At 71.2% G+C, this 56,029-nt stretch carries 56 protein-coding genes and 1 pseudogene (2 of these 57 only partly in view); 35 read left to right on the plus strand and 22 right to left on the minus strand.

What is annotated here, in order from left to right; translation table 11 throughout:
• Positions 1-106: the 5' end (the start) of an arginine--tRNA ligase gene (argS, locus tag G9272_RS25840; protein ID WP_171398763.1), read on the minus strand. It extends 1,664 nt beyond the left edge of the window; only the first 106 of its 1,770 coding nucleotides appear in the window; the start codon lies at positions 104-106; the stop codon falls past the left edge of the window.
• Positions 107-246: 140 nt separating this feature from the next.
• Between argS and lysS the strand changes: the two genes are divergently transcribed.
• On the plus strand, positions 247-1,989 hold the full coding sequence (lysS, locus tag G9272_RS25845; RefSeq protein WP_171398764.1) for a lysine--tRNA ligase: 1,743 nt from the start codon (positions 247-249) through the stop codon (positions 1,987-1,989).
• A 70-nt stretch (positions 1,990-2,059) separates the two neighbouring features.
• Here lysS and G9272_RS25850 read toward each other — a convergent pair whose 3' ends face one another.
• The 3 genes from G9272_RS25850 to G9272_RS25860 form a co-directional block, all read right to left on the minus strand.
• A complete protein-coding gene (locus G9272_RS25850) occupies positions 2,060-3,376 on the minus strand; it encodes a DUF2637 domain-containing protein (protein ID WP_171398765.1) in 1,317 nt (438 codons plus the stop codon).
• Positions 3,377-3,452: 76 nt separating this feature from the next.
• Positions 3,453-4,424, minus strand: coding sequence for a DUF3558 domain-containing protein (locus G9272_RS25855; protein ID WP_171398766.1), 972 nt, complete (start codon positions 4,422-4,424; stop codon positions 3,453-3,455).
• 118 nt (positions 4,425-4,542) lie between these two features.
• A complete protein-coding gene (locus tag G9272_RS25860) occupies positions 4,543-5,373 on the minus strand; it encodes a DUF3558 domain-containing protein (protein ID WP_171398767.1) in 831 nt (276 codons plus the stop codon).
• 201 nt (positions 5,374-5,574) lie between these two features.
• On the opposite strand from G9272_RS25860, the gene G9272_RS25865 reads away from it, so the two are divergent.
• Positions 5,575-6,768 (plus strand): RtcB family protein, encoded by a 1,194-nt coding sequence (locus G9272_RS25865; protein WP_171398768.1) that lies wholly within the window; start codon positions 5,575-5,577, stop codon positions 6,766-6,768.
• A 77-nt stretch (positions 6,769-6,845) separates the two neighbouring features.
• On the opposite strand, the gene G9272_RS25870 is transcribed toward G9272_RS25865, so the two are convergent.
• The 4 genes from G9272_RS25870 to G9272_RS25885 all read right to left on the minus strand — a co-directional run bounded on the left by G9272_RS25870 (position 6,846) and on the right by G9272_RS25885 (position 9,505).
• Entirely contained in the window at positions 6,846-8,102 is a 1,257-nt protein-coding gene (locus tag G9272_RS25870) for a GNAT family N-acetyltransferase (protein WP_171398769.1), read from the minus strand.
• Positions 8,103-8,129: 27 nt separating this feature from the next.
• On the minus strand, positions 8,130-8,330 hold the full coding sequence (locus G9272_RS25875) for a hypothetical protein (protein WP_171398770.1): 201 nt from the start codon (positions 8,328-8,330) through the stop codon (positions 8,130-8,132).
• The gene (locus G9272_RS25880) at positions 8,327-9,103 is read right to left on the minus strand and encodes an SDR family NAD(P)-dependent oxidoreductase (protein ID WP_171398771.1); all 777 of its coding nucleotides are present in this window, start codon (positions 9,101-9,103) and stop codon (positions 8,327-8,329) included. The genes G9272_RS25875 and G9272_RS25880 overlap by 4 nt, the downstream gene beginning before the upstream one ends.
• A gap of 63 nt (positions 9,104-9,166) precedes the next feature.
• Complete coding sequence (locus tag G9272_RS25885; protein WP_171398772.1) at positions 9,167-9,505, minus strand: YnfA family protein; 339 nt, start codon at positions 9,503-9,505, stop codon at positions 9,167-9,169.
• Between the two features lie 136 nt (positions 9,506-9,641).
• Between G9272_RS25885 and G9272_RS25890 the strand changes: the two genes are divergently transcribed.
• From G9272_RS25890 to G9272_RS25905, 4 genes are all read left to right on the plus strand, one after another.
• Positions 9,642-10,124 (plus strand): hypothetical protein, encoded by a 483-nt coding sequence (locus G9272_RS25890; RefSeq protein WP_171398773.1) that lies wholly within the window; start codon positions 9,642-9,644, stop codon positions 10,122-10,124.
• A 68-nt stretch (positions 10,125-10,192) separates the two neighbouring features.
• Positions 10,193-10,666 carry a MarR family winged helix-turn-helix transcriptional regulator gene (locus tag G9272_RS25895; RefSeq protein ID WP_171398774.1) on the plus strand — a complete coding sequence of 158 codons (474 nt, stop codon included), beginning with the start codon at positions 10,193-10,195 and terminating at the stop codon, positions 10,664-10,666.
• Positions 10,667-10,672: 6 nt separating this feature from the next.
• Positions 10,673-11,707: a permease gene (locus tag G9272_RS25900; RefSeq protein WP_171398775.1), complete on the plus strand. Its 1,035-nt coding sequence runs from the start codon at positions 10,673-10,675 to the stop codon at positions 11,705-11,707.
• Positions 11,704-12,465: a TIGR03943 family putative permease subunit gene (locus G9272_RS25905; RefSeq protein WP_171398776.1), complete on the plus strand. Its 762-nt coding sequence runs from the start codon at positions 11,704-11,706 to the stop codon at positions 12,463-12,465. The genes G9272_RS25900 and G9272_RS25905 overlap by 4 nt, the downstream gene beginning before the upstream one ends.
• Before the next feature lie 30 nt (positions 12,466-12,495).
• Here the strand turns inward: G9272_RS25905 and G9272_RS25910 are convergent, their stop codons facing one another.
• Complete coding sequence (locus G9272_RS25910; protein ID WP_171398777.1) at positions 12,496-12,903, minus strand: winged helix-turn-helix transcriptional regulator; 408 nt, start codon at positions 12,901-12,903, stop codon at positions 12,496-12,498.
• 134 nt (positions 12,904-13,037) lie between these two features.
• Between G9272_RS25910 and G9272_RS25915 the strand changes: the two genes are divergently transcribed.
• Complete coding sequence (locus tag G9272_RS25915; RefSeq protein WP_171398778.1) at positions 13,038-13,919, plus strand: NADP-dependent oxidoreductase; 882 nt, start codon at positions 13,038-13,040, stop codon at positions 13,917-13,919.
• Between the two features lie 222 nt (positions 13,920-14,141).
• Here the strand turns inward: G9272_RS25915 and G9272_RS25920 are convergent, their stop codons facing one another.
• Positions 14,142-14,939 (minus strand): helix-turn-helix domain-containing protein, encoded by a 798-nt coding sequence (locus tag G9272_RS25920; RefSeq protein WP_171398779.1) that lies wholly within the window; start codon positions 14,937-14,939, stop codon positions 14,142-14,144.
• A 115-nt stretch (positions 14,940-15,054) separates the two neighbouring features.
• Here G9272_RS25920 and G9272_RS25925 point away from each other — a divergent pair, with 115 nt between their 5' ends.
• The 4 genes from G9272_RS25925 (at position 15,055) to G9272_RS25940 (ending at position 19,378) form a co-directional block, all read left to right on the plus strand.
• Positions 15,055-16,164 (plus strand): LLM class flavin-dependent oxidoreductase, encoded by a 1,110-nt coding sequence (locus G9272_RS25925; protein ID WP_171398780.1) that lies wholly within the window; start codon positions 15,055-15,057, stop codon positions 16,162-16,164.
• Complete coding sequence (locus tag G9272_RS25930) at positions 16,161-16,790, plus strand: FMN reductase (RefSeq protein WP_171398781.1); 630 nt, start codon at positions 16,161-16,163, stop codon at positions 16,788-16,790. Before G9272_RS25925 ends, G9272_RS25930 begins: the two co-directional genes overlap by 4 nt.
• Positions 16,791-17,189: 399 nt before the next feature.
• Positions 17,190-17,903, plus strand: a complete 714-nt coding sequence (locus G9272_RS25935) for a response regulator transcription factor (protein ID WP_301272174.1) — start codon at positions 17,190-17,192, stop codon at positions 17,901-17,903.
• Positions 17,904-17,935: 32 nt separating this feature from the next.
• On the plus strand, positions 17,936-19,378 hold the full coding sequence (locus tag G9272_RS25940) for a sensor histidine kinase (RefSeq protein WP_171398783.1): 1,443 nt from the start codon (positions 17,936-17,938) through the stop codon (positions 19,376-19,378).
• 118 nt (positions 19,379-19,496) lie between these two features.
• Here G9272_RS25940 and G9272_RS25945 read toward each other — a convergent pair whose 3' ends face one another.
• Together G9272_RS25945 and G9272_RS25950 are read right to left on the minus strand one after the other, a co-directional pair.
• Positions 19,497-19,880, minus strand: a complete 384-nt coding sequence (locus tag G9272_RS25945; protein WP_171398784.1) for a hypothetical protein — start codon at positions 19,878-19,880, stop codon at positions 19,497-19,499.
• Positions 19,881-20,075: 195 nt separating this feature from the next.
• Positions 20,076-20,666, minus strand: a complete 591-nt coding sequence (locus G9272_RS25950; protein WP_253267944.1) for a response regulator transcription factor — start codon at positions 20,664-20,666, stop codon at positions 20,076-20,078.
• Between the two features lie 298 nt (positions 20,667-20,964).
• On the opposite strand from G9272_RS25950, the gene G9272_RS25955 reads away from it, so the two are divergent.
• From G9272_RS25955 to G9272_RS25975, 5 genes are all read left to right on the plus strand, one after another.
• A complete protein-coding gene (locus tag G9272_RS25955; RefSeq protein WP_171398786.1) occupies positions 20,965-21,678 on the plus strand; it encodes a hypothetical protein in 714 nt (237 codons plus the stop codon).
• A gap of 128 nt (positions 21,679-21,806) precedes the next feature.
• Positions 21,807-22,445 (plus strand): sigma-70 family RNA polymerase sigma factor, encoded by a 639-nt coding sequence (locus tag G9272_RS25960; protein ID WP_253267945.1) that lies wholly within the window; start codon positions 21,807-21,809, stop codon positions 22,443-22,445.
• Between the two features lie 239 nt (positions 22,446-22,684).
• Complete coding sequence (locus G9272_RS25965; protein ID WP_171398787.1) at positions 22,685-24,064, plus strand: MFS transporter; 1,380 nt, start codon at positions 22,685-22,687, stop codon at positions 24,062-24,064.
• Complete coding sequence (locus tag G9272_RS25970; RefSeq protein ID WP_171398788.1) at positions 24,061-25,470, plus strand: alpha/beta hydrolase family protein; 1,410 nt, start codon at positions 24,061-24,063, stop codon at positions 25,468-25,470. Before G9272_RS25965 ends, G9272_RS25970 begins: the two co-directional genes overlap by 4 nt.
• Positions 25,471-25,522: 52 nt before the next feature.
• Entirely contained in the window at positions 25,523-26,395 is an 873-nt protein-coding gene (locus tag G9272_RS25975) for a PaaX family transcriptional regulator (RefSeq protein WP_437184306.1), read from the plus strand.
• A gap of 90 nt (positions 26,396-26,485) precedes the next feature.
• Here G9272_RS25975 and G9272_RS25980 read toward each other — a convergent pair whose 3' ends face one another.
• Both G9272_RS25980 and G9272_RS25985 read right to left on the minus strand, forming a co-directional pair.
• Entirely contained in the window at positions 26,486-27,349 is an 864-nt protein-coding gene (locus G9272_RS25980) for an SAM-dependent methyltransferase (RefSeq protein WP_171398789.1), read from the minus strand.
• Positions 27,350-27,554: 205 nt separating this feature from the next.
• Positions 27,555-27,743: pseudogene (locus tag G9272_RS25985) on the minus strand (helix-turn-helix domain-containing protein); the annotation flags it as partial.
• A 444-nt stretch (positions 27,744-28,187) separates the two neighbouring features.
• Between G9272_RS25985 and G9272_RS25990 the strand changes: the two are divergent.
• Positions 28,188-29,045 (plus strand): aldo/keto reductase, encoded by an 858-nt coding sequence (locus G9272_RS25990; RefSeq protein ID WP_171398790.1) that lies wholly within the window; start codon positions 28,188-28,190, stop codon positions 29,043-29,045.
• 74 nt (positions 29,046-29,119) lie between these two features.
• On the opposite strand, the gene G9272_RS25995 is transcribed toward G9272_RS25990, so the two are convergent.
• The gene (locus tag G9272_RS25995) at positions 29,120-29,557 is read right to left on the minus strand and encodes a hypothetical protein (RefSeq protein ID WP_020130078.1); all 438 of its coding nucleotides are present in this window, start codon (positions 29,555-29,557) and stop codon (positions 29,120-29,122) included.
• A 563-nt stretch (positions 29,558-30,120) separates the two neighbouring features.
• Between G9272_RS25995 and hemL the strand changes: the two genes are divergently transcribed.
• From hemL to ccsB, 7 genes are all read left to right on the plus strand, one after another.
• Entirely contained in the window at positions 30,121-31,440 is a 1,320-nt protein-coding gene (hemL, locus tag G9272_RS26000) for a glutamate-1-semialdehyde 2,1-aminomutase (RefSeq protein WP_171398791.1), read from the plus strand.
• 98 nt (positions 31,441-31,538) lie between these two features.
• Positions 31,539-32,186, plus strand: a complete 648-nt coding sequence (locus G9272_RS26005; RefSeq protein WP_171402174.1) for a histidine phosphatase family protein — start codon at positions 31,539-31,541, stop codon at positions 32,184-32,186.
• Positions 32,187-32,360: 174 nt separating this feature from the next.
• Complete coding sequence (locus tag G9272_RS26010; protein WP_171402175.1) at positions 32,361-33,662, plus strand: hypothetical protein; 1,302 nt, start codon at positions 32,361-32,363, stop codon at positions 33,660-33,662.
• A 66-nt stretch (positions 33,663-33,728) separates the two neighbouring features.
• Entirely contained in the window at positions 33,729-34,361 is a 633-nt protein-coding gene (locus tag G9272_RS26015) for a TlpA family protein disulfide reductase (protein WP_171398792.1), read from the plus strand.
• A gap of 1 nt (position 34,362) precedes the next feature.
• Positions 34,363-35,133 (plus strand): cytochrome c biogenesis CcdA family protein, encoded by a 771-nt coding sequence (locus tag G9272_RS26020; protein ID WP_020130083.1) that lies wholly within the window; start codon positions 34,363-34,365, stop codon positions 35,131-35,133.
• A 3-nt stretch (positions 35,134-35,136) separates the two neighbouring features.
• On the plus strand, positions 35,137-36,882 hold the full coding sequence (resB, locus tag G9272_RS26025) for a cytochrome c biogenesis protein ResB (protein WP_171398793.1): 1,746 nt from the start codon (positions 35,137-35,139) through the stop codon (positions 36,880-36,882).
• Positions 36,879-37,973: a c-type cytochrome biogenesis protein CcsB gene (ccsB, locus tag G9272_RS26030; RefSeq protein WP_171398794.1), complete on the plus strand. Its 1,095-nt coding sequence runs from the start codon at positions 36,879-36,881 to the stop codon at positions 37,971-37,973. The genes resB and ccsB overlap by 4 nt, the downstream gene beginning before the upstream one ends.
• Positions 37,974-37,988: 15 nt before the next feature.
• Here the strand turns inward: ccsB and G9272_RS26035 are convergent, their stop codons facing one another.
• The 4 genes from G9272_RS26035 to G9272_RS26050 form a co-directional block, all read right to left on the minus strand.
• On the minus strand, positions 37,989-39,545 hold the full coding sequence (locus G9272_RS26035) for a hypothetical protein (protein WP_171398795.1): 1,557 nt from the start codon (positions 39,543-39,545) through the stop codon (positions 37,989-37,991).
• Positions 39,545-41,725 (minus strand): hypothetical protein, encoded by a 2,181-nt coding sequence (locus tag G9272_RS26040; protein WP_171398796.1) that lies wholly within the window; start codon positions 41,723-41,725, stop codon positions 39,545-39,547. The genes G9272_RS26035 and G9272_RS26040 overlap by 1 nt, the downstream gene beginning before the upstream one ends.
• Positions 41,726-41,845: 120 nt before the next feature.
• Positions 41,846-42,856: an isopenicillin N synthase family dioxygenase gene (locus tag G9272_RS26045; RefSeq protein ID WP_171398797.1), complete on the minus strand. Its 1,011-nt coding sequence runs from the start codon at positions 42,854-42,856 to the stop codon at positions 41,846-41,848.
• Positions 42,849-43,334 (minus strand): nucleoside deaminase, encoded by a 486-nt coding sequence (locus tag G9272_RS26050; protein ID WP_171402176.1) that lies wholly within the window; start codon positions 43,332-43,334, stop codon positions 42,849-42,851. Before G9272_RS26050 ends, G9272_RS26045 begins: the two co-directional genes overlap by 8 nt.
• 259 nt (positions 43,335-43,593) lie before the next feature.
• On the opposite strand from G9272_RS26050, the gene G9272_RS26055 reads away from it, so the two are divergent.
• Both G9272_RS26055 and G9272_RS26060 read left to right on the plus strand, forming a co-directional pair.
• Positions 43,594-44,379: a CDP-alcohol phosphatidyltransferase family protein gene (locus G9272_RS26055; protein WP_171398798.1), complete on the plus strand. Its 786-nt coding sequence runs from the start codon at positions 43,594-43,596 to the stop codon at positions 44,377-44,379.
• A gap of 331 nt (positions 44,380-44,710) precedes the next feature.
• On the plus strand, positions 44,711-46,006 hold the full coding sequence (locus tag G9272_RS26060; protein WP_171398799.1) for a S8 family peptidase: 1,296 nt from the start codon (positions 44,711-44,713) through the stop codon (positions 46,004-46,006).
• Between the two features lie 100 nt (positions 46,007-46,106).
• Here the strand turns inward: G9272_RS26060 and G9272_RS26065 are convergent, their stop codons facing one another.
• On the minus strand, positions 46,107-46,523 hold the full coding sequence (locus tag G9272_RS26065) for a PLD nuclease N-terminal domain-containing protein (RefSeq protein WP_171398800.1): 417 nt from the start codon (positions 46,521-46,523) through the stop codon (positions 46,107-46,109).
• A gap of 189 nt (positions 46,524-46,712) precedes the next feature.
• Between G9272_RS26065 and G9272_RS26070 the strand changes: the two genes are divergently transcribed.
• From G9272_RS26070 to G9272_RS26105, 8 genes are all read left to right on the plus strand, one after another.
• Positions 46,713-48,170 carry a menaquinone biosynthesis decarboxylase gene (locus G9272_RS26070; protein WP_054238666.1) on the plus strand — a complete coding sequence of 486 codons (1,458 nt, stop codon included), beginning with the start codon at positions 46,713-46,715 and terminating at the stop codon, positions 48,168-48,170.
• Positions 48,167-49,069 (plus strand): menaquinone biosynthesis prenyltransferase MqnP, encoded by a 903-nt coding sequence (gene mqnP / locus G9272_RS26075; RefSeq protein WP_171398801.1) that lies wholly within the window; start codon positions 48,167-48,169, stop codon positions 49,067-49,069. The genes G9272_RS26070 and mqnP overlap by 4 nt, the downstream gene beginning before the upstream one ends.
• A gap of 146 nt (positions 49,070-49,215) precedes the next feature.
• Entirely contained in the window at positions 49,216-49,887 is a 672-nt protein-coding gene (locus G9272_RS26080) for a UbiX family flavin prenyltransferase (RefSeq protein ID WP_171402177.1), read from the plus strand.
• Positions 49,888-50,000: 113 nt separating this feature from the next.
• Positions 50,001-50,456 (plus strand): Lrp/AsnC family transcriptional regulator, encoded by a 456-nt coding sequence (locus tag G9272_RS26085; protein WP_054238669.1) that lies wholly within the window; start codon positions 50,001-50,003, stop codon positions 50,454-50,456.
• A gap of 74 nt (positions 50,457-50,530) precedes the next feature.
• Complete coding sequence (gene mqnE / locus G9272_RS26090; RefSeq protein ID WP_171398802.1) at positions 50,531-51,694, plus strand: aminofutalosine synthase MqnE; 1,164 nt, start codon at positions 50,531-50,533, stop codon at positions 51,692-51,694.
• A gap of 126 nt (positions 51,695-51,820) precedes the next feature.
• On the plus strand, positions 51,821-52,345 hold the full coding sequence (locus G9272_RS26095) for a GNAT family N-acetyltransferase (protein WP_171398803.1): 525 nt from the start codon (positions 51,821-51,823) through the stop codon (positions 52,343-52,345).
• Positions 52,346-52,441: 96 nt separating this feature from the next.
• Positions 52,442-52,750: a DUF4229 domain-containing protein gene (locus G9272_RS26100; RefSeq protein WP_171398804.1), complete on the plus strand. Its 309-nt coding sequence runs from the start codon at positions 52,442-52,444 to the stop codon at positions 52,748-52,750.
• A 61-nt stretch (positions 52,751-52,811) separates the two neighbouring features.
• On the plus strand, positions 52,812-53,456 hold the full coding sequence (locus tag G9272_RS26105; RefSeq protein WP_171398805.1) for a TetR/AcrR family transcriptional regulator: 645 nt from the start codon (positions 52,812-52,814) through the stop codon (positions 53,454-53,456).
• Between the two features lie 28 nt (positions 53,457-53,484).
• On the opposite strand, the gene G9272_RS26110 is transcribed toward G9272_RS26105, so the two are convergent.
• Together G9272_RS26110 and G9272_RS26115 are read right to left on the minus strand one after the other, a co-directional pair.
• Entirely contained in the window at positions 53,485-54,375 is an 891-nt protein-coding gene (locus G9272_RS26110; RefSeq protein WP_171398806.1) for a MaoC/PaaZ C-terminal domain-containing protein, read from the minus strand.
• Positions 54,375-55,718 (minus strand): 3-oxoacyl-ACP reductase, encoded by a 1,344-nt coding sequence (locus G9272_RS26115; protein ID WP_171398807.1) that lies wholly within the window; start codon positions 55,716-55,718, stop codon positions 54,375-54,377. The genes G9272_RS26110 and G9272_RS26115 overlap by 1 nt, the downstream gene beginning before the upstream one ends.
• A 101-nt stretch (positions 55,719-55,819) precedes the next feature.
• On the opposite strand from G9272_RS26115, the gene G9272_RS26120 reads away from it, so the two are divergent.
• Positions 55,820-56,029, plus strand: partial view of an acetyl-CoA C-acetyltransferase gene (locus G9272_RS26120; protein WP_367398558.1) — the 5' portion only. The gene runs 1,149 nt beyond the window's last position; 210 of the gene's 1,359 nt are visible here — the first part of the coding sequence; it begins with the start codon at positions 55,820-55,822; its stop codon lies beyond the right edge, outside the window.

Genomic DNA, 56,029 nt, shown 5'->3' on the forward strand with positions numbered 1-56,029 from the left:
TTCGTCGCAGCAGCGGGTCCGCGCCGGCGGCCTCCGGCAGGGTGGCCGAGAGAGCGGACGTGAGGTGCTGTTCGACGGAGTGGCTGAGGGACGTGACCGGGGCCATAGGAGTGGGTGCCGTTCTCCTCGTGGGGATGGATAGACGCAGTCAGTATCCCATGGGGGGTAAAGCCGTTTTCCCGGGCGCGGGGCCGTCTGGGACAATGGAACGCACTTCAAACCCGGAAGCCTTCAGAACAAGAGGACGTGCCGATCGTGGCTCTGAGCACCGAGACCACCGACTGGGTCTCCCGTTTCGCGGATGAGGTCATCGAGGAGTCGGAGCGTCGGGCCCCCGGGAAACCGGTCGTTGTCGCGTCCGGGCTCTCTCCCTCCGGACCCATCCACCTGGGCAACCTCCGCGAGGTCATGACCCCGCACCTGGTCGCCGACGAGCTCCGCCGCCGCGGACACCAGGTCCGCCACCTGATCTCCTGGGACGACTACGACCGCTACCGCAAGGTGCCGCAGGGCATCGCCGGGATCGACGACTCCTGGGCCGAGCACATCGGCAAGCCGCTGACCTCCGTCCCGGCGCCGCAGGGCTCGACACACCCGAACTGGGCCGAGCACTTCAAGGCCGCGATGGTCGAGTCGCTGGCCGAGCTCGGCGTGGAGTTCGACGGGATCAGCCAGACGGCGCAGTACACCTCCGGTGTCTATCGCGAGCAGATCCTGCACGCGATCAAGCACCGCGGTGACATCGACGCGATCCTCGACCAGTACCGCACCAAGAAGGCCCCCGCGAAGAAGCAGCAGCAGAAGCCGCTCGACGAGGCCGAGCTCGAGGCGGCGGAGGGGTCGGGCGCGGCGAACGAGGACGACGGCTCGTCCGGCTCGGCGGGCTACTTCCCGTACAAGCCGTACTGCGGCAACTGCGAGAAGGACCTCACCACGGTCACCTCGTACGTCGACGACACCACCGAGCTGTCCTACACCTGCACCGCCTGCGGATTCGCCGAGACCGTCCGGCTGAACGAGTTCAACCGCGGCAAGCTGGTCTGGAAGGTCGACTGGCCGATGCGCTGGGCGTACGAGGGCGTCGTGTTCGAGCCGAGCGGCGTCGACCACTCGTCCCCCGGGTCCAGCTTCCAGGTCGGCGGCCAGATCGTCGGCATCTTCGGCGGCAAGCAGCCCATCGGGCCCATGTACGCCTTCGTCGGCATCAGCGGCATGGCGAAGATGTCGTCCTCGAAGGGCGGTGTCCCCACCGCCGCCGACGCGCTGAAGATCATGGAGCCGCAGCTGCTGCGCTGGCTCTACGCCCGCCGCCGCCCCAACCAGTCCTTCAAGATCGCCTTCGACCAGGAGATCCAGCGGCTCTACGACGAGTGGGACAAGCTGGACGCCAAGGTGGCCGACGGCTCGGCGCTCCCGGCCGACATCGCCGCGCACGCCCGTGCGGTGGGCACGGCCGCCGGTGAGCTGCCGCGCACCGTCCGGCCGCTGCCGTACCGCACGCTGGCCTCGGTCGCCGACATCACCGCCGGACACCAGGACCAGGCTCTGCGGATCCTCTCCGACCTCGACCCGGAGAACCCGCTCGGCTCCCTCGACGAGGCGCGGCCCCGGTACGACAAGGCCGAGGCCTGGATCAACACCCATGTCCCCGCCGACCAGCGCACCATCGTCCGCGCCGAAGTCGACGCCGAGCTGCTGAAGTCCCTCGACGAGGCCTCCCGGCAGTCCCTGCGGCTTCTGCTCGACGGACTCGCTGACCACTGGTCGCTGGACGGGCTCACGCACCTCGTCTACGGCGTGCCCAAGGTCCAGGCCGGGTTCTCCGCCGACGCCACGCCCAAGGAACTCCCGCCGGAGATCAAGACCGCCCAGCGGACGTTCTTCGCCCTGCTCTACCACCTGCTGGTGGGGCGTGACACCGGGCCGCGGCTGCCCACGCTGCTGCTGGCCGTGGGCCAGGAGCGGGTGCGGGCCCTGCTCGGGGAGTAAGCGGCACTTCCACGACGGAGGGGGCGCCCGGTGTCAGCACCGGGCGCCCCCTCCGTCGTACACCTGCGCATCAGGCGATGTGGTCCTCCTCCAGTTCCGCCGCGTGGCGGTTCTGGAAGCGCATGACCATGCGCTTGGCCTCGGAGTCCGGGATGGGGGTGCCGTACGTCGCCTCCACGTCGTAGCTGAACTGGCTCGGCGTCGGGTAGCCGCTGCCGCTCATCGACGACTGCTTGAAGATCTGGTAGTACGACTCCTCGTCCGGCTCGGGGATCGGCGTACCGCCGCCCTCACCGAGCTCGCGGCTGCGGCCCGGCCCCACCGGGATGGGGAACGAACCGGTCTCCTCCGGAGAGGGCTCCTGCGCCGGAGGCTCCTCCTGGTACTGGTCCTGGTACTGCTCGGCCTGCTGCTGCTCCTCGTACCACTGGGCGTACTGCTCCGAGGGGTCGTACGTGGGGTCGTAGCCCCCCTGGTACGCGACCTCGTGCGGCGCCTGGAACCACGGGCTCTGCTCCTCCTCCGTGGGCGCGGGGGCGGGCGCATGGCCGACCTGCTGTGCCCACGGTGTCTGCTGGGCCTGCCGGGGCACGGGAGCCGCCTCGACGGCACGGACGCCCGCGTCGACCGGGGCGGCCGCCGTCAGCTCCTGCTGGGGCGCGGCCGCCGGTATCGGCGCCGGAGGGAGCACGGCCGGCTCTATGCCCGCCGCCGCCAGACCCGCCGGGGCGGTCTCCGCCAGCGGGACGCCGTAACGGGCCAGCCGCAGCGGCATCAGCGACTCCACCGGGGCCTTGCGGCGCCAGGCACGGCCGAAGCGGGAACGCAGCCTCGCCTGATAGACGAGACGTTCCTGCTCCAGCTTGATCACCTGTTCGTAGGAGCGCAGCTCCCACAGCTTCATACGGCGCCAGAGCAGGAAGGTGGGCAGCGGCGAGAGCAGCCAGCGCGTGAGGCGCACGCCCTCCATGTGCTTGTCCGCCGTGATGTCCGCGATCCGGCCGATCGCGTGCCGGGCCGCCTCGACGGAGACCACGAACAGGATCGGGATCACCGCGTGCATACCCGTGCCCAGCGGGTCCGGCCAGGCGGCCGCGCCGTTGAAGGCGATCGTCGCCGCCGTCAGCAGCCACGCCGTCTGCCGGAGCAGCGGGAAGGGGATGCGGATCCAGGTCAGCAGCAGATCCAGGGCCAGCAGGACGCAGATACCCGCGTCGATACCGATCGGGAACACATACGAGAAGTTGCCGAAGCCCTTCTCGAGGGCCAGTTCCCGGACGGCCGCGTACGAACCGGCGAAGCCGATTCCGGCGATGATCACGGCGCCGGTCACGACCACGCCGATGAGAACGCGGTGCGTCCGGGTCAGCTGTATTGGCGCGGACACCCGTACTCCCCTCCCCTTGCGTGTTCTTGCGCGCAACAGGGTGGCACATGTGTGCGGCGCACGTGTTGCCGGTCCGTCAGCTCTTCGCGGAAGCGGACGCCTTCGGGGCCGCCGCGGCCGCCTTGGACGCCGTCGCCTTCGGGGTCGCCGACGACGACTTGGAGGGCGTCGCCTTCGGGTCGGAGGAGGCCGACTCGGACGGGGACGGACTGGTGGCCGAGGTGTCCGAACCGCCGCTGCCGCCCTCGCCGTTGGCCGACTGCACCGCGGCCACCGTCTCCTTGGCCGCCTTCTCCGCCGACTTCGTCAGGGTCTCCGCGCTGGGCGCCTTGTCGCCCGCCAGACCGGCACCGTTGTAGTCGAGTGTGAGCACCACGTTCTCGACGCGGACCACGACCGTCTGCTGCTTGAAGGCGCCCTCCGACTTCTTCAGGTCGTAGCGCACCGACGTCGCCTCGTCACCCGTCGAAGCCACCGGCGCCGACTTGACGTTCTTCGCGCCCGACACCGCCTGGGCGTCCTTGACCTGCTTCGCGTAGTACGTCTTCGCCTGCGACTCGCCGTCACCGGTGGTCGCGTCCGACTCGAAGCGCAGCAGGGAAACGTTCAGCCAGCGGAACTGCGAGCCCTTCACACCGTTGTTGGCCAGGCTGGACCAGGAGCAACTGGCCCGGGCCGCGGTGTCGCTGGACGTCCCCTCCTTGCCCTTGGCCGCCCCCTTCGGCACCAGCTCCGTCAGCGTCTTCTTCGACACCACCGCGCACGCCTCGGGCAGCGTCTTGTACGCCGCCGCCTGCACGGTCGGCGCTGCGCTCGCCGCGGAGTCGGTGCCGGAACCGGCGCCGGTGGAGGCGCCGGTGTCCTTCGCGTCGTTGCCCGAGCCGGAGTCCGAGGAGCAGCCCGCGGCCAACAGCATCACCGGGACGGCGACCGCCGCGGCCAGGAGGCGGTTCAGCCCGCCGGCCCGGTTCACTCGCTCGGCACGCTGCTCGCGCTGGTCAAACTGGCCGTCTCGCTGGGCTCGTCGCTGCATGGTTCCTTCACTCATGACGCTCGTGGTTCCTGCGGTCGGATCGGGTCCGAGGGGCCACCGTAGTCGGTGAAGAAGCTGTGCGGTTCCGCTTCGAGGGCTTTGCGGGTGGGGCGCGAACCGGGCCGAAGTGCCCTCAGCCGGCCAGTGAGTCGGCGAGCTGCGCGGCCAGTTTCCGGGCCTTGTCCTGCATTTCCTCGCTGTCCGGCACCGTGCCGACGGTCGCCGGCTGCTCCTCGTACTGGATGGTCACCATGACGTTGGACGTGCGGAACGCCACAGTCACCGTGCGCTGCTTGGCCGTCGAACCGGAGCTGCTGAGCGCGTCGTCGATGAACGCCTCGTCGCCCAGGTCCTCCAGGAGGCGGGGCTGGAGGTCGGCGGGGGGAACGGTGGAGGAAGCCGAGGGCGAGGCCGACGCGGAGGCGCCGGCGGAGGGCGAGGTCGTCGTCGAGGGGGAGGCACTCGGGCTCGTGGAAGGGGAGCCGGTCGCGGCGCCGGTGGCGGAGACGGTGGGTGCCGGGAGGTCGGCCGCGGTCACCTTCTGCGCGAAGAGGGCCTCGGCCTGGTTGTCGTCGCTCACCGCGTTGTCGTACGAGACGACCCGCTCGAAGTCGACGAGGAGATGGTCGGTGGCGTCCGTCGACTCCACCTTCCAACGGCAGCCCACCTTGCGGTCCGTGTCGAACGTCTGGGTCGCCTCACCCGCGTAGGCCGTGTCGCGCTGCGCCTCGTCGGCGAGCTGCTTGATGCCGGGCAGGAGCGAGTCGAGGGTGGACCGGCTCACCACCCCGCAGGCCTCGGGGAGCGTGTCGTACTTGCCGGGCTGCGCGACGGCGCTGGCCGTCCCTGCCTCGCCCGGGTTGGAGTTGTCCGTCGAGCCGCCTTCGTCCGAACCGCCGGTGCAGCCGGCCAGCAGCGCCGCGAGGAGCGCGACGACGCCGGGTACGTATGCCTTCCGCTGCACGGTCGGCTCCTCTCGACAGGTGAGGTGATGTGGGTGGCCCGGTGTCCCCGCTGGTTAATCGCTTGCCGGACGGGGGCGGCCCCTGGAGACAATGTGTATCGCACGTGGAGCTGTGGATGCCGGTCCGCTGTCCTTTTCGTTGACCTTGGCACCAGTTTTGCGATCTAAGGCTTTTGTATTAATCCGGGGGAATGAGGACGAATGTCGTACGTGGAAATGCCGGGCGCGAAGGTACCCATCCGTATGTGGGCCGACCCGGCGTCGGTCGAGGAGGGTGCGCTCCAGCAGCTGCGGAACGTGGCGACCCTGCCGTGGATCAAGGGACTGGCGGTCATGCCGGACGTCCACTACGGCAAGGGCGCGACGGTCGGCTCGGTCATCGCGATGCAGGGCGCCGTCTGTCCCGCGGCGGTGGGGGTCGACATCGGGTGCGGGATGTCCGCGGTCCGGACCTCGCTCACGGCGAACGACCTCCCCGGCGATCTTTCCCGGCTCCGTTCGAAGATCGAGCAGGCGATCCCGGTGGGCCGGGGGATGCACGACACCGCGGTCGATCCGGAACAGTTCCACGGGCTGACCACCGGCGGGTGGGACGACTTCTGGACGCGGTTCGACGGGGTCGCGGAGGCGGTGAAGTTCCGTCAGGAGCGGGCCGTGAAGCAGATGGGCACCCTGGGGTCCGGAAACCACTTCTGTGAGGTTTGTGTAGATACGTCCGGTTCGGTGTGGCTGATGCTGCATTCCGGTTCCCGGAACATCGGCAAGGAACTCGCCGAGTTCCACATCGGGGTGGCGCAGAAGCTCCCGCACAACCAGGGCCTGGTCGACCGCGATCTCGCCGTCTTCGTCGCGGACACCCCGCAGATGGCGGCCTACCGCAACGACCTGTTCTGGGCCCAGGAGTACGCGAAGTACAACCGCACGCTCATGATGGCGCTCCTGAAGGACGTGATCCGCAAGGAGTTCAAGAAGGCGAAGCCGGCCTTCGAGCCCGAGATCTCCTGTCACCACAACTACGTGGCAGAGGAGCGGTACGAGGGCATGGACCTACTGGTCACCCGCAAGGGCGCGATCAGGGCCGGTTCCGGCGAGTACGGCATCATCCCGGGCTCGATGGGCACCGGTTCGTACATCGTGAAGGGCCTCGGCAACGAGAAGGCCTTCAACTCGGCCTCGCACGGCGCGGGCCGGCGGATGAGCCGCAACGCCGCCAAGCGCCGCTTCTCGACGCGCGACCTGGAGGAGCAGACGCAGGGCGTGGAGTGCCGTAAGGACTCCGGCGTCGTGGACGAGATCCCAGCCGCCTACAAGCCGATCGAGCAGGTCATCGATCAGCAGCGTGACCTGGTCGAGGTCGTGGCGAAGCTCAAGCAGGTCGTCTGCGTGAAGGGCTGACACCGCGGGTCCGCCGTTGACGCCCGCAGTGAGGGGCCCGAGCCGGTTTCGGCTCGGGCCCCTCACGCGTCTCTCCCTCAGCCGAGCCGCTTCTCCAGCAGGGTCACCGCGTACGGGCTGCCCGTTCCGCCCTCCTTGGCGCGCTGTTCGCCGACGACCGTGTAGCCCGCGGACTCGTAGTACGCGCGCAGGCGGGGGTTGGTGGAGAGGCAGTCGAGGCGGGCGTAGGGGCGGCCGGACGCGGTGATGCGGGACTCGGCCTGGGCGAGCATCCTGCGGCCCGTACCCGGTGGGGCGGTGTGCGGGGTCGTCATCAGGCGGTGGATGTAGCCGGCCTCGGGCGGGCGGGGGCCCCAGGCGGCCGGATCGTCCCACCAGAGCTCGAAGGCGCCCGCGACCGCGCCGTCCGCGTACGTCAGCCAGACCTCGCCCTCGCGCATGCGGTCGACGAAGTGGGCCTCGGTCTTCTCGCCGGGCTGCCACTGCTCGATGCCCCGGGCCAGTTGCCACAGGGCCGCCGTGTCGCGCAGACGGACCAGGAGAGGGGCGTCGAGCGGCTCCGCCCTGCGGTGGGTCAACTCCGGCCAGGTGGTGGGGGCCGGTTCCAGGAGGCGGGCGCGGAGGGTCGCCGACAAGGTCTCCGCGTCCATGCCGAGAGCCTCCGTCACATACGCCTCCACCGAGCCGTACCGGGCCCGCAGCGCCTCCAGGAACAGACGCATCACCGACTCGGGAGCCCGCCCGAAGGACGGCCACGCCGGGGAGCGGCCGTCGTTCCTCGCGCGCCAGTCGGCGAGCAGGGCCGGGGTCGCCAGTTCCGTCAGGGAGAAGTCCTCGATGATCACCTCGTCCGGGACGCCCAGCAGGCTCAGGACCAGGGCCGCCAGCTGCCCGGTGCGGTCCTTGCCCGAGGCACAGTGGAAGACCAGCCCCTCCTGCGCGTCGGCCACCAGCTCCAGGGCCGCCGCGATCTCCTTCGTGCCGTCCTCCGCCACCTCCATGAAGCGGGCGGAGAGGTACGGGCCCGGGTCCACGTCCGGGGTCAACGCGGCCTGGTCGTAGGGGCGGTGCTCGATGCTGAGGTTGCGGTAGGTGAAGGAGTCGTCCTCCGGGACCCGGCCCCTCGCGTCGATCTCCCAGGGGTGGCGCAGGTCGATCACCGTGCGGACGCCGAGGGCGAGGAAGCGGTCCCAGTCCGGGGTGTCCGGTCTCAGCTTGCCGAGCGAGTCCGCGCGGAACAGCCGGCCCGCGCGGACCCGATGGCCGCTACTGGTCGGGTATCCGCCCAGGTCACGGAAGTTGTGCAGCGTCTCGAACGGTATGTGTCTGTCCACGTGGAAGACCCTATGGCGCGGCGGCCGTCACTTCGCGTGGCGTACCGCGTAGATCATCACGAACGCCACGATGTGGATGCCGAAGAGGAAGTAGGCCAGGAAGACCCACATGTGGCGCTCGTTCTTCGTCTCCTGGGCCAGGCGGCGCTGCTCCAGTGAGTGCTGTTCCGGCGAGAGCTGTTCCCGTGCGTCCGGGTCCTGGCCCGCGGTCCCCTCCTCGGCCGTCACAGCTCCCGGTGGACCTTCGTGTTGGACGCCTGGGCGCGGGGGCGCAGGACGAGGAGGTCGACGTTGACGTGGCTGGGGCGGGTGACCGCCCAGGCGATCGTCTCGGCCACGTCGGAGGCGGTGAGGGGTTCGGCGACGCCCTCGTAGACCTTGGCGGCCTTGTCCGTGTCGCCGCCGAAGCGGGTGAGGGCGAACTCGTCGGTCCTGACCATGCCGGGGGCGATCTCGATGACGCGGACCGGCAGGCCGACGATCTCCAGGCGGAGGGTCTCGGCGAGGACGTGGGTGCCGTGCTTCGCGGCGACATAGCCGCCGCCGCCCTCGTACGTCCCGTGACCGGCGGTCGAGGACACCACCACGACCGTTCCGTCGCCGCTCGCCACCAGCTTGGGGAGCAGGGCCTGGGTGACGTTGAGGGTGCCGAGGACGTTCGTCTCGTACATCGTGCGCCAGTCGGCCGGGTCGCCGGTGGCGACGGGGTCGGCGCCGAGCGCGCCGCCCGCGTTGTTGACGAGGACGCCGATCGTCTTGAAGGCGCCGGCGAACTCGTCGACCGCGGCGCGGTCCGTGACGTCCAGCGGGTAGGCCGTCGCGGAGCCGCCCGACCGGGCGATCTCCTCGGCCAGCGCCTCGATGCGGTCCTTGCGGCGGGCGGTCAGGACGACCCGGTAGCCGGCCGCGGCGAGCTGCCGGGCGGTGGCGGCGCCGATTCCGCTGCTCGCACCGGTGACGACGGCGATGCGGGAGGCGGCGGACGGTGCGGCGGTGGCCATGGGCTGCTCCTCGTGCACGGGGGTGTTCGTTCATACGACCGGCTGCCGCCCAGGGTATCCGGGTCAGCCGCCGTTCCTGGGGGCCCACATGATCACGGCCATCCCGGCGAGACAGACCAGGGCGCCGGTCACGTCCCAGCGGTCGGGGCGGTAGCCGTCGGCGACCGCGCCCCAGAGCAGGGAGCCGGCCACGAAGATGCCGCCGTACGCGGCGAGGATGCGGCCGAAGTGGGCGTCGGGCTGGAAGGTGGCGACGAAGCCGTACGCGCCGAGCGCGAGGACACCGCCGGTCGCCCACAGCCAGCCCCGGTGCTCGCGTACGCCCTGCCAGACCAGCCACGCGCCGCCGATCTCGAAGAGCGCGGCGACGACGAACAGGGCGGCCGACCGGAGGACGAACATGTCGGCAGCTTGGCACGGCCGGGTGGTGTCACCTGTTGGAGGGCGCCTGCCGGGCGCCGGGCGTGGGATACATCCCCTTCGTACCCGGCCCTTCGTACCCGGGCGGTTTCCGATCGAGGAATCGAGGAGTGGTGGCATGCGCTGGATGCGAGGTCTCGCGGTGTGGGGTGCGGTACTGGCGGTGGGGGTGGGGGTCGCGCCCGCGCGGGCGGCCGGGACGGCGGGGGAGGCGACCGAGGCGGACCTGTCGTACCACGGCTCCGCCGTCATGCGCGGCGGCCGGGTCGACGTCGGGCTGACCCCGCGCAACCACGGTCCGGCGGACGTCTCCGACTCGACCGTACGGCTGCGCTGGTCGGTGCCGTTGGCGGCCGGGGCGCAGCGGCTGCCGGCCGGCTGCGCGCGGACGGGCCGCCAGGAGGTGGTGTGCCGGACGGGGGCGCTGGCCGCGGACGGGCTGGGGGAGCGGATCGAGTTGCGGGTGTGGCTGCGGGGGCGGCCGATCGAGGTGACGATGGCCGTCGACACCCTGTGGGGCGGCGGCGCGGTGGACCGCAACCGGTCCAACGACCGGCAGCAGGTGCTGGTCCTGGACACCGGGGACGCGTACTTCTTCTGACGTTCGAGGGAGCGGAGCGTCGTACGATCTGCGGACGGCGCTGACGGCGGTGCCGACGAAGGGGTGCGATGTCCGGGAACGTGCGCTCGCGGCTGCTGGACGAGCTGGGCGTCGTGTCGCGTCGGTACGCGGCCGCGTACGCCCTGTTCAACCAGGCTCTCGCCGACCGTCTCGGGCTGCATCCCACGGACCTTCAGTGTCTGAACCTGCTGATGCTGGAGCGGGAGCCGGTGACGACGGGCCGGGTTGCCGAGCTGACGGGGCTGACCACGGGCTCGGCGACGCGGCTGGTGGACCGGTTGGAGAAGGCGGGTTACGTCGTCCGGGAGCGGGACGCGGCCGACCGGCGACGGGTCCTCGTGGTGACGGTGCCGGAGCGGATCGCGGAGTTCACGCGGATGTGGGAGCGGCTGGGCGGCGACTGCATGCCGCTCTTCGAGGACCTGGCGGACAGCGAACTCGCGGTGATCGTGCGGCACATGCGGCGCACGGTGGAGTTCGGCGCTGAGCAGGTCGCACGATTGCGGGAAGGCCGGGTCTAGGGCGGGATGCAGGAGACCGACGTACGGCCGTCCGCGGAGGCGGCCGAGGGAGTGCGGGCGGCGGACGCCCGCCCGGCGGGTGCGCTGCCGCGGCACTGGCCGCTGTTGTTGCTGGGCGCGGCGGTGGTGCCGGGTGTGCTGCTGGTGCTCGTCGGGCGGTCGTTGGACGCGCCGGCGATGCAGGCGTGGCGGACGGTGTGTCTGGCCGTGACCGTGCAGGCGCTGCCGTTCCTGCTGCTGGGCACGGCTCTGTCGGGGGCGATCAACGCGTTCGTGCCGGCGCGGGTCTTCAGCCGGCTGCTGCCGAAGCGGGCCGCGCTGGCCGTGCCGGTCGCGGGGATGGCGGGTGTGGTGCTGCCGGGGTGCGAGTGCGCCTCGGTGCCGGTGGCGAACAGTCTGATCGGGCGGGGGGTCACACCGGCCGCCGCGTTCGCGTTCCTGCTGTCGGCGCCCGCCGTGAACCCGGTGGTGCTGACCGCCACGGCCGTCGCCTTCCCGGGCAGTCCGGAGATGGTGGTCGCCCGGCTGCTCGCCTCGCTGGTCACCGCCGCCGCGATGGGCTGGCTGTGGCTCTGGCTGGGGCGCGAGGAGTGGTTGAAGCCCACCGTCGTCCGGCACACCGGGCATGTTCCGGGGCGCAGCCGTTTCACCGAGTTCCGGCGTGGTTTCCAGCACGACTTCCTGCACGCGGGGGGTTTTCTGGTGGTGGGGGCGATGGCGGCGGCGACGTTCAACGTGGCGGTGCCGCGCACGCTGCTCGACACCTTCGCGGGTTCGCCGTGGCTGTCGGTGCTGTTCCTGGCGGCGCTGGCGATCGTGCTGGCGGTGTGCAGTGAGGCGGACGCGTTCGTGGCGGCCTCGCTGACCGGTTTCTCGCCGGTCGCGCGGCTGGCGTTCATGGTGGTGGGGCCGATGGTCGACCTGAAGTTGATCGCGCTTCAGGCGGGCACGTTCGGGCGGGCCTTCGCGTTGCGGTTCTCGGCGGCCACGGCGGTGGTGGCCGTGGTGTGCAGCGCGGTGATCGGAGGGGTGCTGCTGTGAGGCGGTTCGCGCAGGTGGGGCTGCTGGTGCTGGGTGGGCTGGGGTTGTTGCACACCTCGCTGTTCACGGACGAGTACCTGCGGTACGTCAAGGAGGGGATGCGGCCGCTGCTGGTCGCCTCCGGGGTGCTGCTGGTGGTGCTGGGCGTGGCGGAGGCGTGGGCCGCCCCGCCGAAGGAGGAGCCCGGCGAGCCGGGGCACGGTCACGAGGGGCATGGTCACGAGGGGCATGGTCACGACCACTCCGGTGTTCCGCGGGTCGCCTGGCTGCTGTTCCTGCCCGTGCTGAGCCTGCTCTTCTACGCTCCTCCCGCGCTCGGCTCCTACACGGCCTCGCGGGAACCGGCGAAGGCCGTCGCCGTGCAGGAGGACGCCTTCGATCCGCTGCCCGCGACCTCCCCGCTGCCGATCACACTCACCGACTTCACCCAGCGGGTGCAGCAGGACCGGTCGCGGGCCATCCGGGGCCGCGCGGTCGTGATGACCGGGTTCGTCACCCCGGCCCCGCGGAAGCGGGACGGCTGGTATCTGACCCGGATCATCGTCAGCTGCTGTGCGGCGGACGCGTCGTCCGTGAAGGTGCTGGTCCAGGGGATCGCGGCGCCGAAGGCCGACACCTGGGTGAACGTCACCGGGACCTGGCAGGGAAGCGGCACCCTGGGCACGGCGTCGGCGACGGTCGCGTTGGACGCGCGGGGCGTGCAGAAGGTGCGCAAGCCGTCGAACGCCTACATGGACGCGCTGCCGCTCACCTCCTGAACGGCACCGAGCGGCACCGAACGGCACCGCTCAGACGTCGGTGCTGTCTGTGTCGTAGCGTCGGCGGGCCGCATGGACCTCGTCGAAGTGGATCTCCGCCCAGTTCTTCACGGCCGTGAGCAGCAGCGCGAGGTTGCTGCCGAGGGGGGTCAGCTCGTAGTCGACGCGGACGGGGACGGACGGGGTGACCGTGCGGGTCAGGATGCCGTCGCGTTCCAGGGTGCGCAGGGTCTGGGTGAGCATTTTGGGGCTCACGCCGGCGATCCTGCGGGCCAGGTCGCTGTAGCGCTGGGGGCCGGGGGCGAGGGCCGAGACGACCAGGCTGACCCACTTGTCGCTGAGGCGGTCCAGCAGCTGGTTGGTCGGGCAGTCGCGGAGGAAGGCGTCGTACTCGGTGCGGGCCTGCTCGCGCCGCTGGGCGGCGGTCGTGGTGGCCATGGTGGCTCTCCTCCCGGTGACGTAGGCACCTTCAGGTAACTACTTCCCCCTGGATAGTAACTCTTCCTAGGGTTGTGACAGCAAGAGGGAAGCGGGGGACCCCCGCAAGTACCCGCCTATCCAGGGGAGTTGACATGCGTGCAGCAGTGGTGCGGACGTTCGGCGGGCCCGAGGCCGTCGAGATCGTGGACGCGGAGCTGCCGGAGCCGGCCGCCCGGCAGGTGCGGATCAAGGTGGCGGCGGCCGCGCTGAACCCGGTCGACGCCGGGGTGCGCTCCGGGGTCTTCGGCGGCGCCGGCAAGCAGGTCGGGCTCGGCTGGGACGTCGCCGGGACGGTGGACGCGGTGGGGGTGGCCTCCGCGTGGAATGTGGGGGAGGAGGTCGTGGCCCTCGACTACGGGATGGTCAAGCCGCTCGGTACGCATGCGGAGTACGTCGTCGTCGACGCGGACGCGGTGGCGCTCGCGCCTGCTTCCGTGGACGCGGTGCACGCGGCGACCCTGCCGCTGAACGCGCTGACCGCTGCGCAGGCGCTGGACCTGCTGGCCCTGTCGCCGGGGGATTCGTTGCTGGTCACGGGCGGTGCGGGGGCGGTCGGCGGGTATGCCGTCCAGCTGGCCGCGCGGCGCGGGGTGACGGTCGCCGCGCTGGCTCGGGCGCAGGACGAGGAGTTCGTCCGGTCGCTGGGGGCCACCCGTTTCCCGGGCGGCGAGGGGCGTTTCGACGCGGTGCTGGACGCGGCGGTGCTGGGCTCCGAGGCGTTGGCCCTGGTGCGGGACGGGGGCGCGTACGTAGGGGTGATCCCGCAGGCTCAGCCCGCGTCGGAGCGGGGGGTGCGGACCGAGGCTGTCGAGGTGAGCGCGGACGGGGCCCGGCTGGCGGAGCTGGTGCGCTCGGTGGATGCGGGCGAGCTGACCCTCCGGGTGGCCGAGACGTTCACGCTGGAGGACACCGCGAAGGCACACGCACGGCTGGCGGAGGGCGGGGTCAGGGGCCGACTGGTGCTGGTGCCTTAGCCAGGCGCCGGGGGCAGGGGGCCGCTGGACGGCGAGGGTCGGGCGCGCCCAGGCGGTCGGCGAAGCCGCGTGCCGCTCCCGGCCGCGGGACCGGGCAGAGTCGGGTGCGGCACGCGGGGGAGCCGTACCTGCGTCCGGGCGGCGGAGCTCAGCCCGCGCGCAGTGGCCTGGCTGCGTCCGCGTCCGTGCGGCGGAGCCGTGTGCGGCTCGGTTCGGGGCCGTTCATGAGCTGCGATGCCTTGCGTAGGTGGCAGGGGGGACGCCGACCGTCGTGGTGAAGTCGCGCACCAGGTGGGCCTGGTCCGCGTAGCCCAGGTCGGCGGCCAGGGCTGCCCAGTCCACCGTCTGCTCGGCCTCCGCCCGTTCCAGGGCCTCGTGGATGCGGTAGCGCAGGATCACCCATTTGGGGCCCACGCCGACGTACGCGGCGAACAGGCGCTGGATCAGGCGTACCGACAGCCCCTCGTCGCTCGCGAGGTCCGCCACCTTGCGGATCGCGCGGTCGGTGCGGATGCGGTCGACGAGGGTCATCGCGAGGTCGGCCTGGGGGTCCGGGCGGGGGATGCGGGCCGCCAGGAGATGCGCGTCGAGGGCCGCCACCCGGGCCTCCTCGCCGGCCGGATCGAGGACCGGGGCCGGGTCGGTGCCGGTGAGGTGGACCCGGCGGCCCGTCCAGTGGGAGACCGGGTGCTCGGGGGCGAAGGGGCGGAAGCCGCCCGGGCGGAACTTGACGCCGCACACCCGCCCCCGGCCCTCCAGTTTCTGGGTGAAGAGCCCCTGCTGGACGCCGGCGATCTCGACGAAGGGCTCCTGCCCCTCGAAACGCTGGAAGACGAGGTGGACCGCGGGGTGCGGGACCACGTGGGAGACGTACGGCTCGGTCAGGTCCCAGTCGATCAGCCAGTAGTGCTCGACGTAGGGGCGCAGGGGCGGGGCCGGTTCGGGACGGCGGAAGCGCACGCGTGCGAGGAAGTCCGCGGCGTCGACGATGCCTCGGGTGTCACGGCGTGGGGTGGCCATGTCCGGATCGTAGGACGGGCCACTGACAGTCGTGCCGGTCGGCGGAATACAGGGGGCCAGGGAGGTGTTCGGCAGGTATAGTTTAACGGTCAACAACTTTGGAGGTTGAGCGACCATGCAGTTCGGGATCTTCAGCGTCGGCGATGTCACGCCGGACCCCACCACGGGCCGTACGCCGACCGAGCGCGAGCGGATCAAGGCCATGGTCGCCATCGCGCAGAAGGCGGAGGAGGTCGGCCTCGACGTCTTCGCCACCGGTGAGCACCACAACCCGCCGTTCGTGCCCTCGTCCCCGACGACGATGCTCGGCTACATAGCCGCGCGGACGGAGAGGCTGGTCCTCTCCACCTCCACCACCCTCATCACCACCAACGACCCGGTGAAGATCGCCGAGGACTTCGCGATGCTCCAGCATCTGGCCGACGGGCGCGTCGACCTCATGATGGGACGCGGGAACACCGGCCCGGTCTACCCCTGGTTCGGCCAGGACATCCGGCAGGGCATCAACCTCGCCATCGAGAACTACGCCCTGCTGCGCCGGCTGTGGCGCGAGGACGTCGTCGACTGGGAGGGCAAGTTCCGCACTGCCCTCCAGGGCTTCACCTCCACGCCCCGCCCGCTGGACGACGTGCCGCCGTTCGTCTGGCACGGCTCCATCCGCTCGCCCGAGATCGCCGAGCAGGCCGCGTTCTACGGTGACGGCTTCTTCCACAACAACATCTTCTGGCCGGCCGACCACACCAAGCGGATGGTCGAGCTGTACCGCGCCCGGTACGCGCACTACGGGCACGGCACGCCCGAGCAGGCCATCGTGGGGCTCGGCGGGCAGGTCTTCATGCGGAAGAACTCGCAGGACGCGGTGCGCGAGTTCCGGCCGTACTTCGACAACGCGCCGGTCTACGGTCACGGGCCGTCCCTGGAGGACTTCACCGACCAGACCCCGCTGACCGTCGGCACGCCGGAGCAGGTCATCGAGAAGACGCTCAAGTTCCGCGAGTACGCCGGCGACTACCAGCGCCAGCTGTTCCTGCTGGACCACGCGGGGCTGCCGCTGAAGACCGTGCTCGAGCAGCTCGACCTGCTCGGCGAGGAGGTCGTGCCGGTGCTGCGCAAGGAGTTCGCCGTCGGCCGGCCGGCCGAGGTGCCGGACGCGCCGACCCACGAGTCGATGCTCAAGGCGGCCCAGGCCGGCAAGGCCACCCAGGAAGGGGTGAACGTCGCATGAGGCTCGTCGTCGTCTCGGCGGGGCTGAGCGTCCCGTCGTCGACCCGGCTGCTGGCCGACCGGCTGGCGGCCGCGACCGCCGGGCGGACCTCTGCGGGGGCGGACGTGGAGGTGGAGGTCGTGGAGCTGCGCGACCTCGCCGTCGAGATCGCCCACAACTTCACCAACGGCTTCCCCGGACGGAAGCTGGCGGCCGCGCTGGCGGCGGTGACGGCGGCGGACGGGCTGATCGTCGTCACCCCGGTGTTCTCCGCGTCCTACAGCGGTCTGTTCAAGTCGTTCTTCGACGTGATCGACCCGGACGCGCTGGCGGGCAAGCCGGTGCTGATCGGAGCCACGGGTGGCTCCGCACGGCACTCGCTGGTGCTCGAGCACGCCCTGCGGCCGCTCTTCTCGTACCTGCGCGCCGTGATCGTCCCGACCGCCGTCTACGCCGCCTCGGAGGACTGGGGCGCGGAGGGCCTGCCCGAGCGGATCGAGCGGGCGGCGGGCGAGCTGGCGACACTGATGACGGGCCTGTCCACGCCGTCCGGCCCGGCAAAGACCGAGAAGGCCGAGAAGGCGGAGAAGGACGAGTTCACGGTGGTCCCCTTCGCCGACCAGCTGGCGGCCCTGGCCGCCCGCTGAGCCCCTGAGCGCCGGACGGTGACCTCCTGAGCGCCGGGCGGGGATATCCAGCTCGTCCGGCCTTTCAGGACGAGGGCCGACCAGCCGACGGCGTCGGGCTCGCCGCTGCCCTGTTGAGCGCCGGGCGGGGAAATCCAGCCCGTCCGGCCTTTCAGGACGAGGGCCGACCAGCCGGCGGCGTCGGGCTCACCGCTGCCCTGTTGAGCGCCGGGCGGGGAAAACCAGCCCGTCCGGCGATTGAGGACGAGGCCGTTCAGGCCGAAGCGGGGGTCTGGGGGCGGCAGCCCCCCGGGACACGCCCACCCGGACGGTGAGAGCCCAGTAAGAAGGGTGATCGTAGGACCGTCCCCACCGCCCAACCGCCGGAGGCCTTGGCAGACTGGCCTGGTGCCTCCCACCGTGCTGCTCGCCGAAGACGACCGTGCCATCCGCAACGCCCTGGAACGTGCCCTCGCCCTGGAGGGCTACCGGGTGACCGCGGTCGCCGACGGGGTCGAGGCACTGGCGCACGCCCACAAGAACCCGCCGGACGTGCTCGTCCTCGACGTGATGATGCCCGGCATCGACGGCCTCCAGGTCTGCCGGGTGCTGCGCGCCGAGGGCGACCGTACGCCCATCCTGATGCTGACCGCGCTGGTGGAGACCGCCGACCGGATCGCCGGTCTGGACGCGGGCGCCGACGACTACGTCGTGAAGCCGTTCGACGTCGAGGAGGTCTTCGCCCGGCTGCGGGCGCTGCTGCGCCGCACCACCCCCGACGCCGCCCCCGAGGCCGCCGTGCCGGTGCTCGACGCCCCGAAGCGGAGTACGGAGCGGGATGTGGAGGCGGCCGGGCTGCGGATGGACCCGCAGGCGCGGCGCGCGTGGCGTGGCGGGCGCGAGCTGGAGCTGACCCGGACCGAGTTCGAGCTGCTGGAACTGCTGGCGCGCAACGCCGGGATCGTCCTGGACCACTCCACGATCTACGACCGTATCTGGGGCTACGACTTCGGTCCCGGCTCCAAGAACCTCGCCGTCTACGTCGGCTATCTGCGCCGCAAGCTCGACCAGCCCGGCGCCCCGCAGCTGATCCACACCGTGCGCGGGGTGGGTTACGTGCTGCGGGAAGACTGAGTGACGAGGACGAGAGTGGGACGAGGACGCGAGTGAGCCGTCTGCGTCGGCTGCTGTCCCGGCCGCGGCCGAAGCTGGTGTCGCTGCGGACCACCTTCGCGGTGTCGTTCGCGGCCGTGACGGCCGCGGTCACCGTGCTCGTCGGCGTCCTGTCGTACTCGGCGGCCGCCCGGCTGGTCCGGGTGGACCAGGAGTCGGTGTTCGACGAGGTCGTGCAGGACCTGCGGGACGAGGTGCGCGACCACCGGATGGCGCCGGAGGACTTCTCCTCGTCCGCGCCGGGGCACGACATCGTGCGGCCGGCCCGCACGGACGTACAGGTGCTGGGCGCGGACGGCTCGGTCGTGGACAGCGGCAGCCCCGGACTGCCCGTCGTGTCCGCCGACCACACGATCGCGGCGGCCGCGGCGGCCGGGCGGATCACCGAGCACAAGGACGTCGACGTCGGCAGCGACGTCTACCGCATCGCGACCGTGTCGCTCGGCGGCGGCCGGGGCGCGGTGCAGGTGGCGCAGGAGTTCAGCGACACCGAGGACCTGCTGCGGGCGCTCCAGCAGCGCACGCTGATCCTGATGATCGCGGTGGTGACGGCCGCGGGGCTGTTCGGCTGGTGGCTGGCCCGGCGCATCACCCACCGCCTGGTGATCCTCACCACCGCCGCCGAGGACGTCGCCCGCACCCGTCGGCTCGGCGTGCAGGTGCCGGTCACCGGCCACGACGAGGTGGGCCGGCTGGGCCGCGCCTTCGACCGCATGCTCGGCCGGCTCGCCCAGTCGGAGGAGGACCAGCGGCGGCTGGTCCAGGACGCGGGGCACGAACTGCGTACGCCGCTGACGTCGCTGCGGACGAACATCTCCCTGCTGCGCCGCATCGACGAGCTGCCGCCGGACACCCGTGACGAACTGGTGGCGGATCTGACCCAGGAGGCCCGGGAACTGACCGACCTGGTCAACGAGCTCGTCGACCTCGCGGCCGGCCAGTCCGACACCGAGCCGCCGCGCAGGCTGGACCTCGCCGACATCGCGGAGGAGGTCGCGGGCCTGGCCCGGCGCCGCACGGGGCGGCCGGTCCTGATCCGGACGAGCGGTGACACCACCCTCTACGGGCGGCCGGCCATGCTCCAGCGGGCGGTGTCCAACCTCGTGGAGAACGCGACCAAGTTCGACCGTGGGGGCGGGGCGCCCGTCGAGATCGCCGTCACCGGGCCGTCCCGGCCGGGGGTCGTCCGCGTCGAGGTCCTCGACCGCGGCCCCGGCATCGCCGAGACCGACCTGACCCGCGTCTTCGACCGCTTCTACCGCGCCGCCGACGCCCGCTCCCTGCCGGGCTCGGGTCTTGGCCTGTCGATCGTGCGCGAGGTGGCCCTGACACACGGAGGCGCACCCTTCGCGTTCCGGCGGGCGGGGGGCGGCTCGGTGATCGGGTTCACGGTGGGGGGCGGGCTGCCGGACGGGCCGGGCGCGGACGGAGGCTGAGGGCCACCTCGTGGCCTGGCCACGGGCAATTCCGGGCGTGTGTCGGCCGGGCCTCGTGGGGACGAGACCCGGCCGACGTCCGTCGCGCAGCGGCAGGTGCGCTCACCAGGACATGGGTCTACGGGGACTCGATGTCCTGCTCCTGCGTGAGGGAGTTCGGGTCGGTGGGCCGCTTGATCTTGAATGTGTCGGTGTAGGAGTCACCGGTGCATGTCACCTTGGCCGTGCCGTTGTCCCCGGCCTTGGCGATCTTCGTGAACTTCACCGAGTACTCGCCCGTGTCATCGACGTCCGTCTTGTCGGTGCGGACTTCCTTGCTCTTGGTCGTCGTTATCGTCACCTTGTTGGGCGGGGTTCCGTTCGGGCAGTCCTCGACTGCCCCCGTTACCACGACCGTCTTGCTGTTCGGGTCCGCTCCCGCTTGCGTCGCCGCTGCGAGCGAGATTGCGGCTGTCATCGGGAGTACCGCCGCGGCGGCGATGATTGCGAGACGATTACGCATGACTTCTCCTAGCTTGTCGGCTCAGGTGCGAATGGCCCCGAGGGGTGGTGCCTGTTCGCTGTTCCGACGGACGCGGTGAAGTGGTCCTCTCCCAAGATCGGGGCTAGATCGCCGCAGGTCAAGGGCGTTAAATGCCCACGCCGCACGGGGTAGGACTACCCACGGCACCACCCACGGCGGAGCTCGCGGAGGGCTCTATTCCAGGCTGGTGAGACCGTGTTCCACGGCAATTCGCGTCAGATCGGGACGGCGTCGGGATCCCGTTTTCTCGCCGATTCGGTCGAGGTGCGAATGGACGGTGTGTTTGCTGATGCCCAATGCGGCGGCGATTTCGTGGTCCGTCGAACCGTTGGCGAGAAGGCGCAGGATTTCCTGCTCCCGGTCCGTGAAACGGGGTGCCGGCCCCACCAGATGGCTGGCGGGCGCAGAGACGTAACTGCGGCCCGAACCCACGGTCCGAATCGCCGTCAGCATTTCGTTCGCCTCCGCCTGCCGGCTCAGATAGCCGCTCGCGCCCGCCTGGATCGCCTGCACCGCGTCCAGGTACGGCGAGGACGACACCACGAGGACGGCATGCCCTCTCCGCCGCAGCTTCGTCACGGTCGCGGCGAGCCTCGGGGCGGACTGCTGGAGGTCCATCAGGACGACCTGCGCGCCGCGCAGACTGCCGTCCGCGCTCTCGATCGACGGTGCGGCCGCGACCAGGTGGAGGTCGGGAGCGGCGCCGATCAGGTTCGAGATGCCGTGCCGGAAGACGGGGCAGTCTCCGATGACCGCGATCCGCACGCGTTCGGCGCAAACGCTCACCGGCACCTCCGCTGCTCGATGGACATGCCACGACAGACACGCCCCGTCCCCAGGGTCGGCGGGGTGAGCGCCTCCTGCGCGGTGGACTGGCCCCTTCGGGGGAACCCCGCGCCGCCCGGCGGGGCCGGGGGAGGGAGCCGGACCGCGGCGAGCGGTGCCGCGGACGGTGCGGTGAGGTGAGGTGAGGTAGGTCATATACGGCGGATTGAGTTCCGGGCCGGGGTGAATTCCGTACCCCCGTACGACGGGCGGTGTCCGGATGCGAGGATGAGGCGCCATGACTGCTGGGTGGTGTACTCGCACGCTACGGGCCGCGCTGTTCGCGGCTGTCTGTGTGCTGCTCGCCGCCCTGGGCCACGTGATGATGTCCGGGTCCGAGGTGCCCGCGTGGGCGCTGGCCGCGGGCGTGGCCGTCACCGGGATCGCGGGCTGGTGCCTGGCGGGCCGGGAGCGCGGTTTGGCGCTGATCGTGACGGTCGTGGTCGCCGCCCAGACGGCCCTGCACTCGGCGTTCTCGCTGGCCGGGCCGGAGTCCGGTGACGCGGCGTCCGCGGGCATGGGCGTCATGGGCATGGGCTCGATGCGCATGGACTCCATGGACATGGACATGGGCCACATGGCTCACGTCAGCCACCTGGATCACGCGAGCCATACCGGCCACATGGGCCATATGAGCCACATGAGCCATGTGGGGGAAGCCGCCGGCGAGGGCGGTTCCTCCTCGTTCGGCATGCTCGCCGCCCACCTGCTCGCCGCGCTGCTGTGCGGGCTGTGGTTGGCGCACGGCGAGAAGGCCGCGTTCCGGATTCTGCGGGCGGTGGCCGGACGGCTGGCCGCGCCGCTGCGGCTGCTGCTCGCCCTGCCCGTCACCCCGGACCGGCCGCGTGTCCGGTTCCGCCGCCGCGGATCGGCGCGAGCGCCCCGGCTGCTCCTTCTCACCCACGCGATCACCACTAGGGGTCCGCCCTCGGGGACCGCTGCCGCCGTCTGACGACAGGCCGGCAGCAGGCGACCCGGGGCTGCCCCTGTGCGCCCCGGGCCACGGCCGTACGCCCGCGCAGGCGGGCGTGGGGCCGTTTCTCCCTCATGCCCTCGTGGATGATCCGAGAAGGACACCAGGTGATCACGTCTGCCGTGAAGGCACCCCAGGCACCCCAGGCACCCCAGGCCTCCCATGCGTCACAGGCCGCCCTCGACGAGTCGATCACCGCATGGGCGCTCGCCGCCCGGGCCGGTGACGCGGACGCGGTCGAGCGCTTCGTACGCGCTCTGCACCGAGACGTCCTGCGCTACGTCTCCCACCTGTGCGCCGATCCCCAGGCGGTCGACGACCTCGCCCAGGACACCTTCCTGCGCGCCCTCGGCAGCCTGCACCGGTTCGAGGGCCGCTCCTCGGCCCGTTCCTGGCTGCTGTCCATCGCCCGCCGGGCGGTGATCGACAGCTATCGGTACGCCGCCACCCGGCCCCGGCTGTCCGACGTGCCGGACTGGCAGCTCGCCGCCGAGCGCGCCCAGCCGCGCGATCTGCCGGGCTTCGACGACGGCGTCGTCCTGCTGGACCTGCTGGCCTCGCTCCCTGCCGAGCGACGGGAGGCGTTCGTCCTCACGCAGCTGGCCGGTCTGCCCTACGCGGAGGCGGCGGAGGCGAGCGACTGCCCGGTGGGCACCGTGCGGTCGCGCGTGGCGCGGGCTCGGGCGACCTTGGTGGACCTGCTGGAGGAGGAGCCGGCGGGCGAACCCGCCCCCCTCGCGGCCTGACCCGTACGACCCGTACAACCGACACGCGCGACCCGTACAACCGACGCGCGCGACCCGTACGACCGGCCCGTACGACCGGCCCGTACGACCCCTACGGCCCCTGAAATGACCCGGGCGGGTCACCGTGCTCTGCTGGAGGCGGTGGCCCGCACCATGGCCCAATGTTGTGCACTTTATTGACGGCGGTCACTTGAAGGCCTAACTTCACGGTGTCCTTCCCCCGGTCAAGGGAGACCGCGATGCCCCCGTCCCCCGTCGCATCACCGTCACCGTCACCGTCCACGTCCACGTCCGCGGAACGAACCCGGCAGCTGCGCGTGGTCGCCGCCTCCGGACTGCTCGGCACCGCCGTGGAGTTCTACGACTTCCTCGTCTACGGAACCGTCGCCGCCCTCGTCTTCGGCGAGCTGTTCTTCCCCGGCGCCGACCCCGCCGTCGGCACCATCGCCGCGTTCGGCACCTTCGCCGCCGGCTATGTCGCCCGCCCGCTCGGCGGCATCCTCTTCGGGCACTTCGGCGACCGGCTCGGCCGCAAGTCGATGCTGCTGCTCACCATGGGCCTGATGGGCGGCGCGAGTTTCCTCGTCGGACTGCTGCCCACGTACGACACGATCGGCGTGTGGGCGCCGGTGCTGCTGATCACCCTGCGGGTCGTGCAGGGCATCGCCATCGGCGGTGAGTGGGGCGGCGCCACGCTCATGGTCGTCGAGCACGCGGGCGAGCGGCGGCGCGGACTGTGGTCCAGCTTCACGCAGATGGGGGCCCCGCTCGGCTCCCTGCTCTCCACCGCCGTCGTCGCACTCGTCGTCGCTCTCCCCAAGGACGAGTTCGCGGCCTGGGGCTGGCGGGTGCCGTTCCTGCTGAGCGTGGTGCTGCTCGGCGTCGGGCTCTTCGTCCGCCTCAAGGTCGTCGAGAGTCCGCTGTTCACCGAGGTGAAGAAGGACCGCGCCGAGTCGCGGCTGCCCATCCTCGACGTGCTGCGGCGCCCACGCCCGGTCCTGCTGGCCTGCTGCGTCGGCATCGGCGCCTTCACCGCCCAGTCGCTGCTCACCAGCTATCTGATCGCGTACGCCACCGGCATCGGCTACGCCCGCCCGCAGGTGCTCACCGCGCTCACGGTGTCCGCCGCCGTCGCCCTCGTCGTGCTGCCCTGCGCCTCCGCGCTCTCCGATCGGGTCGGCCGCCGTCCGGTCGTCCTCGCCGGAGCGCTCGCCTCGGCGGCGCTGGCCTTCCCCGTGCTGGCGCTGGTCGACTCCGGGTCGCCCGGACTGCTGATCCTCGCGGTCGTCCTCGGCCACGGCATCGCCCAGTCCACGATGTACGGCCCGCTGGGCGCCCTGCTCACCGAGATGTTCGGCACCCGGGTCCGCTACACCGGCGCCTCCCTCGGCTACCAGGGCGCCACCCTCATCGGCGCCGGCTTCTCCCCGATGATCGCCGGCAGCCTGGTGGCGGGAAGCGGCAACAGCACCCCCGTCTCGCTGCTGCTCTGCGGCGGCGCCGTCGTCACCGCCGTGACCGTCCTCTTCGTCCGCGAGACCAGTCGGACGTCCCTCGCCGACACCGCGGACCCCGCCGAAGGCTCCGACGCCCCCCACACGCAGGAGATCACCGCATGACGCCCCCCACCCCCACGCCCACCCCCACCCGCTCCCGTACGCGCACCGCCTGGGCGGCCGCCGTCCTGCTCGCCGTCACCGCCCTTCCCGCCTCGACGGCGGCGGCCGCGGCGGACACGAGTCATGTCGAGGGCCGGCTCCCCTCCGGCGCCGCGTACATGATGGATGTGCCCGCCGGCTGGAACGGAACCGTGCTGCTCTTCAGCCACGGTTACACCTCCGGTCCCGCCAACCCCGCGCAGGACGCCCCGGACGCCGCCACGAAGACCCTCCTCCTCGAGAAGGGCTACGCGCTCGTCGGCTCCTCGTACGCCACCACGGGCTGGGCGGTGACGGACGCGGTCCCCGACCAGCTCGCCGCCCTCGCCGCCTTCACCGACCGCTTCGGCGCGGCCGGCCGGACGATCGCCTGGGGGCGGTCCTACGGCGGGCTCGTCACCACGGCCATCGCCGAACGCCACCCGGACCGCATCGACGGCTCCGTCGCCCTGTGCGGCCTGGTCCAGGGCGGGGTCGCCAACTGGAACAACACCCTCGACCCCGCCTTCGCCGTCAAGACCCTCCTCGCGCCCGGCTCCGACGTCCCGCTGGTGGACCTCGCGGACCAGACGGCCGCCACCGAGGCGGCGAACACCCTGACGGCCGCGGTCGACTCGGCGCAGACGACGGCCGCGGGCCGGGCCCGGATCGCCCTCGCCGCCGCCCTGCACAACATCCCGGTCTGGAACCAGCCGACGCAGCCCCGGCCCGCCGCGACCGACTGGGACGCGCAGCAGGCGAACCAGTACGACGCCGTCAAGGGCCTGCTGAAGATCGCCGCCTTCAACCGGCGGCAGGAGGCCGAGGTCCGGGCCGGCGGCAACATGTCCTGGAACACCGGCGTCGACTACGCGAAGCTGCTCGGCCGGTCCTCCGTCCGCAAGGAGGTCACCGAGTTGTACAGGAAGGCCGGACTGTCCTTGACGGCCGACCTGACCACCCTGAACCGGGCCCCGCGCATCGCCGCCGACCCGGCCGCGGTGGCCTGGATGAGCGGCACCAGCTCCTTCACCGGCGAACTCGCCAAGCCGCAGCTCTCCGTCCACACCATCGGTGACGCCCTCGTCCCGGTCCAGACCGAGAGCGCCCTGCGCCGGGCCGTGACCGCCGCCGGGTCCTCGGCCCTGCTGCGTCAGGCGTACGTCGACAACGCGGGCCACTGCACCTTCAGCCCCGCCGAACAGCTCGCCGCCCTGCACACCCTGGAGGACCGCCTCACCACCGGCCACTGGCGGGGCACCGACCCGGCCGCCCTCAACTCCCGTGCCACGGCGGCCGATCCGACGACCCCCACCCGTTACGTCCCCTACCGCCCCACTCCCTACCTGCGCCCGTACGACCTCGCCCACCCGGCCGACCGCCGGTAGCCCCCGCGACCGCCCGCCGCACCCGCAGGCGGGCGGTCGTACCCTTTCCCCCGTGGAGGACGACGACATCCCGGACACCATGCCGCACGACATGCCGGACACCTCGGACGGCGGCGCCCCGCAGCTGCGCCCGCAGTCGCTCATGCTCGCCTTCTTCGGCAACCACGTCCTGGAAGAGGGCGACCTGTGCGTCTACTCGGGCAGCATCATCGACGTACTCGGCCGGGTCGGCGTCGGTGAACAGGCCGTACGGTCCACGCTGACCCGCATGGTCAGCCGGGGCCTGCTCCGGCGCCAGCGGGAGGGCCGCAAGATGTACTTCGGCCTGACCGAGCAGGCGACACGCGTACTGCGGGACGGCCGCACCCGCATCTGGCGCGAGGGCGCGGTCAACGACGACTGGGACGGCGACTGGACGCTGCTCGGCTTCTCGCTCCCCGAGTCCCGCCAGCGCGAGCGCCACGACCTGCGCTCACGGCTCGCCTGGTCCGGGTTCGGCGCGCTGTACAGCGGGCTGTGGATCGCGCCGGGGAAGGTCGACGTCGCCGCCGTCGTCGCCGAACTCGGCCTCACCGCCCACGTCAAGATCTTCCACGCCTCCGCCGACGAGGCCACCGACATCGGCCTCATGATCCGCGACACCTGGGACCTGGAGAGCGTCGCCGCCCGCTATGTCTCCTTCGACAAGCGCTGGACGGCCCACCTGAACGCGGGACCGGGCGAGGACCCGATCGGCACCCGCCTGCGCCTGGTCAGCGAATGGCTCTGGACGATCCGCACGGACCCCCGGCTCCCGTCCCGCCATCTCCCCCCGGACTGGCCGGCCCGCCCCGCCCAGGACACCTTCCGCCGGGTGGCCGGTCAAACGGAAACCCCGGCCCACCACCTGGCCCACCGCCTCCTGGAGACAACCCCCCTACGCTGATCGGCCGTTCCGCCGTTCCGCCGTTCCGCCGTTCCGCCGTTCCGTAGTCCCGCAGTCCCGCAGTCCCGCAGTCCCGCAGTCCCGTCCCGTTCAGCCGTTCTTGCGGGCCACTCCGCCGTAGATGCCGATCGGCGGGGCGTCTCGCTTCGGGGGCTCTTCGGGGCGCCAGTCCGGGACCGGGACCAGGCCCGGGTCGAGGAGGGTGAAGTCGCCGAAGAGGTCCAGGACGCGGGCGTGGGGGCGCAGGTTCAGGGAGGCGCTGGCCTTGTTGTAGACGGAGGCCGCGTCCTCGCGCCGGTCCTCGTGGACGTCGCCCGTGGCGTGCGACAGGACGAGGTAGGAACCGACGGGCAGCGCGTCGCGGAGTGTCGCGACGACCGCGTCCGGGTCGTCCGCGTCGGCGAGGAAGTGCACGACGGCCACCAGCAGCAGCGCCACGGGCTCGTCGAAGTCGATGATCTTGCGGACGTCGGGGTGGTCGAGGACGGCGCGCGGATCCCGCAGGTCGGCCAGGACGACCGAGGTGTGGGCGTCGGTGCCGGAATCGGTGTCGGCGTCGGCCATGAGGGCCATCGAGTGGGTGCTGACGATCGGATCGTTGTCGACGTACGCGACCCGGGTCGCGGGGGCTATGGAGTGCGCGATCTGGTGCACGTTGGGTTCGGTGGGCAGGCCCGTGCCGATGTCGAGGATCTGCCGGACGCCGCCCTCCGCGACGACGTGCCGGACGGCGCGGTGCATGAAGTGCCGGTTGGCGCGGACCCCGTCCCGTACCTCCGGTGCCGCCTTGATGAACTGCTCGGCGGCGTCCCGGTCGACCTCGTAGTTGTCCTTCCCGCCGAGGAAGTAGTCGTACATCCGGGCGGGGTGGGGCTTGCTCGTGTCTATCTTCAAGAAGGGGCTGCCGGTGCCGCCGCTACCGGCGTCGCTGCTGCCGCTGAGGGGAGAGGTCATGCTGCCTGGCTCCGTCCTGGACTCGCGTCCCACCACCGGATGAACCGCCGTGAGTGACTGTCAGATCATCATTCACCATGCGGGGTCGCTCGAAGACCAGCCCCGTCCCCGCGGTGGTCGACACGTTCCGTGAACCCGAACGACCGGACCCACAGCGGGAGTTCCCGTCACGAGGGCATGCCGTCGGCCCGACCGGTCCCGGTCACCGCTCCATGCGGGTGTAGTAGTCGATGCTGATCCCGGCGAGGGTGGCCGGCTCCTCGCGGCGCAGACCGGGAGTGCGGCGCATGCCGGGCCCGGGCGTCGGTCCGGCGGACCGCGGGCTGGTCCGGGTGCGACGGGCGCGCAGGAAGCGCCCCAGCTCCTCGCCGCCGCTGTGCTGCTCGGGTGCCATGACGCCGGTGTCTCCCCGACGCCACCGTGACACGCCCGGTCAGGGGGCCCTGTCACACCCCCGCCGGCCGCTCCCCGGCACATCTCGGCCTGCCTGCGGTCGGCGTACGGCGGCAGGCTGGACATCGTCGTGGCGTGTCCGCATGGAGCACCGACCGTGAGGCGCCGCCGTCCGACGGGTACGGCTGCATGGGGCCGTGGCCACGACGGCCGGTCCGGAGCGGGCGACCGACGACGAGAGGCGGCGATCGATGCGGTACATCAAGCCGGGTGGCCTGCGACTTTCCCGGATCGGACCGGCCGCGACAACACCCCGGCCGACGGCGTCCGGCTGACCGCCGAGTATCGGGACACTCGACAGCCCGCCCCCCACCGGGGAAACCCACCGAGGAGAGCGGCCCACGCCCTCCTCCCATCCCCCCTACACACACGTGAGGAAACGCGCATGCAGACCGTCAGCACCGTCACCCTGAACAACGGCGTCGAGATGCCCGTCCTCGGCTTCGGCGTCTACCAGATTCCGCCCGAGCAGACCGAGCAGGCCGTCAGCGACGCCCTCGCCGCCGGCTACCGCGCGCTCGACACCGCGGCCGCGTACGGCAACGAGGAGGCCGTCGGCCGCGCGATCAGGAGCAGCGGCGTCCCGCGCGAGGAACTGTTCGTCACCACCAAGCTGTGGATCTCCGACGCCGGCGAGGACCGGGCCGCGCGCGCCTTCGACACCTCGCTGCGCAAGCTCGGCCTGGACCACCTCGACCTGTATCTGATCCACCAGCCCTACGGCGACGTCTACGGCTCCTGGCGCGCCATGGAGCGCCTGCACGCCGAGGGTCTCGCCCGGGCCATCGGCGTCTCGAACTTCCACGCCGACCGGCTCGTGGACCTGATCGACCACAACGAGGTCACGCCGGCGGTCAACCAGATCGAGACCCACCCCTTCCACCAGCGCGCCGACGACCAGGCGATCATGCGCGAGCGCGGGGTCCAGATCGAGTCGTGGGGCCCCTTCGCCGAGGGCCGCAACAACCTCTTCACCCACCCGGTGCTCAGCGAGATCGCCACCGCGCACGGCAAGTCCGTGGCGCAGGTCGTGCTGCGCTGGCTCATCCAGCGCGATGTCGTCGTGATCCCCAAGTCGGTCCGAGCCGATCGCATGGCGGAGAACATCGACGTCTTCGACTTCCGGCTCACCGACGACCAGATGGCCGCCGTCGCCGCCATGGACACCGGGGAGTCCCTGTTCTTCGACCACCGCGACCCGGCCGTGGTCAGCCGCCTCGGCACGGTCACCCTCGACGCCTGACGGCCTCGAGCGCACCGCACCCACCGAAAAGGGCGAGGTCCGAGGACCTCGCCCGCCACCGATGAGCCCTCAGCTCACGGCCAGACCAGACAGTACGGCTGATGCCCCGCCTCATGCAGGCGGTGGCTGAAGTCCTGCCACTCGTGCAGCAGCTGGTACACGTTGAACGCGTCCCGGGGGCCGCCCCGGTCCGGGACCGTCGACCAGATGAAGGCCGCCGCGCCCACCGCTTCCTCGCCGATGTCCCGCAGCGGATCCACGACCGTCATGGGGAGCTTCACCACGGCGTAGTCGGGATGGAGGACGACCAGTTCGAGCGGGGGCACCTTGCTGAGGGGGACGCCTTCGATGCCGGTCAGCACCATCGCGGCCATCGTCTCCGGCTTGATCTTGGTGAACATGCCGTTCATGCCGAGCTCGTCGCCGCCGAGTTCCTCAGGGCGCATCGAGATCGGGACGCGGGCCGCGGTCGCGCCGTCGGGCGCGCCGAAGTACTTGTACGTCACCCCCACCCGACCACCATTCCTGCTCCCGGCCCGGAGGGGATCGATCCGCTGCTCGACTCGCCGGTCGATCTGCTCGAACCGCTCGATGTGGTCGATTCGGTCGATCTGATCGATTCGGTCGATCCGCTCGGGCTCACTCGGTACACCTTGTGCCTGCGTCTGACGTGCTTCGTTGGCTTCCTCCGCGTCGCGCCGGTGCTTCCCCCGCCGGGCACGTCGAGGACCCAGGTCGTCAGTCCCCTCGCCCAGTCCGCCACCGCGATGCATATCTCCACCCGACTGCTTTTCTAGGACGCGTGGCCCCCGCCGCGCAACCCGATCATCGTGTCAGTGACCTCCCCCACGGCCGCCCGCCGAAACGTGCGTTGAAACACCTGTCCGCAGGATCTTCGCAGCCACTGGACACACGGTCGGTGTGAGCTACGTCTATCAGGCCCGTTCCGACTCAGTTTCGCAGATGGTGAAGGCGGATGACGGCCCCGCCGGCCCCGATCGCCGCTGGCCTACCCTGGGAGGTCACTGACAACCGGAGTCCAGCAAGTCGGAGAAGGTCGGAGAAGTCGCAGGTCATGAGCGAACTGCCCTATTCATACGATGCGCCTGTATCGCAGGCACTGTTCGACCGTGCGTCCGCCGTCACGCCGGGGGGTGTGAACTCGCCGGTGCGCGCGTTCCGCGCCGTGGGCGGCACGCCCCGGTTCATGGTGTCCGGCACCGGCCCGTATCTCACGGACGCCGACGGCCGGGAGTACGTCGACCTGGTCTGTTCCTGGGGGCCCATGATCCTCGGGCACTCGCACCCCGAGGTGATCGCCGCCGTGCGGGAGGCCGTCTCGCGCGGTACCTCCTTCGGTACGCCCGGTGAGGGCGAGGTCGCGCTCGCCGAGGAGATGGTCGCCCGGATCGGGCCCCTGGAGCAGGTGCGGCTCGTCTCCAGCGGCACCGAGGCCACCATGTCGGCCATCCGGCTGGCCCGCGGGTTCACCCGGCGCACCAAGGTGATCAAGTTCGCCGGCTGCTACCACGGGCATGTCGACTCGCTCCTCGCGGCGGCCGGCTCCGGGGTCGCGACCTTCGCGCTTCCCGACACCCCCGGCGTCACCGGCGCGCAGGCCGGAGACACCATCGTCCTGCCGTACAACGACCTCGAGGCCGTGCAGGAGGCCTTCCACCGGCACCCCGGCGAGATCGCCTGTGTGATCACCGAGGCCTCGCCGGGCAACATGGGGGTCGTGCCGCCCCTTCCCGGCTTCAACCAGGGGCTCAAGGACGCCTGCCAGAACAACGGCGCGCTCTTCATCTCCGACGAGGTCATGACCGGGTTCCGGACCAGCCGGGCCGGTTGGTACGGGATCGACGGCGTGCGGCCCGACCTCATGACCTTCGGGAAGGTCATGGGCGGCGGCTTCCCCGCCGCGGCCTTCGGCGGGCGGGCGGACGTCATGGCGCACCTCGCCCCCGCCGGGCCCGTCTACCAGGCCGGCACCCTCTCCGGGAACCCCGTGGCGACCGCCGCCGGGCTCGCCCAGCTCCGGCTCCTCGACGATGCCGCCTACGCCCGGATCGACGACGTCTCCACCCGGATCCAGTCCCTGGTGTCGGAGGCGCTGACCAAGGAGGGTGTCGCGCACACGCTCCAGAGCGCCTCCAACATGTTCTCCGTCTTCTTCACGGACCGGCCGGTCCGTGACTACGAGGACGCGAAGGCGCAGGAGTCGTTCCGCTTCACCGCCTTCTTCCACTCGCTGCTGGCGAACGGCGTGTACCTGCCGCCGTCGTCCTTCGAGTCCTGGTTCGTGTCCACGGCCCACGACGACCGGGCCGTCCAGAGAATCGCCGACGCCCTCCCGGCGGCGGCCCGAGCGGCTGCGGAGGCCACAGCGGCATGACCACCCCGGAAAACGCCCGAGCGAACGCCCCCGAGAGCGCCTTCGAGGGCGCCTTCGAGAACACCGCGGGCAACAAGGACCTCACCGTCGTCCACCTCATGCGGCACGGTGAGGTCGACAACCCCGACGGGGTGCTCTACGGCCGTCTCGACGGCTACCACCTCTCCGAGCTGGGCCGGCAGATGGCGGACCGGGTCGCCGAGCACCTCGCCTCCCGTGACGTCACCCACGTCGTCGCCTCCCCGCTGGAGCGGGCGCAGGAGACGGCGACGCCGATCGCCAAGGCGCACGGGCTCGACCTGGCCACCGACGCGCGGCTTCTGGAGGCGGAGAACGTCTTCCAGGGCAAGACCTTCGGCGTCGGGGACGGGGCGCTGCGCCGGCCCGAGAACTGGAAGCACCTCGTCAACCCGTTCAAGCCGTCCTGGGGCGAGCCGTACGTCGACCAGGTCGTCCGGATGATGGGCGCGCTGGACGCGGCGAAGGACGCGGCCCGCGGGCACGAGGCGGTGCTCGTCAGCCATCAGCTGCCGATCTGGATCGTGCGGTCCTACGTCGAGCGGCGGCGGCTGTGGCACGACCCGCGCAAGCGGCAGTGCACGCTCGCCTCGCTGACGACCTTCACGTACCAGGGCGACAGGATCGTGTCCGTCGGCTACAGCGAGCCCGCCATCGATCTGGTGCCCGCCCATCTCCGGGCCGGCGCCAAGCCGGTGCAGGGGAAGGGCAAGGCCTTCGGGGCGTAGGCCCACCGCTCGGCCGGATCCGTCCACCGGGACCCGTCCACCGGAATCCCCGGCCGGATGCCGTGGCTGAAATAAGCCCCTCTGTTACGGAATCCGGAACTATCGGCGGAACCTCCTCGTTCGTCACGTCCTCTGAATGGGTGACCATCGGAAAATGTGACGAACGGGGTTGCCATGCGCGCCATCACCCGAAGGGGAGCACTCGGACTCGGTGCCGGGGCCGCCGCCGCTGCCGGACTCGTGGGCTGCGGCAGCCTCACGAACTCGGACGGGCCGAGCACCCCCGGCGGTTCCAGTGGCTCCGGCAAGCCCTCCGGCAGCGCCAGTCCGAAGGCCACCGCCCGCCCCATCGGTGACGGTTCCACCTCCTTCACCGGCAAGCAGCCCCACCAGCCGGCCAAGCCCGTGCCGCTCCAGCCGGGCGAGGAGCCGCCGCAGTTCGTCGTCTTCTCCTGGGACGGGGCCGGCGAGGTCGGCAACGGACTCTTCACGCGCTTCCTCGACCTCGCCAAGGAGCACGGCGCGAGCATGACCTTCTTCCTCTCCGGGCTTTATCTGCTGCCCGAGTCGAAGAAGCGGCTCTACGACCCGCCGAACAACCCGCGCGGCGCGTCCGACATCGGCTACCTCACCGACGAGCACGTCAGGATGACGCTCGACGGCGTCCGTCGCGCCTGGCTCGAGGGGCACGAGATAGGCACCCACTTCAACGGGCACTTCTGCTCCGGGAACGGGACCGTCGGCAACTGGACGCCCCAGCAGTGGCGCAGCGAGATAGACCAGGCGAAGTCGTTCGTGAAGGAGTGGCGGACCAACACCGGCTGGAGCGACCAGCCCGCGCTGCCCTTCGACTACGACAAGGAACTCGTCGGCGGCCGGACGCCCTGTCTGCTCGGCCAGGACAATCTGCTGCCCACCGCCCGCGCCCTCGGCTGGCGCTACGACGCCTCCTCGCCGGGCGGGCGTCAGGTGTGGCCGCAGAAGAAGGACGGGATCTGGGATCTGCCGTTGCAGCAGATACCTTTCCCCGGCCGCGGTTTCGAGGTCCTCTCGATGGACTACAACATGCTCGCCAACCAGTCGATCAACTCGACCAAGGCGCCCAGCCACAACTACCCGGGCTGGCGGCAGCAGTCCTCGCAGGCGTACATACAGGGATTCAAGCGGGCATTCGAGACGAACCGCGCGCCCTTCTTCGTCGGCAACCACTTCGAGCAGTGGAACGGCGGCATCTACATGGACGCCGTCGAGGAGGCCTTCAAGCACATCGCGCGCGAGAAGGAGAAGGGCGCGGACGTGCGGCTGGTCTCCTTCCGGCAGTTCACGGACTGGATCGACGTCCAGAAGCCGGAGGTCCTCGAGAAGCTGCGCACCCTTGACGTCGGGCAGCAGCCGGCCGGCGGCTGGAAGACTTTCCTGGCCGCGAGCACCCCCTCCGCGTCCACCTCCACGGGTACCGCTGCCAACGCCGCCTGAAATGGGGTTTTCTCCCCGCAAGGGGGGTGCTCAAGATCCTCGGAACGGGCATGCGAAACTTTTCACATGAGTGCCGCCAGCCGCGCCCCCCTGTGCTCGACCAGCCGGAACCGTTCGCGCCGTGCCGCCCTGACCGCGGCCGCAGGCGGAGCCGTCGCCGCACTGCTGCTGTCCGCCTGCACCTCCGGAGGCACCGCCGGGGGAGGCGGTGACACCAACTTCGTGATGGGCAAGGACGGCATCTCCACCGCCAAGAAGGGGACGCGCGCCGCGGCCCCCGACCTGTCCGGCAAGAGCGTCGCCGGAGGACAGCTCGACATCGCCGCCTACAAGGGCAAGGTCGTCGTCCTCAACGTATGGGGCTCCTGGTGCGCTCCGTGCCGTGCCGAGGCGCCGGGCTTCCAGAAGGTCTACACGGACCTCAAGGACCAGGGTGTGCAGTTCGTCGGCATCAACACCCTCGACACCAGCAACGACAACGCCCTCGCCTTCGAGAAGCAGCAGGGCATCACCTACCCCAGCCTGTCCGACCCGAAGGGCAAGCTGCTGCTGCGCTTCAAGAAGGGCACGCTCAGCCTCCAGGCCATCCCCTCCACGCTGGTCATCGACCGGGAGGGCAAGATCGCGGCCCGGTCGCTGGCCGCGCTCAGCGAGGACAGGCTGCGCAAGATGATCGCGCCCGTCCTCGCGGAGAAGTGACGTGAGCGCGGTCACCACGCTCGCCGCGACGGGTTACAACGACACCGTGCTCAACGGTGCGTTGCTGGTCGCGCTGCCGATCGCGCTGCTCGGCGGGCTCGTCTCCTTCTTCTCGCCGTGCGTCCTGCCGCTCGTCCCCGGCTATCTGTCGTACGTCACCGGCGTCGCCGGCACCGACCTGGCCGAGGCCCGCCGCGGGCGGATGGTCGCCGGCGCCTCGCTCTTCGTCCTCGGCTTCACCGCCGTGTTCGTCTCCAGCGGGGCCCTGTTCGGTTACTTCGGCGAGAACCTCCAGGCCAACCAGGATGTCCTGTCCAAGGTGCTGGGTGTGCTCATGATCCTCATGGGCGTCTTCTTCATGGGGCTGATGCCCTGGATGACCCAGCGGGAGTTCCGCTTCCACAAGAGGCCCGTCGCCGGACTGGCCGGCGCCCCGCTGCTCGGCGCGCTGTTCGGCATCGGCTGGACCCCGTGCATCGGCCCGACCCTCGCCTCCGTGATCGCCCTCTCCTCCCAGCAGGGAAGCGCGGGCCGCGGTGCCATACTGACCGTCGCCTACTGCCTCGGCCTCGGTGTGCCCTTCGTGCTCGCCGCGGTCGCCTTCCGCAAGGCGCTCGGCGCCTTCGGCTGGGTCAAGCGTCACTACGCCTGGGTGATGCGGATCGGCGGCACGATGATGATCGTGACCGGTCTGCTGCTGCTGACCGGTGCCTGGGACCGCCTTGTGCAGGACATCCAGTCCTGGTCCGTCGGCTTCACTGTGGGGATCTGATTCATGAGCAAGAGCACCGTCGGCTCCGCCCCGGGCGAGACCCCGGCCGCCTCCGACGAGCAGGATCTCGGCGCCGCCGGCTCCCAGCTGTCCACCGCGCCCGTGGACACGCTGGCCAGTGGGCCCGCCTTGGGGCTCATCGGCTGGGCCCGCTGGTTCTGGCGGCAGCTCACCTCCATGCGGGTCGCGTTGCTGCTGCTCCTGCTGCTGGCTCTCGGCGCGATCCCCGGTTCGCTGATCCCGCAGTCCGGCACCGACGAGACGAAGGTCGCCGAATTCCGTCAGGCCCACGGGACGCTCGCGCCGATCTACGACAGGCTCGGCCTCTTCCACGTCTACAGCTCGGTGTGGTTCTCCGCGATCTACATCCTGCTGTTCGTCTCCCTCATCGGCTGCATCGTGCCCCGCACCTGGCAGTTCGTCGGTCAGCTGCGCAGCCGCCCGCCGGGTGCGCCGAAGCGGCTGACCCGGCTGCCCGCGTACACGACCTGGCGCACCGACGCCGAGCCGGAACAGGTTCGTGAGGCCGCTCTCACCCTGCTGCGCAAGCGCCGCTTCCGCGCCCACCTGGCCGGGGACGCCGTCGCAGCAGAGAAGGGCTACCTCCGTGAGGTCGGCAACCTCTCCTTCCACATCGCGCTGATCGTGATGCTGGTCGCCTTCGCCTGCGGCCAGCTCTACAAGTCCGAGGGGAACAAGCTGGTCGTCGAGGGCGACGGCTTCTCCAACACCCTCACCCAGTACAACGACTTCAAGTCCGGCAACCTCTTCAGCACCGACGACCTGAACCCGTTCAGCTTCAGCCTGGACAAGTTCACCGGCACGTACGAGACCTCGGGTCCCAACACGGGCACCGCGCGCACCTTCCAGTCCGCCATCACCTACAGCGTGGGCGCCTACGGCAAGGACAAGAAGGCCGTCGTCAAGGTCAATCACCCGCTGGAGATCGACGACTCGAAGATCTACCTCACCGCCCACGGCTACGCGCCAGTCATCACCGTCCGCGACGGCAAGGGCAACGTCGTCTACCGCGACGCGGTGCCGCTGCTGCCGCTCGACTCCAACATCACCTCCAGCGGTGTGATCAAGGTCCTCGACGGTTACCGGGACGCCAAGGGCGTCGGTGAGCAGCTGGGCATCTCGGCCTTCTTCCTGCCGACGTACACCAAGGGCAGCGAGGCGGCCTCGACGTTCCCGGCGCTGCGCAACCCGGTGCTGAACCTGACGCCGTACCACGGCGACCTCGGCGTCAACTCGGGCATCCCGCAGAGCGTGTACCAGCTCGACAAGTCGCACATGAAGGAGTTCAAGGACTCCAAGGGCGCTCAGCTGCGGGACAACCTCAAGCCCGGCGAGACCATGACCCTCCCGAACGGCGCCGGCTCGGTGACCTACGAGGGCACCAAGGAGTGGGCGAACTTCCAGATCACCCAGCAGCCCGCGAGCGGCTGGGCGCTGGGCGGGGCCATCGCCGCGATCTTCGGCCTCGCCGGTTCCCTGTTCCTCCAGCGCCGCCGGGTGTGGGTGCGCGCGGTGCAGGGGGACGACGGGGTGACGGTCGTCGAGATGGCCGGGCTCGGCCGCAGCGAGTCGGCCAAGGTGCCCGAGGAACTCGGCGACCTCGCCGGAGTCCTGTACGACCAGGCTCCCTCGACCCCGGATCCCGACACCCCAGGCATCCCCGGATCGCCCGCATCCCCCGCATCCCCCGAACCCGAAGTCGTACCTGCCGAAGGGGCTGAGAAGTGACTCTCGCCGCCACCACGGAGCTTGCCGCCGCCACCAACGAAAACCTCGCGAGCATCAGCAACACGCTGATCTACTCCGCGATGGCCGTCTACACCCTGGCCTTCTTCGCGTACATCGCCGAGTGGCTCCTCGGCAGCCGCAGCAAGGTCGGCCGTACCGCCGCCGCGCTCACCGCCACGACCGCGGCCAAGGGCCCGGCCGTCACCGCCAAGAAGAACGGCGGCACGGCCGTCCTGGAGCGGCCGCAGGTCGTCGTGCGCTCCGCGGCCGGCGCGCGCGATGTGCCCGACGGGCCCGGCGCGCACGGTGGCGACGAGCAGGGCGACATGTACGGCCGGATCGCCATCTCCCTCACGGTGCTCGCGTTCCTGGTCGAGCTGGGCGGCGTGATCGCCCGCGCGGCCTCGGTGGAGCGGGCGCCGTGGGGCAACATGTACGAGTTCAACCTGACCTTCTCCACGGTGGCCGTCGGCGTGTACCTCGGGCTGCTGGCGCTGAAGAAGAACGTGCGCTGGCTCGGCCTGTTCCTGATCACCTCGGTCCTGCTGGACCTGGGTCTCGCGGTCACCGTCCTCTACACGGCGAGCGACCAGCTGGTCCCTGCGCTGCACTCGTACTGGCTGTACATCCACGTCTCCACCGCGATCTTCTGCGGCGCGGTGTTCTACGTCGGCGCGGTCGCCACGATCCTGTACCTGTTCAAGGACGCCTACGAGAACAAGCTGGCGACCGGCGGCAAGCCCGGCAAGTTCGCCAACTCGGTCCTCGACCGCCTGCCCGCCTCGGCCTCGCTCGACAAGTTCGCCTACCGCGTCAACGCGGCCGTCTTCCCGCTGTGGACGTTCACGATCATCGCGGGCGCGATCTGGGCGGGCGACGCGTGGGGCCGCTACTGGGGCTGGGACCCCAAGGAGACCTGGTCGTTCATCACCTGGGTCGCCTACGCCTGCTACCTGCACGCCCGGGCCACGGCCGGCTGGAAGGGCCGCAAGGCCGCCTACCTGGCCCTGATCGCGTTCGGCTGCTGGCTGTTCAACTACTACGGCGTCAACATCTTCGTCTCCGGAAAGCACTCGTACGCGGGCGTGTAGCCGCCGGCCGGGTCCCTAGGACGGCGGCAGGCACTCCTTGGCCGGTGGCTTTCCCTCCGGCCAGGCGATGCGGACGAAGCGGGAACCGCCGTCGGCGTGGAGTTCCACGATCGGCACGGCCTTGTCGTACGGATTGCCGTGCACGTCCAGGCAGATCCAGCCGCTCGCCCCGCTCACCCGCAGCGAGCCCTTGACCTGCGGCCACTGGAGGCCGACGTCCGCGAGGGGCGGGACGGTCGCGCCGTCGGGCGTGGCCTCGCGGATGCCGTGCACGGCCAGCGTCATCGCGTCGAAGCCGATGATCAGCTGGCCGTCCTCCAGGGCGATGTCACCGATCGGGCCGACCGGCTCACGGGCGCTGCGGGCGAGGAGGTCGGTGAGGACCTTCGCGTCCGCCGCCGAACCGCCCGGCAGCGTCACGGGGGCGTTCACCCAGGCGTCCGGGTGGGCGAGCGAGGTGTAGCGGACGGAGAGGTTGTGGGTGAGGGCGGTGCGGTCCAGCTTCTTGTCGCCGGACAGGTACGAGCCCTCGTCGCCCGTCAGCACCGTGAACTTCCGGTTCTGGCAGCCGCGGGTGCCGAGCGCGTTGACGAACTGCCGCAACTGCGTGTGCCGACCCGCGAACAGGATCGTGTCGGTCTCCGCGGAGGTGTCGCACACCAGGTGGGTGATCTGCCGGAAGGTGTTCGCCGTCGTCCCCTCCTGGGTGCGGTCGGCGGGCGGGGTGAACGGCTGCGGCTCGTAGGGCGAACCCTTCAGCAGCGCGGCGAACGACGTCTGGAGCGTCCGCGTGTACGGGTCGCCGGGCTTGTCGTACACCAGCAGGGCCCGGTCGGCGTCGACCTTGGCGAACGAGGCCAGGGCGCGTGCCTCGTCCGTGTTGGTGGGGGAGACCCGGGCCAGGCCGGGGAAGGGGTCCTTGCCGTTCTGCCCGTTGGCGAGATCGTCGGCGGTGATGGAGGCACCGACCACCGGGATGCCCCGCCGGGTCAGTTCCGCCACGGCCTTCTTGTTGTTGTCGGTGCTCTGCCCGACCCCGGCGACCGCGCGCAGCCGGTCGGCGCCCTTCGCCATCCGCTCCAGCTGGTCGACCATCGTCTCCCAGTGGTCGCTGGTGGCACCCGGGTTGGCGAGTACCAGGCGGATCGCCGGAGCCTGTCCGTTGGAGGTGTGGTTGGCCTGCCACTGCGCCAGGTAGGCGCCCTGCACCTCGTGCTGGATGTCGCTGAGCGTCGAGGGGGTGGAGGCGGTGTACGGCAGCATCAGCGCGACCGTGACATAACCGCCCGCCTTGAGCCGGTCGTTCTCCCGGTCGATCGCCCGCACCGCGCTTTGCAGCTGGGCATGCCCGAAGTCGTACGCGCCCGTGGCCACGCCCACGCACTCGTCGCTGCCGACCGGACGGGCCACCCCGGGCGCACAGGACCGGTCCTCGTCGGTGACCGCCCGCACGGCGAAGACCAGCCCGGTCAGCACGGCGGCCGTGACCAGCAGTGCCAGATAGCGGTAGAGGCGGATCTCCCAGACCTCCCGCAGCCACCGCACCAGCGGGCTTCTGACTCCGTCGGCCATCACGCCACCCCGTCCCCGTCGTCCGGTCCGTGTCCGTCGCCGTCCGTGTCGCCGTCGTCGTCCTCGGCCGGGGTGCGCAGCGGGCGGCCCGCGAGGGCGTCCCGGGGCCAGGCCTGGGAGGTCGCGAACAGCAGCGCGCCCCCGGCGGGCCGCTGGTCGGACAGCTGGAGCAGCTCGAACTCCAGCCGCCCGCACACCTTCGGGTCCGGCAGCACCAGCGGGTCGGTCACCTGCCAGACGGCGTGCAGCAGCCGCCGTATCCGCAGGTGGAGGGAGGCGTTCACGCCCTCCGGCGGCTCCTGGCCGGCGTCCGTGCGGCCCAGCGCGATCGCCGACCGGTGGTCGTCCCGGCCGTCGGAGTCGCGGCCTGCCGCGTCGTGCGCGTGGAAGTAGGGCGCGGACGCCAGGAACCGGAGCGTGTCCAGCCAGGTGCGGGTGCGCAGGACGGCGAACGTGTCGCGCAGATAGGCCACCGCGCCGGCCGTGTCGCCGAGCGCCAGCTCGTGGTAGAGCCGGTACCGGGCGTGGGCGGGGTCGTGGTCGTCCGGGTCCTGGCCGTCGGCGTGGGTGTAGTGCCGGATCAGCGTCTCGTGCACCTCACGCCACTTGGCGTGGTCGGCGCGCCGGTGGTGCAGCCGGAGCAGCAGCAGGGTGCGGGTGAAGGGGTCGCCGACGAAGTGGCCCGGCGCGGCCGGCAGTCCCTCCGCGGCGAGCCGCGCCCGCAGCGAGCGGACGCCCGAGGAACCGAAGTCGTCGGGGAGCCGGTCGTCGGCGAGGGCCACGGCGGAGTCGTGGTCGTGGGCGGCCGCGAGGACCGTCAGCTCGTCGAGCCGGTCGGCGGGGACCAGCCGGCCCAGCAACTCGGCGTAGGCGGGCCGGCCGTCGTCGGCCTGCCCCTCCTCCAGCCTGACCTTCGCGGTGAGCAGCCGCCCCAACGAGGCCGCCTGCCCGGGGTGTTGCCGGGCGGTGGTCGCGAGCAGCACGATGCCGAGCGGGTTGCCGCCCGTCAACCGGTGTGTGGCGTGCGGGAATTGAGGCGGCAGCTCGGTGTCGTCGCAGACCGCGCCGACCATGTGCAGGGTGTCGTCGGGGGACAGCGGCGGCAGCGGTACGAGCAGTGCCCGCGAGGAGGGCGAACTGCCCGGCTCCCAGTCCGTGGCCCGGGCCACCTCCGGCAGTTCACGGCGTACGGCGTCGCCGAGCGCCGGATGGGCCGCGCCGCGTACCGTCGCCACCCACACCACCTGGTCGGCGACCCCGTCGGCCCGGTCCCGCAGGACGGCGTCCAGCAGCCCGGGACCCGGGCCGCTCCGCGCGTTGTCCAGCAGTACGAGCGGCCGGCCCAGCCGGGTCAGATGCGAGCCGAGCCCCGAGTAGGCCTCGGCCAGATCGGCGAGCAGCGCTCGCACCAGCCAGCGCTCGGCGTGCTCGCGCGAGGTGCCGCCGGCCCGGAAGTTCCCGGCGAGCAGCAGCAGTCCCCGCTTGGCGTTGCCGCCCGCGTTCGGATAGGAGCGGTACCAGGTGGCCGGCTTCTGCTCCTTGCGGTGCGTGACGCCCTCGGAGAGCGCCTCCAGGGTGGCCTCGACGGTCGCCGCGACGAACGGGCCCCCGCCGCTGGCCGCCGCGATCACCTTCGACGCGACCTTGGCCGCCCACCGTCCGGCCAGGCTGAACCGGGATGCGCGCTCGTTCAGCAGCAGGATCCGCACCAGCTCCCGCCGGATGCGGTCGGAGTCGGTCCGGCCGCTCCAGTCGCTGGCCCGGACCGCCACCAACCCGGCCGTCAGCCGCGGAAAGGTGAGCTGCCCGGCCGCCCGCACCGGCTCCGTCAGCTGCTCGGCGACGACCAGCAGCGCCTGCCACACCGGCGACCAGGACTCCGGGCTCTCCTCGTGCGGCGGCCGCGCGAACTGCTCGTCCTCGCAGTCGATCAACGCGACCGGGGTGCGTCTGCGGGCCTCGCCCCTGCGGGTGTGCTCCGTGTAGGCGTCCCACAACTCGGCAAGCACCGCGCTCTTGCCCAGACCCCGGCCGCCCGCCAGCACCAGCAGGGGCGGTCCCGCGGGGTGTTCGGGTTTCTCCGCGTGGAGCTCGTACGGACGGATCCCCACGAGCCGCGGTACGAGACCGGCGGGCTCGACGTCGAACAGCGCGCCACGCCCGTACAACCGTCTGTGCACCGCGCACCTCCCCCAGGGCTCGGTTCCCAACGCAAGGGTAAGGAGAGGGAGTTGGTAAGTGCCAGATCGCATGGTGTCCGTTGGGTCACGAAACTTCCGGACGTGAGCGGAACGGGGCCGTCATTCCACCGTGATCGAGTCCAGTTTCTCCCGCAGATACACATGCGAGTCGACCGCCTCGTACGCCACCCGGCCGACGGGCGCCGGTACGGACTCCACGAGCGTCCCCGGGGTGCACTCGCCGAAGTAGACGAGGGACATCAGCTCCTCGGTCGGCGCGTCGGCCGGGGGCGGCAGCACGCGGTGCCTGCCCGAGCGCCATCGGTCACCGGTCCAGCGGGCCATCAGGTCACCGATGTTGATGGTGAAGGCGGCCGGGTCGAAGGGCGCGTCCTCCCAGCCGCCCTCGTCCGTCCAGACCTGGAGCCCGCCCTTGCCGGCCTGCCGGTCGAGGATCGTGACGGTGCCGAAGTCGGTGTGCGGGCCGATCCGGAACTGGCCCGGCTGCGGTTCTCCGACGACCTCCGTCCCCGGATACCAGTTGATGTTGAAGCCGTAGGTCGGGTGATCCATGTGCCGGGAGAAGAAGTCCGGTTCGAGGCCGAGGGCCTCCCCGAGCAGAGAGAGCAGCTGCTTCTCCAGTTCACCCATCCGGGTCAGGTACTCCTCGCACAGCGCCTGGAGCTCCGGCACCTCCGCGGGCCACACGTTCGGCGCGTACCACTCCGCGTTGACCACCGGGTCGTCGAAGGGCTCGTGCGTGGCGAAGGTCAGGGACTCCTTCAGGTCCGGCGGGGTCTCGGTCCCCTCCGAGTACCCGTTGGCCTCCGCGCCCGGCCCCAGCCAGCCGCGCCCGCCGACCTTCGCGCCGTAGGCCTGCTTGACGTCGGCGGGCAGCACGAAGAACGCCCGGGCGGCCGCCCGGATGCGGTCGCGCAGGGCGGGGTCGACCCCGTGCCCGGTGACCAGCAGGAACCCGGCGGTCCGCAGGGCGTCGTCGACGGTACGGGCGATCGCGGCGCGGGCGTCGGCGTCGCCGGAGAGCCAGGGCCCGAGGTCGACGGTCGGGATGCGGGAGGTGCGGGAGGTGTGGGGAGTGCGGGGGGTGTGGGCGGCAGCGGGGTCACTCACCGATGTCCTCGTTCCAGAGAGCCGGGTTCTTCGCGATGAAGTCGCGCATCAGGGCGATGCACTCGGAGTCGTCGAGGAGCACGATCTCGACGCCGTGCTCCGCCAGCCAGTCGTGGCCGCCGTGGAAGGTGTTCGCCTCGCCGACGAGCACCCGGGAGATGCCGAACTGGCGGACCAGGCCGGAGCAGTACCAGCACGGGGACAGCGTGGTCACCATCGTCGTGCCGCGGTACGAGCGCTGACGTCCCGCCGCGCGGAAGGCGGCCGTCTCCGCGTGCGTCGAGGGGTCGTCGTCCTGGACGCGCCGGTTGTGGCCGCGGCCCAGCAGGGTGCCGTCCGGGCCGTAGAGCGCGGCGCCGATCGGGATGCCGCCCTCGGCGAGACCGGCCCGCGCCTCTTCGACGGCGGTGGCGAGCCACGACCGTGCCGTCGCCTGATCCACCTGATCAACCCGGTCCACCCGGTCCACCCGGTCCATGGGGTCCATGGGGTCCTCCTCGACGAGGTGCGTGCCTTCACCACGATCAGTTCCCGGAGGGATCCGCGCTGACGCGGGCGCTCACGCGATCGTGTGGTGAGGCCGGCGCGAGATGACCTGGCTCGGGCCGTCGAGCGGGTCCTGACACCGCACCAACCATGCCGAAACGCCCCCGGCGAACGGCCGGGAGCGGGTCAAGTAACCTGTGCCGATCACCGCCGCAGGCGCGGCAGTTGAGCCCCGGGCGGAAGGAAAGTTCATGGTTGCTGCTCCTGTTCTGGAGGAGCTGCGGGAGGTCTGCCAGCCGCAGGCCAAGCTCGCCAGCCGCAACGGCGAGCACTGGGCGGGACGCCTCTACATGCGCCGCGTCTCGCTGCGGTTCACCCGCCAGCTGGTGCGCACCCGGGTCACCCCGGACCAGCTGACCTGGACGATGGTGGTGTGCGGGGTGCTGTCCGGCGCCGCGCTGCTCGTCCCCGGTCTCACGGGGGCCGTGCTCGCCGCGCTCCTGATGCAGTTGTTCCTGCTCTTCGACTGCGTGGACGGCGAGGTCGCCCGCTGGAAGGGACAGAACAGCGCGACCGGCATCTACGTCGACCGGCTCGGCGCCTATCTGGCCGACGCGGCGCTCATGATCGGGTTCGGCTTCCGGGCCGCCGAGTCCGGCCTCGGCGGCTGGGCGGGCTTCAACGGCTGGGTGTCGCTGGGTCTGGCGACCGCGCTCGGTGTGGTGCTGCTGAAGGCATCGACCGACCTGGTGGACGTGGCCCGGGCCCGGCGTGGCCTCGCGGTCGCCGACGACGAGGCCACCGCGCCCCGCTCCCAGGGCGTCGCCTCGCTGCGCCGCCTCGCCGCCGCCTTCAAGATCCACCGGGTCACCAACGGCATCGAGGCCTCCCTGGTCCTGCTGGCCGTGGCCGCCCTGGACGCGGCGACCGGCGGTGTCGAGCCCACTCGCTGGGCGCTGGCGGCCATCGCCGCGATCACCTGGGTGATGGTCCCGGCCCACCTGCTGTCGATCCTGTCGTCGTCCCGGCTGCGGTGACACGGGCGAGGTAGCCGTGGAGGGCGGCGCCGGAAAGCCACCGGCGGGCGACCCCGTCGACCGGACCCAGCACCAGGGACTCGACCAGTGGCAGCGGCAGTCGGGCCGACGCGCCGCTGCCCGGTCGGCCTCGGCTCGTGCGCACGCTGAGCCCGCTCGGCCGATCAGGTGATTTCATGATCGGTCCGGACGTTTCCGAGTGAGTCACCGATAGGGAACATTTGCCCGCTCCTATTGTCCTACCTTGTCGATCTTCGGTGCGCAGGGTGTGGAGGATTTGGTGGGAAGACTCGGAAAGATTCCGCTCCGTAGCGGTTTGGTCTCGTGTGCCGTGCTGTCGGCCCTCACGGCCGCCGCGGTCGTGCCCGGCTCCGCGCAGGCCGCCGAGCCCGCTCCGGCGGAGCGGTGGATCGTGCAGCTGAAGGACACGGTCACCGATCCGGGCAAGGTCGCCGAGGAACAGACGCAGGGACAGGCGTCGGACGGCGGGAGCCGGCTGCGCCATGTGTTCGACGCCACCGTGGACGGGGCGGCCCTCAAGGGTTACGCCCTGGAGGCGACCGCGGACCAGATCGAGGCCATTCGCGCCGACCCGCAGGTCGCCTCGGTCGAACCCGACCAGCTGGTGTCCCTGCCCGAGCCGGTCGCCGGTTCGTCGGTGCAGGCGCCACGGCAGCGGACGGACAAGCCGGACGGGGGCGGGGTCGCGTACAAGGGCGACCCGCTGCTCGCCGGGCAGTGGGGCCTGTTCCGGATCGGCGCCGTGGCGGGCTCCGACCACGGATTCCGGGTGCCCGCGGCCGCCCGGGTCGGGGTGGCGGTGCTGGACACCGGTGTGGACGCCGGCCACCCGGACCTGCGGGTCGCCGGGAACGCCAACTTCAGCACCTCTGCCGGCGCGGACGACTTCCACGGCCACGGGACGCATGTCGCGGGCATCGTCCAGGCGCTCAACAACGGCATCGGCGGGGAGGGCACCGCCCCCGGCAGCCGGCTGTGGAACGTCAAGGTCCTGGGCGACAGCGGCTCAGGGCTCTTCTCCGACCTCATCGCGGGCCTGAACTGGGTGGCCCAGAACGCGAAGGCGAAGAACATCCGGGTCGCCAACCTGAGTCTGGGAACCTCGGTGGACAGCCCGCTGGTGCACCAGGCCGTCCGGCTGGCCACGCAGGCGGGCGTCGCCGTGGTGGCCTCCGCGGGCAACGCCGGTACGACCGCGCTGAACTATCCGGCGGCCTACCCGGAGGCGATCAGCGTCGCCGCCACCACCGTGTTCGACCAGCGGGCCCCCTTCTCCAACTACGGGGCGTCGTGGGTGGACATCGCGGCCCCGGGCACCGACATCCTCTCCACTCTCCCCACCCGCGGCACGGCCCTGGGCGAGGACCACGGCCTCCTCTCCGGTACGAGCATGGCCGCGCCGTTCGTCACCGGCTCCGCCGCGCTGTGCCTGACCTCCGGCCACTGCCAGGGGAACGCCCGCGACATCCTGCGCACGCTCGGCCGGGACGCCCGGTCCATCGCCGGCACCGGCTCGGACTACCGGTACGGGCTCGTCCAGGTCGGCTGCTACTGGCAGACCGCTCCCAAGTGCTCGCCCAGGTCCGCCGAACACGACGCGGCCTAGGATCCGTCCCCGACCCGGGGTCGCCCGTTCCGGCGGGGCCCCGCGTCCGCGCCCTCGGCGCCCGCGTCTCACCGAGACCGCAGGGCGCCGTCGGCGTGTCTCAGGTCTGCGGAGGCTGGGGGTCCTCACCGGACTCGCGGCGCTTCAGCTCCTCCTCGCGGCGGCGCAGGTCGGCCTCCCAGTCCTTGAGGAGAGCTTCGTCGTCCTTCTTGTCCTCTTCCTGGTTCTCTTTCAGGGACTTGAGGAACTCGGGGTTGTCGTCCGGCGCGACCCACTCGGCGCGTCGGGCGCGGGGCGACTCGGCCGCAGTGCCACCGCCGCCCACGGGCGCGCGCCGCGCCTTGCCTGCCACCAGCCAGGCGACCGGACCGACGAGCACCTCGCCGAAGAGCAGGATGATGATGACCCAGACCACCTTCGGCAGCCCCCGCACCTCCTCCTCGGGGGTGTTGAGGCAGTCGATGAAGGCGTAGATCCACAGCGCCAGTACCAGCAGGAACGGCAGATACCTGAGCATGGTGGCGGGTTCCCCCAGGAGACGGCGACGGGGCGCGGGACGGCCCCGGTGATCGGGCCAGGGTAGCGGGTGGCGGAAATCGTTCCCTCACGGGCGGGCGGCTGGTGCGTGGGCGTGGTGCGCCGCGGTGCGGGGGCGTAGTGCGGGGCGCGCGTCGGCGCCGGACGGGCCTCGGCGATACTGGGACGCATGGCTTACGACGATCTTCGTTCCCTGCTCAGGGCACTGGAACGCGAAGGCGACCTCAAGCGCGTCAAGGCTGAGGTCGATCCGTATCTGGAGGTCGGGGAGATCGTCGACCGGGTCCAGAAGTCCGGTGGCCCCGCGCTGCTCTTCGAGAACGTGAAGGGGTCGAGCATGCCCCTCGCGATGAACGTGTTCGGCACCGACCGGCGGCTCCTGAAGGCCCTCGGCCTCAAGTCGTACGCCGAGATCAGCGAGAAGATCGGCGGCCTGCTGCGGCCCGAGCTGCCGCACGGCTTCGTCGGGGTCCGCGAGGCGTTCGGCAAGCTCGGCGCGATGACGCACGTCCCGCCGAAGAAGGTGAAGCCCCAGGACGCGCCCGTCCAGGAGGTGGTCCTGCACGGCGACGACGTCGACCTCGACGCCCTCCCGGCCCTCTTCACCTGGCCGCAGGACGGCGGCTCCTTCTTCAACCTGGGCCTGACGCACACCAAGGACCCGGAGAGCGGGATCCGCAACCTCGGCCTGTACCGCCTCCAGCGCCACGACAAGCGCACGATCGGCATGCACTGGCAGATCCACAAGGACAGCCGCAACCACTACCAGGTCGCGGCCCGCAAGGGCGAGAAGCTCCCCGTCGCGATCGCCTTCGGCTGCCCGCCCGCCGTGACGTACGCCTCCACCGCCCCGCTCCCCGGAGACATCGACGAGTACCTCTTCGCCGGCTTCATCGCGGGCAAGCGGATCGAGATGGTCGACTGCAAGACGGTGCCGCTCCAGGTGCCGGCGCAGGCGGAGGTCGTGATCGAGGGCTGGCTGGAGCCGGGCGAGATGCTGCCGGAGGGCCCCTTCGGCGACCACACCGGCTTCTACACCCCGCAGGAGCCGTTCCCCGCCCTGAAGATCGACTGCGTGACGATGCGCAAGCGTCCGCTGCTCCAGTCGATCGTGGTCGGCCGGCCGCCGACGGAGGACGGCCCGCTGGGCCGCGCCACGGAACGCTTCTTCCTCCCGCTGCTGAAGATCATCGTCCCGGACATCGTGGACTACCACCTGCCCGAGGCCGGCGGCTTCCACAACTGCGCGATCGTCTCGATCGACAAGAAGTACCCCAAGCACGCGCAGAAGGTCATGCACGCGGTCTGGGGCGCCCACATGATGTCCCTGACCAAGCTGATCGTGGTCGTCGACGCGGACTGCGACGTCCACGATCTGCACGAGGTCGCGTGGCGGGCCCTCGGCAACACCGACTACGCCCGTGACCTGTCCGTCGTCGAAGGCCCGGTCGACCATCTCGACCATGCCTCCTACCAGCAGTTCTGGGGCGGCAAGGCGGGCATCGACGCGACGCGGAAGTGGCCCGAGGAGGGGTACACGCGGGACGGCGGCTGGCCGGAGATGGTGCTGTCCGACCCGGATACGGCGGCGAAGGTCGACCGCCGCTGGAAGGAGTACGGCCTGTGAGTTCCGCTTCCGCAGCGCTTCCGCAGCCAGGACGCACCAAGGCCTTCCTGCGGCTGGTGATGATCGAGCACTCGGTCTTCGCGCTGCCCTTCGCCTACATCGCCGCGCTGACGGCGATGTTCCAGACCGACGAGAACATCCACTGGGGCAGGCTGCTGCTGGTCACCGTCTGCATGGTGGGCCTGCGCACCTTCGCCATGGCGGTCAACCGGATCATCGACCGCGAGATCGACGCCCGTAACCCCCGCACGGCGCACCGCGAGCTGGTGACGGGCGCGATGTCGGTGCGGCACGCCTGGACCGGCGCCCTGATCGCCCTGGTGATCTTCCTGGGCGCGGCGGCGCTGCTGAACCCGCTCTGCCTGGCCCTGGCCCCCATCGCGGTGATCCCGATGGTGGTGTACCCGTACGGCAAACGCTTCACGAACTTCCCGCAGGCCATCCTCGGCCTGGCGCAGGCGATGGGCCCGATCGGCGGCTGGCTGGCGATCACCGGCGAGTGGTCCTGGGACGCGGTGATCCTGGGCCTGGCGGTGGGCATCTGGATCGGCGGCTTCGACCTGATCTACGCCTGCCAGGACGTTGAGACGGACCGCGAGGTCGGCGTCATGTCGGTCCCGGCCCGCTTCGGCATTCCGGCGGCAATCCGGGGTGCGCGGGTCTGTCACGCGATCACGACGGCCCTGTTCGTCTGGTACGCCCTGGCCACGGACGCCGGCGCCTTCTTCTGGTTCGGCCTGGTGATCGTCGCGGCTGCCTTCGGCTACGAGCACACGATCGTGCGGCCCCATGACCTGACCCGCCTGAACAGGGCGTTCTTCTCGACGAACGGGTTCATCGGCATCAGCCTGTTCGGGTGCGCGCTGATCGACCTGCTGGTGCGGGGGCTCACGGTCTAGGGGCCTGTCCGGTCCGTGTAGTCCGTCCGGGTGAACGGGTGCGTGGAGGGAGCGAAGGGGGCACGCGGGCTCCAGGGCCGACCGGTCCTGAAGACCTCTCCGCCCACCGGTACGCTCAAGGTGTGAACGCAGGAGAAACGCAGCGCGTGCCTTGGATCGTGGGGGTGTCCGGGGCGTCCGGTACGCCCTATGCCGCCGCTGTGCTGCGCGCGCTGCTCGCCGCGGGCGAGAGCGTCGACCTGGTGGTCAGCCGGGCCTCGCGGCTCACCCTGCTCGACGAGACGGGGATCTCCTTCCGGGACGCGCACTGGCGCGACGACCTGCGGGAATGGCTTGCGCGAGGGGCCGACGGGAAGCCGGGCACCTTCGACGTGGACCTCGGAGGCGAGGGTGACGGCGACCGGGTGCGGTACTGGGCGGCCGGGGACCTGGCCGCCGGGCCGTCCTCCGGGTCGTACGCCACGAAGGGCATGCTGATCGTGCCCGCCTCCACCGCCTGTGTGGCCGGGGTCGCCCTCGGGCTCTCCAAGGACCTGCTCCAGCGGGCGGCGAGCGTGACGCTCAAGGAGCGGCGTCCGCTGGTCGTGGCCGTACGGGAGACCCCGCTGAACGGGCAGACCCTGCGTCATCTGGTCGCCCTGGACGAGGCGGGCGCGAGCGTCGTGCCGGCCTCCCCGGCCTTCTACGCGGGCGCCACCCACATCCAGGACCTGGTGGATTTCGTCGCCGGGCGGGTCCTCGACGCGGCGGGCGTCGAGCACGGGCTGTACCGCCGCTGGAAGGGCGAGATCGGCGGCGGCTCCCGTCCTCCCGCCTGAGCGTCGGACGGCGGTGGGCGGCAAGCACGGCACGCACCACCGCTTCAGGAACACCCACTTCAGGCACTCCCCCCACACCACTTCATCTCTCCTCACCGGAAGGCTTAGATCGCATGGACGCGGTGGACAGGCAGCTCATCCAGGCCCTGAGGGAGAACGGCCGGGCCTCCTACGCGGAGCTGGGACGCCTCGTCGGTCTGTCGGGACCCAGCGTCACCGACCGCATCAACCGGCTGGAGGCGGCCGGTGTCATCACCGGCTACCGCGCCACGGTGAACGCCGCCCAGCTCGGTCTCGGCGTCACCGCCCTCATCGGCATCTCCCTCTCCGACGCCGCCGACCACGAGGACGTGGCGAACCGGATGAAGGACCTCAGCGAGATCGAGGACTGCTGGTTCATCGCCGGCGACGACTCGTTCATGCTCAAGGTGCGGGCGAACGACGTGGACGGTCTTGAGCGGATCATCCGGCGGCTCAGCGGGACCAAGGGCGTGTCCCGGACCCGTACCACCATCGTGCTCTCCACCAAGTGGGAGAACCGGGTCGGGGAGCTTCCGGAGGAGGTCTAGCCGTACGGTTGGTCGTCGGTGGCGTCATCGCAGGAAGTCGCGGAAGTCGCAGAAAGTCGTAGAGAGGTGTGGGCATGGATGTCGGACTCAAGCGCGAGCTGGAGCAGAAGGTCAGGGCCGGTGAGCGGCTGACCCGAGAGGACGGCATCGCGCTGTACGAGTCGGACGACCTGGCGTGGCTGGGCGGACTGGCGCACGAGGTGCGGACCCGCAAGAACGGCGACGTCGTGCACTTCAACGTCAACCGTCACCTCAACATGACGAACGTGTGCACGGCCTCCTGCGCCTACTGCTCCTTCCAGCGCAAGCCGGGCGAGAAGGACGCGTACACGATGCGCATCGAGGAGGCGGTGAAGCTCGCCAAGGCGATGGAGGGCGAGAACCTCACCGAGCTGCACATCGTCAACGGCCTGCACCCGAACCTGCCGTGGCGCTACTACCCGCGCTCGCTGCGCGAGCTGAAGGCCGCGCTCCCGAACGTCTCCCTGAAGGCGTTCACGGCCACGGAGATCCACCACTTCGAGACGATCAGCGGGCTGTCCGCCTCCGAGATCCTCGACGAGCTGATCGACGCCGGTCTGGAGTCGCTGACCGGCGGCGGCGCCGAGATCTTCGACTGGGAGGTCCGGCAGCACATCGTCGACCACCGCACCCACTGGGAGGACTGGTCGCGCATCCACCGGCTGGCGCACGAGAAGGGGCTCAAGACCCCGTGCACCATGCTGTACGGCCACATCGAGGAGCCCCGCCACCGCGTCGACCACGTCCTGCGCCTGCGTGAGCTCCAGGACGAGACGGACGGCTTCCAGGTCTTCATCCCGCTGCGCTACCAGCACGACTTCGTGGACATGCAGGACGGCAAGGTCCGCAACCGGCTCCAGGCCCGCACCCAGATGGCGACCGGCGCGGAGGCCCTCAAGACCTTCGCGGTCTCCCGGCTGCTCTTCGACAACGTCCCGCACGTCAAGGTCTTCTGGGTCATGCACGGCGTCCAGACCGCGCAGCTCGCGCTCCAGCACGGCGCCGACGACATGGACGGCTCGGTCGTCGAGTACAAGATCACGCACGACGCCGACAACTACGGCACCCCGAACAAGCTGACCCGCGACGACCTGCTGGACCTCATCCGGGACGCCGGCTTCCGCCCGATGGAGCGCAACACGCGGTACGAGATCATCCGCGAGTACGACGGCCCCGACCCGGCGCTCCGCGAGTCGCCGCAGCCGATGCGGGTGTGAGTTCAGGTGCGCTTACGGGGGTGAGCGCGGGTGGGCGTTCCGGCGGGCGCGAGGGCGTCCGCCGGGGGCCTGTCCAGGATCCGAAAGCGGCGGCACGCAGCACGCCGTAAGGATTACGATCCTGGTGTGTCCCTTACCTTCACTCTCGACCCCGCCGTCACCCCCGCCCTGCGTGACGGCATCCTCGACCTGTGGACGGACGTCTCCAACGCGGGCGGAGCCGTCGGCTTCGTGGCACCGGTGGAGCGCGAGACGGTCCGGCCGGAACTGGTCCGCCACCTCGTCCAGATGGCCGAGGGCCGCACCCGGCTGCTCGTCGGACACGACGCGGCCGGCGAGGTGGCCGCGACGGCGTTCTTCAGCTTCAACACCCACCGGCTCCAGACCCACTGGGTGATGCTCTACACGGTGATGGTGCACCCCCGGCACCAGGGCAAGGGCTACGGCCGCGACCTGCTGGCGGCCGCCGCCGAGGAGGCCCGCGCCTTCGACGGCATCGACGCGATCCGGCTCACCTGCCGCGGCGGACTCGGCCTGGAGCACTTCTACGGCTCCTGCGGCTACAAGGAGGTCGGCCGGATACCCGGGGCCATCAGGGTCGCGCCGGACGACGACCGGGACGACATCATCATGCTGCTGCCACTGGCGTGACCGCCGCTCCGAGCGCTCGCACCCCGATGCAAGATCGGGACCCCGGCGTGCTTCACTGGATGACGGCCCCTTTTGGATTCGGAAGAGTGGATTGACATGCTCCGCTACACACTGATGCGCCTCGGTGTCTTCGCCGGCTGCCTCGTGGTCGTCTGGGGTCTCGTCTACTCGGGCGTCGTCCCCCGCGGTCTCGGCGACTCCAACATCATGTGGGTCCTGCTGCTCTCGCTGGTGATCTCCGCGCCGATCAGCTTCGTGGTGCTGCGCAAGGAGCGCGACCGCGCCTCGGTGCACGTCGTGGAGCGGGTGGACCGGATGAAGGCCAACCTGGAGGCCAACAAGTCCCAGGAGGACGCCACGATCGACGAGGCGACGCGCACCCAGGGCCAGACGCAGACCTCGTAGCCGCGTCACGCGGCGGGGCGGGCCGGGCCGGGACCCGAGCGGGCCCAACTACGCTGTGCTCATGGGGACCGTGAAGACCAAGCGGATGCCGCGTGCGGTCCGTGAGCAGCAGATGCTGGACGCCGCCGTGGAGACCTTCGGCCGCCGGGGGTACATGGCCGCGTCGATGGACGAGATCGCCGAACTCGCGGGCGTGTCCAAGCCGTTGGTGTACCTGTATCTGAACTCCAAGGAAGACCTCTTCACCGCATGCATCCGGCGCGAGGCCACGGCGCTCGTCGAGGCGGTGCGCACCGGCGTCCGTACCGACCTGCCCGCCGACCGCCAACTCTGGGACGGTCTGCGGGCGTTCTTCGCGCACACCGCCGAGCATCCGCACGCCTGGTCCGTCCTGCATCTCCAGGCCCGCACGCACGGCGAGCCCTTCGCCGCCGAGGTCACGGCGATGCGCGAGGAGATCGTCGCGTTCGTCACGCAGCTGATCGTGGTCGCGGCCCGGGAAGCCCACCGGGACCCCGACCTGCCCGAACGAGAGGTCGCCGGACTCGCCGAGGCGCTGGTCGGCGCCGCCGAGTCCCTCGCCGCCTGGGCCAACACCGCCGACGGCACCACGGCCCGGCAGGCGGCGGCCACCCTGATGAACTTCGCCTGGGCAGGCCTGGGCAACCTCATGGAGAGCCGCCCCTGGACTCCGCCGGAGGCCTGAGGCGCGCCCCGTGCGGGTGCCGGGCCGGTCACGAAGTGAGCGTGTCGACCCGCCCGCTCACTTGCACCCGTTCCGTCTCTCCCGTCCCGCGCAGCTCGAACCGCTCGCCGTCCGCCGCGAAGGCCACCGTTCCCGGCAGCAGGACCGGCGCCCGGAACTCCGCGCGCACCCGAACGGCCTGGGGGGTGCCGTGCGCCGCGAGGCAGCGGGCCACGGTCCACATGCCGTGCGCGATGGCCCGGGGGAAGCCGAAGAGGCGGGCGGTGAGCGGGTGGAGGTGGATGGGGTTGCGGTCGCCCGACGCGGCACCGTAGCGCCGTCCGACATCGGCGGCGAGCCGCCACTCGTCGAGCACGGGGAGCGGGCCGGGCCCCGGTTCGAGCACGGGAAGCGGGCCGGGCTCCGGTTCGTGCGGAGCGGGGGTGGTCTCGGTGCGGTGTCGGGCCAGATACGTGCTCGTCGACTCCCACACGAGCGCGCCGCCGCCCCGCAGCTCCGTGACGACGACCGCCTCGGTCCCGCGCCGGTGCGGGGCCAACCGCTCGACGTGCACGGTGAGTTCGTAGCTGCCGGTGGCCGCGAGGGTGGTGTGGCGGGTGATCTCGATAGACGTGTGGACGAGGCCGAGCAGCGGCAGCGGGAAGTCACGGCCGCTCATGACCCGCATGGCCAGCGGGAAGCCCAGGACGTGGGGATAGGTGAGCGGCAGGGAGTCCTCGCCGGTCGGGAAGCCGCACACCCGCTCGTAGGCGGCCAGCCGGGCCAGGTCCACCCGCAGCTCGGGCAGGACGAGCCGGTCGCCGGTGCCGGAGTACGCGACGCCCGGCCGGGGCCGCTTGAACGGCGAGCGCAGCGCGCCGAGGGCGAGCAGCGGACCGAGCGACGGAGGCCCGGCCAGGAAGGTCACCACGCCGGTCACTACGCCCCCAGCAGACTCTGGCCGCACACGCGCACGACCTGCCCGTTGACCGCGCCGGACGCCGGGTGGGCGAGCCAGGCGGTCGTCTCGGCCACGTCGACGGGCAGGCCCCCCTGCGCGAGGGAGTTCATCCGGCGGCCCGCCTCGCGGATGAACAACGGCACCGCGGCCGTCATCTTCGTCTCGATGAAGCCCGGCGCCACCGCGTTCACCGTGACCCCGTGCTCGGCGAGCGCGCGTGGCGCGAGGGACCGGACCAGACCGGCGACGCCCGCCTTGCTCGCGCCGTAGTTCGTCTGGCCCGCGTTGCCCGCGAGCCCGGCGATGGAGGCGGTGGCCACGATCCGCCCGCCCGTCCGCAGGGCGCCCTTGGCGAGCAGCGCGTCCGTGGTGCGCAGCACGCTCGCCAGATTGACGTCGAGCACCGAACTCCAGCGCTCGGCAGGCATGTTGACCAGCCGCCGGTCCCGTGTGATCCCCGCGTTGTGGATCAGCACGTCCAGCCCGTCGGGCAGCTCGGCGGCGATCCGCCCGCCCGCGTCGGCGGCCGTGATGTCGAGCGTGAGGGCGCTGCCGCCCAGCCGCGCGGCGACCCGGCGGGCGTCCTCCTCGGCCTGCGGCACGTCCAGGACGACGACATGGGCGCCGTCCCGGGCCAGTGTCTCCGCGACGGCCTCGCCGATGCCGCGGGCGGCGCCGGTGACGAGCGCGGTACGGCCGGCGAGGGGGAGATCCCAGTCCAGGGTGCCGTCGGGCCCCTCGGCCCCCACCCCGATCACCTGGCCGCTGACGTACGCCGACTTGGGGGAGAGCAGGAAGCGCAGGGTGGATTCGGCGGCGGACGCGTCGGTCAGCCGGACGAGGTTCACCGTCCTGCCCCGCCCGATCTCCTTGCCCAGGGACCGTACGAAGCCCTCCAGGGCCTGCTGTACGGCCGCCTGGTGGTGGTCCCGGGGGTCGAGGGGCGCGCCCAGCACGACGACCCGCCCGCTCGCCGCGACCGACCGTACGACCGGGTGCAGGGCCGCGTGCACCTCGGCGAGCGCGTCGACGTCCCGGACGCCGGTCGCGTCCAGGACGACGGCGGCGGGGGCGGTGGATCCGCTGGTGGAGCCCGTGGATCCGGTGGCCGGTTCGGTGGTCGTGGGCAGCCCGGTGCGGGCCAGGACCGGCGCGAGGTCGAGCCCGGACGGCCCGCCGGCCGTGAGGTGCAGCAAGTGGCCGTCCAGAGAGGGACGTTCGGCCGTCCAGCGGCTGAGCGCGGCCGGTTGCGGGAGCCCGAGCCTCGACGTGAGGAACCGGCCGGGGGCCGTGGCGGTGAAGCTCAGATAGCGGTCGGCCATGATGATCTCCCACGGGCTCGGCGCACACCTCGTACCGGGTGCTTACTCTGAAGTAAGGTTACCGTGGGTAAGTCTAGGTCACGGGTGAGGAGCAGGTCGAGATGAGTACCTCGGAACCGTCACGGGCGAGCCGGCGAGTGAGCCACCTGAAGGTCGCGGAGAGCGGCGCGCCACAACCAAGGCCGGAACTGCCGCGGATCCGCCGCGTGGCGATCGTCGGCGGCACCCGCATCCCCTTCGCCCGCTCCGACGGCCCCTACGCCACCGCCTCCAACCAGGAGATGCTGACGGCGGCCGTGAACGGTCTGGTG

Origin of the sequence: Streptomyces asoensis (genome assembly GCF_013085465.1) — a bacterium.
Taxonomy (GTDB): Bacteria; Actinomycetota; Actinomycetes; order Streptomycetales; family Streptomycetaceae; genus Streptomyces; species Streptomyces cacaoi_A.

Bases quoted from the DNA above. Each gene is read 5' to 3' on its own strand.
- G9272_RS26105 (WP_171398805.1), top strand. From the start codon at position 52,812: ATGGGGACCGTGAAGACCAAGCGGATGCCGCGTGCGGTCCGTGAGCAG.
- G9272_RS26005 (WP_171402174.1), top strand. From the start codon at position 31,539: ATGCGGCACGGTGAGGTCGACAACCCCGACGGGGTGCTCTACGGCCGT.
- G9272_RS25920 (WP_171398779.1), bottom strand. From the start codon at position 14,939: ATGGCCACCCCACGCCGTGACACCCGAGGCATCGTCGACGCCGCGGAC.
- G9272_RS26085 (WP_054238669.1), top strand. From the start codon at position 50,001: ATGGACGCGGTGGACAGGCAGCTCATCCAGGCCCTGAGGGAGAACGGC.
- G9272_RS25980 (WP_171398789.1), bottom strand. From the start codon at position 27,349: ATGACCTCTCCCCTCAGCGGCAGCAGCGACGCCGGTAGCGGCGGCACC.
- G9272_RS25910 (WP_171398777.1), bottom strand. From the start codon at position 12,903: ATGGCCACCACGACCGCCGCCCAGCGGCGCGAGCAGGCCCGCACCGAG.
- G9272_RS26065 (WP_171398800.1), bottom strand. From the start codon at position 46,523: ATGCTCAGGTATCTGCCGTTCCTGCTGGTACTGGCGCTGTGGATCTAC.
- hemL (WP_171398791.1), top strand. From the start codon at position 30,121: ATGAGCGAACTGCCCTATTCATACGATGCGCCTGTATCGCAGGCACTG.
- G9272_RS25865 (WP_171398768.1), top strand. From the start codon at position 5,575: ATGTCGTACGTGGAAATGCCGGGCGCGAAGGTACCCATCCGTATGTGG.
- G9272_RS26010 (WP_171402175.1), top strand. From the start codon at position 32,361: ATGCGCGCCATCACCCGAAGGGGAGCACTCGGACTCGGTGCCGGGGCC.
- G9272_RS25855 (WP_171398766.1), bottom strand. From the start codon at position 4,424: ATGAGTGAAGGAACCATGCAGCGACGAGCCCAGCGAGACGGCCAGTTT.
- G9272_RS25900 (WP_171398775.1), top strand. From the start codon at position 10,673: ATGCAGGAGACCGACGTACGGCCGTCCGCGGAGGCGGCCGAGGGAGTG.
- G9272_RS25885 (WP_171398772.1), bottom strand. From the start codon at position 9,505: ATGTTCGTCCTCCGGTCGGCCGCCCTGTTCGTCGTCGCCGCGCTCTTC.
- G9272_RS26015 (WP_171398792.1), top strand. From the start codon at position 33,729: ATGAGTGCCGCCAGCCGCGCCCCCCTGTGCTCGACCAGCCGGAACCGT.
- G9272_RS25890 (WP_171398773.1), top strand. From the start codon at position 9,642: ATGCGCTGGATGCGAGGTCTCGCGGTGTGGGGTGCGGTACTGGCGGTG.
- resB (WP_171398793.1), top strand. From the start codon at position 35,137: ATGAGCAAGAGCACCGTCGGCTCCGCCCCGGGCGAGACCCCGGCCGCC.
- G9272_RS26070 (WP_054238666.1), top strand. From the start codon at position 46,713: ATGGCTTACGACGATCTTCGTTCCCTGCTCAGGGCACTGGAACGCGAA.
- G9272_RS26055 (WP_171398798.1), top strand. From the start codon at position 43,594: ATGGTTGCTGCTCCTGTTCTGGAGGAGCTGCGGGAGGTCTGCCAGCCG.
- G9272_RS25895 (WP_171398774.1), top strand. From the start codon at position 10,193: ATGTCCGGGAACGTGCGCTCGCGGCTGCTGGACGAGCTGGGCGTCGTG.
- G9272_RS25880 (WP_171398771.1), bottom strand. From the start codon at position 9,103: ATGGCCACCGCCGCACCGTCCGCCGCCTCCCGCATCGCCGTCGTCACC.
- G9272_RS25915 (WP_171398778.1), top strand. From the start codon at position 13,038: ATGCGTGCAGCAGTGGTGCGGACGTTCGGCGGGCCCGAGGCCGTCGAG.
- G9272_RS25990 (WP_171398790.1), top strand. From the start codon at position 28,188: ATGCAGACCGTCAGCACCGTCACCCTGAACAACGGCGTCGAGATGCCC.
- G9272_RS25970 (WP_171398788.1), top strand. From the start codon at position 24,061: ATGACGCCCCCCACCCCCACGCCCACCCCCACCCGCTCCCGTACGCGC.
- G9272_RS25925 (WP_171398780.1), top strand. From the start codon at position 15,055: ATGCAGTTCGGGATCTTCAGCGTCGGCGATGTCACGCCGGACCCCACC.
- G9272_RS26035 (WP_171398795.1), bottom strand. From the start codon at position 39,545: ATGGCCGACGGAGTCAGAAGCCCGCTGGTGCGGTGGCTGCGGGAGGTC.
- mqnE (WP_171398802.1), top strand. From the start codon at position 50,531: ATGGATGTCGGACTCAAGCGCGAGCTGGAGCAGAAGGTCAGGGCCGGT.
- G9272_RS25930 (WP_171398781.1), top strand. From the start codon at position 16,161: ATGAGGCTCGTCGTCGTCTCGGCGGGGCTGAGCGTCCCGTCGTCGACC.
- G9272_RS25945 (WP_171398784.1), bottom strand. From the start codon at position 19,880: ATGCGTAATCGTCTCGCAATCATCGCCGCCGCGGCGGTACTCCCGATG.
- G9272_RS26115 (WP_171398807.1), bottom strand. From the start codon at position 55,718: ATGGCCGACCGCTATCTGAGCTTCACCGCCACGGCCCCCGGCCGGTTC.
- G9272_RS25965 (WP_171398787.1), top strand. From the start codon at position 22,685: ATGCCCCCGTCCCCCGTCGCATCACCGTCACCGTCACCGTCCACGTCC.
- G9272_RS26100 (WP_171398804.1), top strand. From the start codon at position 52,442: ATGCTCCGCTACACACTGATGCGCCTCGGTGTCTTCGCCGGCTGCCTC.
- G9272_RS25955 (WP_171398786.1), top strand. From the start codon at position 20,965: ATGACTGCTGGGTGGTGTACTCGCACGCTACGGGCCGCGCTGTTCGCG.
- G9272_RS26050 (WP_171402176.1), bottom strand. From the start codon at position 43,334: ATGGACCGGGTGGACCGGGTGGACCGGGTTGATCAGGTGGATCAGGCG.